This window comes from Deinococcus humi (genome assembly GCF_014201875.1).
GTDB lineage: Bacteria > Deinococcota > Deinococci > Deinococcales > Deinococcaceae > Deinococcus > Deinococcus humi.
This window is the reverse complement of sequence record NZ_JACHFL010000024.1, coordinates 1-53,496: the sequence shown is the minus strand read 5'-3', so window position 1 is coordinate 53,496 and position 53,496 is coordinate 1. Positions and strand designations below refer to the sequence as shown.

At 60.6% G+C, this 53,496-nt stretch carries 56 protein-coding genes and 1 pseudogene; 18 read left to right on the top strand and 39 right to left on the bottom strand.

The window, feature by feature from the left end; translation table 11 throughout:
• Window positions 1-86: 86 nt before the first annotated feature.
• Window positions 87-1,250 (bottom strand): hypothetical protein, encoded by a 1,164-nt coding sequence (locus HNQ08_RS24535; protein ID WP_184137871.1) that lies wholly within the window; start codon window positions 1,248-1,250, stop codon window positions 87-89.
• A gap of 391 nt (window positions 1,251-1,641) precedes the next feature.
• On the opposite strand from HNQ08_RS24535, the gene HNQ08_RS24530 reads away from it, so the two are divergent.
• From HNQ08_RS24530 to HNQ08_RS24520, 3 genes are all read left to right on the top strand, one after another.
• A complete protein-coding gene (locus tag HNQ08_RS24530; RefSeq protein ID WP_184137870.1) occupies window positions 1,642-2,109 on the top strand; it encodes a hypothetical protein in 468 nt (155 codons plus the stop codon).
• Between the two features lie 29 nt (window positions 2,110-2,138).
• Window positions 2,139-2,372 carry a hypothetical protein gene (locus HNQ08_RS28155; RefSeq protein WP_184137869.1) on the top strand — a complete coding sequence of 78 codons (234 nt, stop codon included), beginning with the start codon at window positions 2,139-2,141 and terminating at the stop codon, window positions 2,370-2,372.
• A 125-nt stretch (window positions 2,373-2,497) separates the two neighbouring features.
• Window positions 2,498-3,964 (top strand): SEFIR domain-containing protein, encoded by a 1,467-nt coding sequence (locus HNQ08_RS24520; RefSeq protein WP_184137868.1) that lies wholly within the window; start codon window positions 2,498-2,500, stop codon window positions 3,962-3,964.
• A gap of 78 nt (window positions 3,965-4,042) precedes the next feature.
• On the opposite strand, the gene HNQ08_RS24515 is transcribed toward HNQ08_RS24520, so the two are convergent.
• Complete coding sequence (locus HNQ08_RS24515) at window positions 4,043-4,303, bottom strand: hypothetical protein (RefSeq protein WP_184137867.1); 261 nt, start codon at window positions 4,301-4,303, stop codon at window positions 4,043-4,045.
• A gap of 56 nt (window positions 4,304-4,359) precedes the next feature.
• On the opposite strand from HNQ08_RS24515, the gene HNQ08_RS24510 reads away from it, so the two are divergent.
• The 4 genes from HNQ08_RS24510 (at window position 4,360) to HNQ08_RS24495 (ending at window position 7,258) form a co-directional block, all read left to right on the top strand.
• Entirely contained in the window at window positions 4,360-4,596 is a 237-nt protein-coding gene (locus HNQ08_RS24510; protein WP_184137866.1) for a DUF3006 family protein, read from the top strand.
• Between the two features lie 149 nt (window positions 4,597-4,745).
• Complete coding sequence (locus HNQ08_RS27690; protein ID WP_229790307.1) at window positions 4,746-5,108, top strand: hypothetical protein; 363 nt, start codon at window positions 4,746-4,748, stop codon at window positions 5,106-5,108.
• Between the two features lie 45 nt (window positions 5,109-5,153).
• The gene (locus HNQ08_RS24500) at window positions 5,154-5,921 is read left to right on the top strand and encodes a hypothetical protein (RefSeq protein ID WP_184137865.1); all 768 of its coding nucleotides are present in this window, start codon (window positions 5,154-5,156) and stop codon (window positions 5,919-5,921) included.
• The gene (locus HNQ08_RS24495) at window positions 5,918-7,258 is read left to right on the top strand and encodes a hypothetical protein (protein WP_184137864.1); all 1,341 of its coding nucleotides are present in this window, start codon (window positions 5,918-5,920) and stop codon (window positions 7,256-7,258) included. The genes HNQ08_RS24500 and HNQ08_RS24495 overlap by 4 nt, the downstream gene beginning before the upstream one ends.
• Before the next feature lie 56 nt (window positions 7,259-7,314).
• Here the strand turns inward: HNQ08_RS24495 and HNQ08_RS27685 are convergent, their stop codons facing one another.
• Both HNQ08_RS27685 and HNQ08_RS24480 read right to left on the bottom strand, forming a co-directional pair.
• Window positions 7,315-7,929, bottom strand: coding sequence for an SOS response-associated peptidase family protein (locus tag HNQ08_RS27685; RefSeq protein ID WP_189366309.1), 615 nt, complete (start codon window positions 7,927-7,929; stop codon window positions 7,315-7,317).
• On the bottom strand, window positions 7,929-8,201 hold the full coding sequence (locus HNQ08_RS24480; RefSeq protein ID WP_184137861.1) for a hypothetical protein: 273 nt from the start codon (window positions 8,199-8,201) through the stop codon (window positions 7,929-7,931). The genes HNQ08_RS27685 and HNQ08_RS24480 overlap by 1 nt, the downstream gene beginning before the upstream one ends.
• 164 nt (window positions 8,202-8,365) lie before the next feature.
• Here HNQ08_RS24480 and HNQ08_RS24475 point away from each other — a divergent pair, with 164 nt between their 5' ends.
• Entirely contained in the window at window positions 8,366-9,745 is a 1,380-nt protein-coding gene (locus tag HNQ08_RS24475; protein WP_184137860.1) for an RNA-binding domain-containing protein, read from the top strand.
• Between the two features lie 302 nt (window positions 9,746-10,047).
• Here the strand turns inward: HNQ08_RS24475 and HNQ08_RS24470 are convergent, their stop codons facing one another.
• Window positions 10,048-10,965: an ArdC family protein gene (locus HNQ08_RS24470; protein WP_184137859.1), complete on the bottom strand. Its 918-nt coding sequence runs from the start codon at window positions 10,963-10,965 to the stop codon at window positions 10,048-10,050.
• A 533-nt stretch (window positions 10,966-11,498) separates the two neighbouring features.
• Between HNQ08_RS24470 and HNQ08_RS24465 the strand changes: the two genes are divergently transcribed.
• Window positions 11,499-11,699, top strand: a complete 201-nt coding sequence (locus tag HNQ08_RS24465; protein WP_184137858.1) for a hypothetical protein — start codon at window positions 11,499-11,501, stop codon at window positions 11,697-11,699.
• Window positions 11,700-12,023: 324 nt separating this feature from the next.
• On the opposite strand, the gene HNQ08_RS24460 is transcribed toward HNQ08_RS24465, so the two are convergent.
• The 5 genes from HNQ08_RS24460 to HNQ08_RS24440 form a co-directional block, all read right to left on the bottom strand.
• Window positions 12,024-12,956, bottom strand: a complete 933-nt coding sequence (locus HNQ08_RS24460) for a bifunctional DNA primase/polymerase (protein WP_184137857.1) — start codon at window positions 12,954-12,956, stop codon at window positions 12,024-12,026.
• A gap of 147 nt (window positions 12,957-13,103) precedes the next feature.
• Window positions 13,104-13,370, bottom strand: coding sequence for a hypothetical protein (locus HNQ08_RS24455; RefSeq protein WP_184137856.1), 267 nt, complete (start codon window positions 13,368-13,370; stop codon window positions 13,104-13,106).
• The gene (locus HNQ08_RS24450; protein ID WP_184137854.1) at window positions 13,360-13,968 is read right to left on the bottom strand and encodes a ParA family protein; all 609 of its coding nucleotides are present in this window, start codon (window positions 13,966-13,968) and stop codon (window positions 13,360-13,362) included. The genes HNQ08_RS24455 and HNQ08_RS24450 overlap by 11 nt, the downstream gene beginning before the upstream one ends.
• 27 nt (window positions 13,969-13,995) lie before the next feature.
• Entirely contained in the window at window positions 13,996-14,436 is a 441-nt protein-coding gene (locus HNQ08_RS24445; protein ID WP_184137852.1) for a hypothetical protein, read from the bottom strand.
• Window positions 14,437-15,093: 657 nt separating this feature from the next.
• Window positions 15,094-17,019 (bottom strand): ParB/RepB/Spo0J family partition protein, encoded by a 1,926-nt coding sequence (locus tag HNQ08_RS24440; protein WP_184137850.1) that lies wholly within the window; start codon window positions 17,017-17,019, stop codon window positions 15,094-15,096.
• A 742-nt stretch (window positions 17,020-17,761) separates the two neighbouring features.
• Here HNQ08_RS24440 and HNQ08_RS24435 point away from each other — a divergent pair.
• Window positions 17,762-20,758: a DEAD/DEAH box helicase gene (locus HNQ08_RS24435; protein ID WP_184137848.1), complete on the top strand. Its 2,997-nt coding sequence runs from the start codon at window positions 17,762-17,764 to the stop codon at window positions 20,756-20,758.
• 184 nt (window positions 20,759-20,942) lie between these two features.
• Here the strand turns inward: HNQ08_RS24435 and HNQ08_RS24430 are convergent, their stop codons facing one another.
• The gene (locus HNQ08_RS24430) at window positions 20,943-21,470 is read right to left on the bottom strand and encodes a hypothetical protein (protein ID WP_184137846.1); all 528 of its coding nucleotides are present in this window, start codon (window positions 21,468-21,470) and stop codon (window positions 20,943-20,945) included.
• A 1,135-nt stretch (window positions 21,471-22,605) separates the two neighbouring features.
• Between HNQ08_RS24430 and HNQ08_RS24425 the strand changes: the two genes are divergently transcribed.
• Window positions 22,606-23,397: a hypothetical protein gene (locus tag HNQ08_RS24425; RefSeq protein ID WP_184137844.1), complete on the top strand. Its 792-nt coding sequence runs from the start codon at window positions 22,606-22,608 to the stop codon at window positions 23,395-23,397.
• Window positions 23,398-23,427: 30 nt separating this feature from the next.
• Here HNQ08_RS24425 and HNQ08_RS24420 read toward each other — a convergent pair whose 3' ends face one another.
• On the bottom strand, window positions 23,428-23,817 hold the full coding sequence (locus HNQ08_RS24420) for a hypothetical protein (protein ID WP_184137842.1): 390 nt from the start codon (window positions 23,815-23,817) through the stop codon (window positions 23,428-23,430).
• 314 nt (window positions 23,818-24,131) lie between these two features.
• On the opposite strand from HNQ08_RS24420, the gene HNQ08_RS24415 reads away from it, so the two are divergent.
• Together HNQ08_RS24415 and HNQ08_RS24410 are read left to right on the top strand one after the other, a co-directional pair.
• Window positions 24,132-24,374 (top strand): hypothetical protein, encoded by a 243-nt coding sequence (locus HNQ08_RS24415; RefSeq protein ID WP_184137840.1) that lies wholly within the window; start codon window positions 24,132-24,134, stop codon window positions 24,372-24,374.
• A 29-nt stretch (window positions 24,375-24,403) separates the two neighbouring features.
• Entirely contained in the window at window positions 24,404-24,619 is a 216-nt protein-coding gene (locus tag HNQ08_RS24410) for a hypothetical protein (RefSeq protein ID WP_184137838.1), read from the top strand.
• Here the strand turns inward: HNQ08_RS24410 and HNQ08_RS24405 are convergent.
• From HNQ08_RS24405 to HNQ08_RS24390, 4 genes are read right to left on the bottom strand one after another with little or no spacing between them, the layout of a single operon-like run.
• A complete protein-coding gene (locus tag HNQ08_RS24405) occupies window positions 24,607-25,704 on the bottom strand; it encodes a competence protein CoiA (RefSeq protein ID WP_184137836.1) in 1,098 nt (365 codons plus the stop codon). The two genes, HNQ08_RS24410 and HNQ08_RS24405, sit on opposite strands and share 13 nt — an antisense overlap.
• Before the next feature lie 20 nt (window positions 25,705-25,724).
• Window positions 25,725-28,529 (bottom strand): class I SAM-dependent DNA methyltransferase, encoded by a 2,805-nt coding sequence (locus HNQ08_RS24400; RefSeq protein ID WP_184137834.1) that lies wholly within the window; start codon window positions 28,527-28,529, stop codon window positions 25,725-25,727.
• A gap of 52 nt (window positions 28,530-28,581) precedes the next feature.
• A complete protein-coding gene (locus HNQ08_RS24395; RefSeq protein WP_184137832.1) occupies window positions 28,582-30,012 on the bottom strand; it encodes a Fic/DOC family protein in 1,431 nt (476 codons plus the stop codon).
• 4 nt (window positions 30,013-30,016) lie between these two features.
• Window positions 30,017-30,229 (bottom strand): antitoxin VbhA family protein, encoded by a 213-nt coding sequence (locus HNQ08_RS24390; RefSeq protein WP_184137830.1) that lies wholly within the window; start codon window positions 30,227-30,229, stop codon window positions 30,017-30,019.
• 138 nt (window positions 30,230-30,367) lie between these two features.
• On the opposite strand from HNQ08_RS24390, the gene HNQ08_RS24385 reads away from it, so the two are divergent.
• On the top strand, window positions 30,368-30,829 hold the full coding sequence (locus HNQ08_RS24385) for a hypothetical protein (RefSeq protein ID WP_184137828.1): 462 nt from the start codon (window positions 30,368-30,370) through the stop codon (window positions 30,827-30,829).
• Between the two features lie 32 nt (window positions 30,830-30,861).
• Here the strand turns inward: HNQ08_RS24385 and HNQ08_RS24380 are convergent, their stop codons facing one another.
• The 7 genes from HNQ08_RS24380 to HNQ08_RS24350 all read right to left on the bottom strand — a co-directional run bounded on the left by HNQ08_RS24380 (window position 30,862) and on the right by HNQ08_RS24350 (window position 37,139).
• Window positions 30,862-31,260: a hypothetical protein gene (locus tag HNQ08_RS24380; protein WP_229790279.1), complete on the bottom strand. Its 399-nt coding sequence runs from the start codon at window positions 31,258-31,260 to the stop codon at window positions 30,862-30,864.
• A complete protein-coding gene (locus HNQ08_RS24375; RefSeq protein WP_184137826.1) occupies window positions 31,250-32,164 on the bottom strand; it encodes a tyrosine-type recombinase/integrase in 915 nt (304 codons plus the stop codon). Before HNQ08_RS24375 ends, HNQ08_RS24380 begins: the two co-directional genes overlap by 11 nt.
• 576 nt (window positions 32,165-32,740) lie before the next feature.
• Window positions 32,741-33,109: a helix-turn-helix domain-containing protein gene (locus HNQ08_RS24370; protein ID WP_184137824.1), complete on the bottom strand. Its 369-nt coding sequence runs from the start codon at window positions 33,107-33,109 to the stop codon at window positions 32,741-32,743.
• A gap of 573 nt (window positions 33,110-33,682) precedes the next feature.
• On the bottom strand, window positions 33,683-34,366 hold the full coding sequence (locus tag HNQ08_RS24365) for a hypothetical protein (protein ID WP_184137821.1): 684 nt from the start codon (window positions 34,364-34,366) through the stop codon (window positions 33,683-33,685).
• 175 nt (window positions 34,367-34,541) lie between these two features.
• Window positions 34,542-35,087 (bottom strand): hypothetical protein, encoded by a 546-nt coding sequence (locus HNQ08_RS24360; protein WP_184137819.1) that lies wholly within the window; start codon window positions 35,085-35,087, stop codon window positions 34,542-34,544.
• Window positions 35,084-36,820 carry a tetratricopeptide repeat protein gene (locus tag HNQ08_RS24355; RefSeq protein ID WP_184137817.1) on the bottom strand — a complete coding sequence of 579 codons (1,737 nt, stop codon included), beginning with the start codon at window positions 36,818-36,820 and terminating at the stop codon, window positions 35,084-35,086. Before HNQ08_RS24355 ends, HNQ08_RS24360 begins: the two co-directional genes overlap by 4 nt.
• Window position 36,821: 1 nt before the next feature.
• Window positions 36,822-37,139 (bottom strand): thioredoxin family protein, encoded by a 318-nt coding sequence (locus tag HNQ08_RS24350; RefSeq protein WP_184137815.1) that lies wholly within the window; start codon window positions 37,137-37,139, stop codon window positions 36,822-36,824.
• 433 nt (window positions 37,140-37,572) lie between these two features.
• Here HNQ08_RS24350 and HNQ08_RS24345 point away from each other — a divergent pair, with 433 nt between their 5' ends.
• Both HNQ08_RS24345 and HNQ08_RS24340 read left to right on the top strand, forming a co-directional pair.
• Window positions 37,573-38,181, top strand: coding sequence for a hypothetical protein (locus HNQ08_RS24345; protein ID WP_184137813.1), 609 nt, complete (start codon window positions 37,573-37,575; stop codon window positions 38,179-38,181).
• A 123-nt stretch (window positions 38,182-38,304) separates the two neighbouring features.
• Window positions 38,305-38,679 (top strand): HNH endonuclease, encoded by a 375-nt coding sequence (locus tag HNQ08_RS24340; protein WP_229790280.1) that lies wholly within the window; start codon window positions 38,305-38,307, stop codon window positions 38,677-38,679.
• A gap of 55 nt (window positions 38,680-38,734) precedes the next feature.
• On the opposite strand, the gene HNQ08_RS24335 is transcribed toward HNQ08_RS24340, so the two are convergent.
• The 10 genes from HNQ08_RS24335 to HNQ08_RS24290 are packed head-to-tail and all read right to left on the bottom strand — an operon-like array spanning window position 38,735 to window position 46,731.
• A complete protein-coding gene (locus HNQ08_RS24335; protein WP_184137811.1) occupies window positions 38,735-38,926 on the bottom strand; it encodes a hypothetical protein in 192 nt (63 codons plus the stop codon).
• An 11-nt stretch (window positions 38,927-38,937) separates the two neighbouring features.
• Window positions 38,938-39,879 carry a hypothetical protein gene (locus tag HNQ08_RS24330; protein WP_184137809.1) on the bottom strand — a complete coding sequence of 314 codons (942 nt, stop codon included), beginning with the start codon at window positions 39,877-39,879 and terminating at the stop codon, window positions 38,938-38,940.
• Window positions 39,876-40,187, bottom strand: coding sequence for a hypothetical protein (locus HNQ08_RS24325; RefSeq protein ID WP_184137807.1), 312 nt, complete (start codon window positions 40,185-40,187; stop codon window positions 39,876-39,878). Before HNQ08_RS24325 ends, HNQ08_RS24330 begins: the two co-directional genes overlap by 4 nt.
• Window positions 40,184-40,360, bottom strand: a complete 177-nt coding sequence (locus HNQ08_RS24320; protein ID WP_184137805.1) for a hypothetical protein — start codon at window positions 40,358-40,360, stop codon at window positions 40,184-40,186. Before HNQ08_RS24320 ends, HNQ08_RS24325 begins: the two co-directional genes overlap by 4 nt.
• Window positions 40,357-40,860 (bottom strand): hypothetical protein, encoded by a 504-nt coding sequence (locus HNQ08_RS24315; protein ID WP_184137803.1) that lies wholly within the window; start codon window positions 40,858-40,860, stop codon window positions 40,357-40,359. Before HNQ08_RS24315 ends, HNQ08_RS24320 begins: the two co-directional genes overlap by 4 nt.
• On the bottom strand, window positions 40,857-42,194 hold the full coding sequence (locus tag HNQ08_RS24310) for a hypothetical protein (protein ID WP_184137802.1): 1,338 nt from the start codon (window positions 42,192-42,194) through the stop codon (window positions 40,857-40,859). Before HNQ08_RS24310 ends, HNQ08_RS24315 begins: the two co-directional genes overlap by 4 nt.
• Window positions 42,191-43,240 (bottom strand): hypothetical protein, encoded by a 1,050-nt coding sequence (locus HNQ08_RS24305; protein ID WP_184137800.1) that lies wholly within the window; start codon window positions 43,238-43,240, stop codon window positions 42,191-42,193. The genes HNQ08_RS24310 and HNQ08_RS24305 overlap by 4 nt, the downstream gene beginning before the upstream one ends.
• The gene (locus HNQ08_RS24300; RefSeq protein ID WP_184137798.1) at window positions 43,237-45,957 is read right to left on the bottom strand and encodes a VirB4 family type IV secretion system protein; all 2,721 of its coding nucleotides are present in this window, start codon (window positions 45,955-45,957) and stop codon (window positions 43,237-43,239) included. The genes HNQ08_RS24305 and HNQ08_RS24300 overlap by 4 nt, the downstream gene beginning before the upstream one ends.
• Window positions 45,957-46,286 (bottom strand): hypothetical protein, encoded by a 330-nt coding sequence (locus HNQ08_RS24295; protein WP_184137796.1) that lies wholly within the window; start codon window positions 46,284-46,286, stop codon window positions 45,957-45,959. The genes HNQ08_RS24300 and HNQ08_RS24295 overlap by 1 nt, the downstream gene beginning before the upstream one ends.
• A gap of 25 nt (window positions 46,287-46,311) precedes the next feature.
• On the bottom strand, window positions 46,312-46,731 hold the full coding sequence (locus HNQ08_RS24290) for a hypothetical protein (protein ID WP_184137794.1): 420 nt from the start codon (window positions 46,729-46,731) through the stop codon (window positions 46,312-46,314).
• Window positions 46,732-46,835: 104 nt separating this feature from the next.
• Between HNQ08_RS24290 and HNQ08_RS24285 the strand changes: the two genes are divergently transcribed.
• Both HNQ08_RS24285 and HNQ08_RS24280 read left to right on the top strand, forming a co-directional pair.
• Window positions 46,836-47,993 (top strand): hypothetical protein, encoded by a 1,158-nt coding sequence (locus HNQ08_RS24285; RefSeq protein ID WP_184137792.1) that lies wholly within the window; start codon window positions 46,836-46,838, stop codon window positions 47,991-47,993.
• Between the two features lie 30 nt (window positions 47,994-48,023).
• Window positions 48,024-48,818: a hypothetical protein gene (locus HNQ08_RS24280; RefSeq protein WP_184137790.1), complete on the top strand. Its 795-nt coding sequence runs from the start codon at window positions 48,024-48,026 to the stop codon at window positions 48,816-48,818.
• A 180-nt stretch (window positions 48,819-48,998) separates the two neighbouring features.
• Here the strand turns inward: HNQ08_RS24280 and HNQ08_RS27680 are convergent.
• The 6 genes and pseudogenes from HNQ08_RS27680 to HNQ08_RS28030 all read right to left on the bottom strand — a co-directional run.
• Window positions 48,999-49,187, bottom strand: a pseudogene (locus HNQ08_RS27680) (IS3-like element ISDds1 family transposase); the annotation flags it as partial.
• 183 nt (window positions 49,188-49,370) lie between these two features.
• Entirely contained in the window at window positions 49,371-50,108 is a 738-nt protein-coding gene (locus HNQ08_RS24275) for a competence protein CoiA family protein (protein WP_184137788.1), read from the bottom strand.
• Entirely contained in the window at window positions 50,105-51,670 is a 1,566-nt protein-coding gene (locus HNQ08_RS24270) for a UvrD-helicase domain-containing protein (protein WP_184137786.1), read from the bottom strand. The genes HNQ08_RS24275 and HNQ08_RS24270 overlap by 4 nt, the downstream gene beginning before the upstream one ends.
• 86 nt (window positions 51,671-51,756) lie before the next feature.
• The gene (locus HNQ08_RS24265; RefSeq protein WP_184137783.1) at window positions 51,757-52,320 is read right to left on the bottom strand and encodes an RES family NAD+ phosphorylase; all 564 of its coding nucleotides are present in this window, start codon (window positions 52,318-52,320) and stop codon (window positions 51,757-51,759) included.
• 68 nt (window positions 52,321-52,388) lie between these two features.
• The gene (locus HNQ08_RS24260) at window positions 52,389-52,895 is read right to left on the bottom strand and encodes an MbcA/ParS/Xre antitoxin family protein (RefSeq protein WP_184137781.1); all 507 of its coding nucleotides are present in this window, start codon (window positions 52,893-52,895) and stop codon (window positions 52,389-52,391) included.
• A gap of 66 nt (window positions 52,896-52,961) precedes the next feature.
• Complete coding sequence (locus HNQ08_RS28030; RefSeq protein WP_268240038.1) at window positions 52,962-53,096, bottom strand: hypothetical protein; 135 nt, start codon at window positions 53,094-53,096, stop codon at window positions 52,962-52,964.
• Window positions 53,097-53,496: the final 400 nt, after the last annotated feature.

Below are 53,496 nucleotides of genomic sequence, written 5' to 3'. Positions count from 1 at the left end.
CGTTTGAATTCGGCGGTGTAGGTGTTTCTGGTCGTCATGGGGTTGCCTCCTATGGTGAGGCTTAACTCCACCGACTCAAAACTGGCTCAATCCCAGGGCGTTTCGGTTCCATTCCTGGCTTGCCATATGCGTCCATCGATCAACGCGGTGTCTTTCTCCACCTTGATGGAGGTTCCATCCGGCCGAACAAACTCCGTCCCAGCCTGGAGGAACACATGCATGTCATGACGTCCCAGCAGACGCATCGCACGCAGCACCGAGCGGTATTCGATGGGCAACACCTGGGACACTCCCCCCAGCTGCAGCTGAATACTGATGTGGTGGTCGCCAGATTTTAGTGGGGCAAGCGTAAACCAGATGAAACATTTGTCGGCACCGAACTTAACCTCAATTTCTTTGGAGTGCGGTGCGATCCCCAAAGTGATGGGCACGAAAACGTCTGGTTCGTCTGATGCGCTGACCCGTACGCGTGCCTGAAACTCCGTTTTGACCTCGCTGATTTCGAGCTGTGTCGCCTTGTGTCCCTCCGGAAACAGAAGTCGATCAAGCTCCGGGTGTCCAAAACTGAGATTCAGCTCGCCGTTCTCGGCCTGCAGCGTAAGGCTCGCGCCATGGCCACCCTCGATCCATTGATGGAACAACTCCGCGTTCTGCCCGCCGAACTGCAAATGGATCCGTGGGTGACCTACCACCTGCGCCGGTCGATCTTTATAGATTTCGATTCCCATGTTGCTTTGCCCGGCGCGTGCGAGTAAGTCAGCCAGGTCCGCCTTTGCGCTCTCCCCAGGATGCTCCTGGCGGCTCCGATGGGCGTACAGCATTTCGCTGAATCCGGGCAACGAGTCTTTCAGGTAGGAATGCAGAATCATGCTATTGGTCAATGCCGTATTGGTTCCTGGACTGGTGGCCCGGAGCAGGGCAGAGAGGAGCGCGCGCGTAAGGATCATCGCCTCCTCTCGCTGCGGATCAGTCGCCCCACGCGGATGAATCACCGCTCCCACCTCGCGGTGAACTTCCTCAACTGTGGTCATCCTTGCGATGCGCTTGAGGAAGGGCTCGTCTTTGATCCGGTTGTACAGGTCATTGGCCTGCTCGGTGCTGGTGCAGTACTCCAGCAGCTCCGCATGCAAATGGTTGAGCGTCTTCCTTTGCGTATAGGGATCGAGCAGGTGAGGCAGGATACTTCGGAAGACACTGCTGCCTGCGGTTTTAATAAGGGTGGCAGAGGCCAGAGCGGCGGAGAGCGGCATGGCCATAGTGTAGGGAGGCCTCCGGGCAAATTCTGGGGACTTGACGCCTCCTGCGGACCCACTTCCAACCCCTCCGGTTGACAAACGAAGGCCGAGAAAAATCCAGATCTGGCCAGCGCTGCCGATGGCTGGGAACCGGCCAGCCTCAGTGAGCTGGGGCGCACCCGCTCCGAGGGGCTGGACCCACCACCTGAAGCCAGTCCACCGCTGGACACCAAATAAGGTCTGCCGCTTTCCGGAAACGGGGCGCTTTTCCATTCACTCTCTCAAGCCGTACGGAGACCACCCATGAAAAGCAACGTCATGACCCTGCTCACTGCCGCCCTGTCTCTCCGCGTCCGAAACCGCCGCCCAGGGGAGCCTGCAGACCTGGGCTGACGCCAACATACCCGTGCTGATCGGTGAGGCCCAGGAGCTGCTGACTGGCCCCTTCGATACTGGCGAACTCTTCGCGCTGGCCATGACGGCCGTGAAGGCCGCGCAGGAACTCAAGGGCATCATCAGTGGCAAACAGAGCGCGCAGGTGGCCCAAATCGTCTTGGTGGTGGCCGCACGTGCGGCGCTGCCCGACATGGTCGAGCCGTGGATCATCCCGCTGCTGGAGGGTCCGGCGGTGGCCGCCTTCATCGAAAGCGCCTTCCAGAAGGCCTTCGCCCCGGAAGTCGCCCCCTGCCCACACTGCCTGTGCCCGACGAGGGCGCGGAGGCGGTGCCGGTCACCAATGACAGCACCCTGCCTGCTGGAGGCCCGGCATGAAGCGGCTGCTGCTGTCCTGCGCGCTGCTGCTGAGCGGCTGTACCATGCTGCCCCCGCCGCCCCGCCGTCCCTACCGTCCCTGACCCGGGCGGCGCGGCCCTGAATCTTACGCCCACCGAGGGTTACAAGATCGTGCGCTTCGAGGCGGGCAAGCTGGACGCCAGCAGCGTGAAGCTCACCCTCTCCGGCGTGGGCCTGGCCGTGAACGACGCCAGATGCGCAGCGGCCGAGGGCAAGCTGGTCTGCCAGATCGGCACGGTGAAAGCGGGCGCGGGGTACGTGCTGCCTGCGCGCGGCGTCCTGGTGGTGGAAGCGGAGTACTCCCGGCCAGATGGCCCCACGGTCTACAGACTGGCGACGGACTAGCGCACAACACAGGCGATCTGCCTCTGTGGGCGACACTTCTAGGGAGATATGTCGCCCGGAGGACAAGCTGGGCGACATGTCAAAGCATCACCCTCTTTTTGACCCCCAGCGGCATACTGCGGCTCGTGACCTCAACCAGTCCGGAACCCGTGTTGTTCATCAGCTACTCGCAGACCAGTGAAGCGTACAAGGAAAAGGTTCTGGAGTTCGCAAATCGGCTGATTGATGCCGGGGTAGACGTGCTCCTCGATCAGTACGAACTTGATCTGGGTAGCAACCTGAACGCCTACATGGAGAGGAGCATAACCGACCCTCGCGTGACCCACGTACTGGCGCTGTGTGATGAGGCCTATAAGGAAAAGTCCGAGGGACGGCGTGGTGGCGTGGGTACCGAGACAACGATCATCTCTACGAAGGTCTATGAGCAGCTTTCCGGGCCTAAACGGGAGGGCGCCCGGGGACCGCGCTTCATTGCTGTGCGCTTTGCCCCTGGGGACGTCCTGCCCGCCATGTTTGCTTCATCGCTCTACGTGGACCTGAGTGACCCTGGCAGCGCGCAGTACGGCGAACAGTACGAGACGCTGCTGCGTGCGCTGCACAATCGCCCCGCCCGTATCAAACCCGCTCTAGGCCAGATACCTGCGTTTCTGAATGAGGCAACTGCGGTTCCAGCTTCACCGTCCGCTGCTCACGCCACGGCTGTTTTGGAAGCAGTACGCGGTGAACGTTGGCCGTCCGCTCGGAGCCGCCTGGGCGATTACTTGAATGCACTTGAGGCCGAACTGCGGGCGCTGCCAATGGCGGTGGCGGAAGAGGGTGAGCACCAGGGTACCTATCTCCAGGACGTAGTCCGCAGCGCCCTCTCGGCTTTTCTCCCAGCCCGTAATGCTTTTGCGGGCGTGGTACATGCACTAGGGCCTGCTCCGATTGACACGGGACTTGTAGATGCCCTGGTGGCGTTCTTCGAGCGTGTCCGGAACGTCGCATGGGATGCCAGTCGGGCATCGAAGTTCAACGAAGCTGCGCAGGATTACAAAACCTTTCTGGTGACCGAGCTACTCCTGTATGCGAGCGGTTCGCTGTATAAGGCCGGGGCTTACGCAGTCCTGAGTGACCTGCTGGGCCGGAGTTTTTACGTGGTCCGGCCCAGCACTGGAGGGCATGAATACGTCACGTTCGCCGATCTCACATCTTTTCCCCGCAACACAGCTGAGATGGTGCTCAGCGAGGGAACCCGCTGGATCTCCCCGATCGGGTACCTACTGATCAGCCGCGCTGCTCCTTCGGTGCTCAGCCAGCAGGAACTGTGCCAGACAGAAGCCATGCTGTGGTGGCGCGCACATAGCATGGGCTCCCGCTGGTTTCCTTTGACCATGTATGCCTGGGGGAGCGGCACCCACCTCCCGGCATTTGGCCGCGCTGAGTCCAAGCGCTGGGCTGGGTACCTGGCAACTGTCCTGGGGTACGCCAGCGTGGAGCTGATGAAAGCTGACGTGCCTAAAATCGCCCGCGCATTTGATGAAGATCGTAAACCAATGATGGATGTGAGCGTGGACGTGCTGGCGTTGGACCGGATCGGGCGGAGGCCGTAGTTCGCACGTGTACGCGCCGAATTGAATTGGCAAGCCTCCACCCCGGCCCTCGCGGCTGCGGGTGGAGGCTTTTTTTGGTCAGTCCTGCACTCTGGCCACCCACCACCCGCTGATCTCCTGCAGTGGATCCGTCGCGTCGAAGCGGTGGACCTCCACCACCAGGGACCCGCACTCCAGCACCCAGCAATCGCGGGACGGTTCACCGAGCCACCAGCGGCCTCCTGCTCGGTACGCATCGTGCTCGCGCGTCACTCGGTAGGTCCGGTTGCGCCAGTGCAACACGCTCGGGCGTCCCTGATCGTCGAGATCCACGCCGCACCGTTCCTGGACTGCCCGCATGTCTCACGCTACCCAAATTGGCGTGGCTCCAAAGCGACCATGGGCTACTTTGGGGTATGGCGCGAAGGCGGAAGGAGCTGGGGGTCAGCTACGTCGTCATTGAGCGCATCGAAGGCCACCTCGCCCACGTCATGCTGTCAGATGGCACCGCCGCGGCCTGGCGCCTGACGAGTCTGCCCGCGGAGGTGCAGGAGGGCGACATCGTTCTGATCGACGTACAGGGCGGCGATGTGGAGATGGAGCTTGGTTACAGAACAACGGAGCGACGCCGTACCCAGCGACAGTCTGAATGACAGCGGGGCCGAAGGAGACTCGGATCCGTGAATCCGGCCCCATCGGCGCAGGCTTAAATAGAAATGCCCCCACCTTCCTGTGCTTTGGCCTGGGGGAGAGGCATTTTCGTGTTCGGGAACGCCACTGACCTGTCATGATGCCCCGCAACATGCAGAATGATGCGCACGCCAGAGCCAACGCAGAGCAGTTGGGTCTCCTGCTGGAAGACCTGGAGCTGACCGCTGTCCTATCCAGGCCTGGGGACACTGCCCATATACATCCCGCGGACCTCACGCCCATTGGGATCGCCGATCAGCTCGCCCGCATGTATGAGGCCGATCATGGTCAGTCGGACGATATGGCCAGCGCCGAGGAGCGCACCGTCCTTGCGGACTACCTGGGCTGCCACGAAGAGGTCAGAGCAGAGGTGTGGGCGGCCTGGGCGGCAGGTTTGAGCCCATTGGACTGGTACGCAGCACAGTACTGGCTGGATGTGGAGTTCGTCGAGCCGTGCCCGGAGCACCAACCATGACTCTCTCTCACACCGCCACCCAGAGAGAGGAGGCGATAGTGGCCCATGGGTAGCTTCGACTACATCGCGGAACTGCGTACAGCCGTGCTGGCCGATCACATCACCTGGGACGCGGTGTTGGACCGGATTCACGGCAGTGCGCCGTGGCAGAAGGCGGATTGGAAGAAACGTCGCGCGCTCCTGATTGAGGCGTCCTGTGGCCAATGCGGCAGCACCGAAGGACCCATGGTGCTGCAGCACACCTGGCATCCGGACCTCTTCTCGGAAACGTGCGAGCAGATCAAGCGCGAGTTGCTGACCACCACAGACCTGCTTGAACGCTTTCCCTACCCGTCTGCACCCCCCGCCTTCGATCCATCCGCGGCGCCCGCCCAGCCGTCGACGCCACGGAACAGCTGTCCCCGGTGTGGCAGCATCAACGACAAGCAGCGCAAGGATGGCTCCTGGGCTTGCAACTATCACTCATATGGGAGACCGTGCGGGCATGTCTTTGAGCAGCCTGTCGTAATTCAGTATCAGAAGTTCGACAGCGAGGCGCGCTGGCTGTCGCATCTGGAGAGCAAGTACCGCTGGGCGCACACCCAGCGCCTCCGCGCGTGGCACGAACAGATCATGGGCGAGTGCCGCATGGTCATCCTGAAGCGGGCGGCACTGATCGCGCTGGACCAGCATGAACGGTACGTCAGTCTGCGTGCTGAGGACGTGGTAACCCGGTGCAAGCGGTGCGCCTTCAAGGAAGACAAGGGCTTCCTGCGCAGCTACCAGGCGGGCCTTCTACAGGAACGCGTGAGGAAGGCGAGGGGCGGCGCATGAGCATGCTGCATGACCCTGACGAGCTGATCTTACAAGTCCGTGCTCCTGATATCCGGAAATACGTGGATGAGAGCGTGCGGGCGTTACGTGCAGGAGCGCTGAGGGCTGCCGTACTCAGCTTATGGGTGGCCGTCAACTCCGACATCATTGGGAAGATTCGGGAGCTGGCAGCCAGTGGTGACAGCCAGGCGATTGCGCAGATTGCGCAACTCGAGATGTGGATTGAGGTGAATGATCTCCGGAATCTTCGTAACTTTGAAACGGAGATCCTGAAACTCGCTCGCGAAACATATGAGTTTCTGACTCCCATTGAGGCCGATGAATTGGAGCGGCTCCGACAGGACCGTCACCGCTGCGCGCATCCGGCGTTGACGCCTGACGGCTCCCTGTATGACCCCTCGCCCGAACAGATCCGGGCGCATCTGGTCGCCGCCACACGGGCACTCTTTGCCCACCCACCCGTGCAGGGGCGCAGTGCGCTGGATCGCCTCAAGGCCGAGGTGAAGGGCCAAGCCTTTCCACCACACGCTGATCAGGTGACCGAGTATCTTGGCCGGAAGTACATCGACCGTGGCAAAGATGTCCTGGTCCGTAACATCGTAAACTTGTACCTGCAGCAAGCGCTGGCCACCACTCCGGACGTGCCCCGCGTGCGAGCGCTTCAGGTATTGATGGCGGTCAAAGCCAGGCGCTTTGGCATTTATCAGACCGTAATGACCGAATCTTGGCCTAGGCGCGTGTCTGACGCAGCAGATGCGGCCATTCTTTCGGTGATCGAGCTGCTTGATCTGGACCCAGACTTGTGGAACCTGCTTCCTGACCACGAGCAGGTCAGGTTAACGACATTCCTCCAACAGGTCTCGGCCACCCAGATCAAGGTCCTGTTAACTGCCTTGCGGATCCCACCGCTTCATGACACTGCCCGGATCAGCTTGGCTGCGCTGCCTGCCGATGAATTGCGGCCCATTATGCTGGCCCATCCGCAACCAGACCTGGCCTTGCTAGCGATAGAGCGCTTGGAAGCAGTCGACACATTCAAAGCGGGGGAGCAGTTTTCAGAGGTTGTCCTTGCCTCACTTGAATTCCTTTCCGAAGATGATCTGCGGCGCGTTCTCAGGGCCGCGCTAACCAACAGTCAGATCTATAACGCCTCACTTGTCACTCCACATCGCTTCCGACAGCTCCTCAGAAGCACGGCCACGACCCACCCAGGATTGGCGCCCGATTGGGCAGCCCTCGTTACAGAACATCCAAGATTTTCCCCCTTACTCAAAAACATGGTCATGACACTGGGGTGGCTGCCTCCAGAGGAAACGGAGGCAGCAGAGCATCAGTGAGTCCTGGAGCTGCCGAGCACTTTTGCCAGAACATCCTGAGTGGGATAGAAAGACTTTTACGCAGGAGAGACGGTCAGGATGCGCGGCTGCCAGCTGCTCAGGGCAGCCGCACGGGCCTGCGGCGGGGGGGCGTCCAGCCACACCTCAAGGGCCTTACTGAGCAGCAGGGCCGGCATGCGGTTATGCACCTCCACCAGATCCAGTGTCGGTGGCCGGGTCACGATCGTGCAGCTCTCCAGCGGCCCGTCCGGCGTCATGGTGCGGTTCCACAGCCCCGCCACCAGCAGCGGCTTGTTTTGCGGGCGATCCTGACGCGGGTCTTGACCCCTGCGCGCACCGGCCATTCCCAGAAGCCCGCCAGCGGGATCACGCAGCGCTGGGTCTGGAAGGCCGCCCGGAACATCGGCTTGTCCTGCAGGCTCTCCACCCGTGCGTTGAAGGTGGCGTACCGTTTGGCCTCGTCCAGTGACATGCGGGCGGGCACCGGGCACCAGGCCCCAGCGTCCATAAGGGGCCTCGAAGCCGGTTAGAGCGCGCCGCACGAAGCGAAGTTGATCGGTGGGGCGCACCTCGTCACGCCTGGTCTGTGGCTCCCAGCCCAGCGGCCCGAACAGCTCGCCCAACGTTCCCCACGCTGAAGGGCCAAAGTGGTCGTCGGCCCGGCCGCACATCAGCCCACCTCCTCGAGCTCCAGCCACGCCAGGCTATAGAACGCGGCATCAATGCGCGGGGTCAGGTCACGTCGTGCCAGGCGCAGCTCGGCCCGGCCCCACAACCCGCAGTAGTGGGCCATCGGGGAGCGCAGGGGCGTGCGGGCCATCTTGAGCAGCAGCCGGCCGTTATAGTCGTCACCCAGGCAGCGGCGAAGTTCAGTGACGCCCTCCGGGACGGCCTCCCAGTCCGCTGGCACCACCAGAAGCAGCATGGGCTGGGCGGCGTTCATAGCGGAATGCTAGGTCCAGTGGTGTCACGGCACTGTGACGAATTGACCAGCTTTTGCGTCGCGGTGCAGCGGTACACCGAGCGGATCTCAATTTGCGTCTTGAAGAACCGTCGACGCAGATGAAGATCACTCCGTTTTCACGGCCTACTCAATATATTCGTGCGGTGACCCAACCCAACCGCGAACAAGAGGCCGCCGAATACCGAATCAATTTGTTGCGTTATCCGAACGAGCGGCCCGATGTGGACTACAAAGCGGCGATGGCTTTTCAGAAACGAGAGCCCTTCGGGATCAAGTTGATCAAACACATTATTGCCTTCGCCAACGGTGGTGGCGGCACCATTATCATTGGATTCAAGGAAGATGGCAACGGTCGGCATCTGCCCGATGATGAGATGACCCCTGATATCGCCGGTAGTTACGACCCCACAGTGCTGACGCCGGCTGTGAATGAGGCTGTGCGCGGAAGCGTCGGGGTCAGATTACAGATTCACAAAGAGATCCTAGACGACGTGACCTACCCCATCATCACAGTCGAATCATTCCAGGAACTCCCGTATTTCTGCGCGGTAGACCGAAATGATGAGCGAGGTAGGCCGCTGCTCAAACAGGGGGCGCTGTATATCCGCTCCAACGAGGCGTCCTCGGTGGAACTAGCGACGCCAGATGACTGGCTTCGCCTCCTGGAAGTCGCTGTCACCCGTCGCCAGGACGATTTACTGATCCGCTTTGGGGCCTTGATACGTCAATTTGGACTTGCCCCACAAGAGGCCCACGGCGCGTCCCTGGACCAGCTCAAACAGGACTTCCAGAATTGGGTGGAGCAGCAAAAGGCAGAGGCGCTCCGCCTGGCCATTGAGGGCGATCGAGAAATCCTCGGTAGCTGCCTGTTTGCTTATGGTCCGGTCAAGCCCCTGCCCACTCGAATTGACTCTGACCTTCTTAAAGTCATGCAGGAGGCAAGACGCCCCAATACCGGCTGGCCCATCGGCCTCATCCCCTACGGATTCCGGAATCCCAAGGACCGTCTTACCCCTGTGGACGAGGGATTGAGGACCGTCATCGGTCTGAATGAGGAAGGACATTACGACTACTGGCTGCTGACCCGGTCTGGGGCATTTTTCTTGTTCCGCAACCTGGAAGAGGACGAAACTTTCTGGGGAGACAGATTCAGGCCCGGCGCGACTCTGAGCGGTCCCACAGTGGTGTGGCGGATAGCAGAAGCCCTGGACCACTGCATCGCTCTGTACCGTTCTCTAGGGGTAGCGGGAGAAGCGATGGTCTTTTTTGAAGTGGAATACGACGGTCTCACTGGGCGCACTCTGACGGACGATAAAGGCAGGGCCATTCGCGCTGGTCCTGCAACGCGCAAGACCACTCGGTTCTTGCGAACAGCCTCCCTCGATCAAATGGTGGCCGATGCTGATGGGATCGTCCTGGAGGCCGTTCGCGAAATTGTCTCGGTCTTCCAGTTCTTCGATGTGCCGCCTGCTTATGTTGCCAGGGAGCTTCAGGAATACAGGAACTCAAATGTCAGTGGGTAAATGGAAGCGTGGGTCCCCTTTGCTCAGGGAGTGAAGCTGCGCCCTGTAAAACCCGGTCACCTCTCTTTTGCTCTGGCAATTCGTGTCTAGCACGCGGCACGATGGTCCCATGACAAAAAATGACGCTTCGAAGCCGGACAAGATCGCCAAGACCGACCTGGTCACGTGGGTCAGGACGTTCAGGGCGCGTTGCTGTAGCAGGATCAGGTCAGACATGGGGGCTCCTCCGTACTCGGGCTGGTGGGGTTCGGGTTGGCGGTTTTTCTTTAAGGGCGGCCCCATGTTGGGCCGCCCTACGGCGCTCAGTCCGCCGCCTGGGGGATGACCTCCGCGCACTGCTCCAGCGTGCCCAGGACTTTCGACACGGCGCGCTGAATGCGCGTCAGGCTGCCCTGAAGTTTTTCAGCGTCCCCACCCCAGGCGGTGATGTAGTCGCCCACCTGCGCGGCGGCCTCGATGCCATAGAAGCTGGACAGCACACAAGCGCAGGCGTCGGCCTCCAGTTCTCGCGTTGCCCGGTCGGGCAGCTCCTCGGGACGTTTTCCCTGGCCCTGAAAATGCAGCTCCACGTGTGCCCACTCGTGGAAGAACACGCGAACGGCGTGCGCGGGCGCTAAGGCGCACTTGGCGCGGTTCAGCACGATCTTGCCGCCGTCCGTCCAGCCGTGCGCCCCACGCCCCTCACCGTCCTGCCACTCCACCGGCATGGGGGCCGCACTCGACAGGGCGCGCAGCAGTTCGCGCGTGCCCTCGTCACCGCCCTGCACCACCCAGGCAGAACAGGTCGGGATGGGGTCACCTTCGGTGTCATAGTCAGCAAAAACGCTGGTGTATTTGAATCCCACCACCTTCTGCGCGGGCTTGCCGCTGGCCATGGGCGGCGCTTCGCGGTCAGGGACCACCAGCGGGGCCAGCACGCGCACGGCCTTCGCGCCCTTCTTGACCTTGCGCCCCAATCCCTTCCAGGCATGGAACCCGGCCACGTGGGCGGCTTCGGGGGCCTGCATCCAGATCAGAAGCTGATTGTTCAGGCTGTACGTGTGGAAGCGGGCAGAAAAGCGCATGAAGGTCAGCAGTTCCGCACTCGCCCCCGCCCCCAGCTGTTCAGCCAAGCGTTCAACGCGCGTATCAATGCGCTTCATCAATTCCTGCGTGATCGCCTGGGAGGCGGCGCGGGCGGCTGCGCGTTCTTCGGGGGTGCTGGGCTTCTTGTGGGTCATTTTTTCGCTCCTCACCCTTGTCCGGGGTAGTTACATATTATGCTTATTTCATTAATATGTCAAGCGGTTTGACCGTTCCACACAGCATTTCTTCCCACCCGCACACACCCACACCGCGCCCCCTCCGGGCGCGCGTGTGCCGCCCCCGGCGGCCAGCCGAACCCACCACCCGCGCCACGTCCCCGCCGTATGTCTGGGGCCGCCCTTGTACTGTTGTCTCTTGCTTTCCCCCTCCATTTTCCCGGCGGGCCGCCGCTAAGCAAGACGAAGCCGCGCGCACAGCGGATGTGTGGGCACGCCGCGAAGCGGCGTGGCGCAGCTTCACCCACACAGGAGTGAGCACGCGGATACGCTGCTTCTGCGGCGGTAGAGGGAAACCTCTCAACAGCGCGCCGCCAGGCGCTCCACTTTTGCACTCTTGAGTGCAAACACGCCGCGCTTGGCTCCTGTGCCGGACCGCTTCAAACAGGCGACGGGCGCGGCGTGCCCCGCCGTGACCGCTAGGGAATCGGTGGAATAGACACGGGCGGCCTGTGGCCGCACCGCTTCCCTTTCCCTTCGGCCCGTCCTCCGGGCCGAATCCCGGCCCCCGGCCGGTCGTGGCCTGCGGCAGCATTCCCGGCGCAGCCGGGAAACGGATGGGTTGCGCCTTCCACCGTTACGCCCTGCACGCCCCACCTTCCAGACGGGGACTGGGACCGGAATGCGAGAAGACCCCCTGCGGCGTGACGTGAGGAACGCCGCTGCCTTGGAGGCCTGGTGACCGCCACAGGCGGGCACTCGCATGGAGGGCCGCAAGGCGCTCCCCCGCTCTTGCGGCAGCCGCTCGGTGAAAAACGCCCTGGCCTGATGTTCCAGCTCACACAACTCGTCGTCGCTGACGCCGTCCTGCTGAGCCCTTCCTCGCCTTCGAGCATCAACGCGGCGTGCAGGACGGCGTAGGGGCAGCCATTGCCCCCCTTTGCTAATTCTCAACGCATCGCCGCCTGTTCGGGGAACATAGTAACGGCGCAAGTAGTCCGTGTTTCAACACGGGCCGTCCCCGTCTGTACGTGGGCTTAGGTATATCTTTTCTCCTCTCGGATCCAGGGATCTCGTTTGGCCACGCGGTAGCCACTGCGGATGGCGCCCGCAGCCTCCGTGTGTGGAAACGGTGTCGTTTTCACGCCAGCAACTAGGTCCAGGTACTCCTCGACGTGGCCCAGCGTCTCCTCCAGGGCGTAGCCGTTGGCATTGGCCCACAGGCCCAGGTAGAACGCGCCCTTGTTGCGGGAGACCGAGGCGTGCTCGGCCGCACGGTTCAGCATCAGCCACATGGGGCAGCGGTCGTCATTCCGGCTGTACGTGGTCCAGCATTGAGCGCTCTGTACAGGTGCAGCTGGCTCCGGCGCTGGTGGGACGGCCAGTCCGAGGGCACTGCGCAACTGGAAGGTCTGACCTTCCCAGGTGATCTCCTCGGGAATGTCCTCGCGGCTGAGCGCTCTGCGCTCGTCGGTGCGCCGGTACTGGCCCTGTGGGTTACGGCTGGGGGGAAGCATGATGTACCCGCCATCTCCGCGCACATCGAAGCCGCTGGGCAGCGAGGCCTTGGTCTTACTAGCATTGCTCTGCACGTACCAGCCAGGGTGCCGCACGTACAGATGTGCGCCGCCACTCGGCGAGATGACGTGGGGTTGCCAGCCAAGGGAGGCCAGCAGGGGCAGGCCTTCTTTGTCCACGTCCACCACCACCAGCCTACTGATCTGGCCGGTCACCAGGCCAATACCTCGGGCCCGCTGCTCGACATGCCAGGTGTGCAGCTCTTCCGGAGTGGCCTGCCGTTCCTGAAAGGCCCGCCAGGTGGCTTTGACTTCCCCTGCGTCATTGACGTAGGTGTGGCCAGTGGCCTTGAGGGCGGCGTAGTGGGGCTGCTTGGCGGTCCGCAGGCGGCCGCCCCCCGTGGGGATCACGCTCAGGCCACGGGCGACCAGTTCACAGGCAACGCGGTGCATGGTTTCTGGCTCCTGGGCGTACATTTCCCCTCCTCTATTCCTCCATTTTATCGAAGAGAGTGTAAAAGTGCAAGAGTGCATAAGTGTTTAGAAAATTGCCATGAGAAAGCGGGGCCTGAAGCCCCGCCGCGCCTGTATCCAAGCTGCTTATTTCAGATCGGCGTGGTTCTCCTGGAGATACGCCTCGACGAGTTCCCCCACGATCTCATAGATCTTCCGGTCTTCTCTGGTCGCCGCCATCTTGAGCCTCCGCTTGCGCCCTTTGGTCATGTGACTGCTGAAAGTCTCCAGCGGGTCCACATCGGGCATAGGCTCCGGGGCTGGCAGGCTCACCGGTACTTCCTTGGCCGTCCGCCCGGCGAGTGCGGCTAGTTGCGTGCCGAATCCTTTGACTCCCTTCTTGTCACCTGACACTATTCAGCACCTCCCGCGCGGCGGCGCTGTAATCAAGCGCCACTCGTTTTGAGTACTGGTTGAACCCCTCAAGTGGCATGCGGCCCACCACGGCGTCCCCAACCGCCACACTTTTGCGAATGATGGTGTTCAGGACCGGGATGCCCTGTTCGGCCAGGGCCTCGCGCAGCTCCTCGCCGCGTGTGCCTTCATTGGCGACGATAAGCACCCGGTAGTTCTTCACTCCAGCGTCAATCAGGTCATGCAGGGTTTCGAGCAGGCCGTCCGTGCTCAGACCATCAGGCTTGGTGGGGATAATCAGCAGGTCGCTCTGCTGGGAGAGCTCCAACAGGTTGTCGCCCGTTTCGCCTCCCCTGGTGTCCAGCACCAGGAAGTCTGCCCCCTGCGTATCCGCTTCCGTAGCCGCGCTGTAGCGCACCGCATCAAAGTTCCAGCTGGCGTAGTCGCCGCTGCGCCATTTCACTGCACATTGCAGAGCTTCGTCGGCATCGAGCAGCACGGTCTTGCCCTGCTTGCCGATGGCCTGGGCCAGTTGCACGGCGGTCGTGGTCTTACCGACGCCGCCTTTCTTATTGCCTACGCTGATGACTTTTGGCATCAGACACTTTAACACACTTGCACTTTTTCACTCAAGCAGGCCAGCACTCTTGCACTTTTGCTGCATACGTTCCGGCAAGGCGCGAGCAGGACGCTGCTCGCGCCGCTGCCAGTCATCTGCCGGGGTCAGGCGCACAACCTTTTGCAGCCGGGCAATGGCCGCTGTCCGGTTCCCCCGGCTGTCCAGCAGCAGTGCAGTCGCATACTCCAGCCGCGCTCTCAGGTTCTCTGGCTCCTGGCCCAGAGCCTTCTTGAAAGGATTCAGGGCGTCACTCCGCTTTGCCCCGACGACCGCAGCGGCCAGCGAGCCCTTTGAGATCATCGTGGCGTGCCACACGCCCAACCCGACATAAGGCGGGGCCGTGTTCATCCCTAGCTGTATGGCCCGCTCCAGATTCCCACGCCCTTCCTTTGCCATGTTCAGGCTCTCCAGAATGCCCGCAAATTGAGCGAGGCGGCCCTGAGCCACGGCCAGCCGGAGATCCCCTTCGGGGTGATTAGGTGCAGCGCTGATCGCCTTTGGGCCTGTTCCTGAGCCTGCTGAAATATGGCTTTCTTCTGGTTGTCCGATACCAGTGCGCCGCCACTGGTCAGGGCCTCGGCGCCCAGGGCATAACCCTCTCCAATGCCCAGGGCCGTGGCCCTGCGGGCAGCCTCCTGCCAGTGCCCTTCAGCAAGTAGCGCGGCGTTCTGCGCAGGAGCTGTCCCAGTACAGCGGATCAGCAAAGGGGAGTGAGTGTCAACCTGAGCATGAGGGTCAGCATACGGCGCGCAAGAGTGCAAGAGTGTAAGAGTGCGAGAGTGCAGAGGAGGAAGGGGCTCTTTGTTCCTTCCTCGGGACCCGGCTTAATTCCGGCAGTTGGACAAAAGCCATGATGGCGTCCAACCTGCGTCGGTGGCGGTCCTCCCCAATGCGGCCTGCCTGCCGGTCGCAGTCGTTCATTCGTAGATCGTCGTCTTGAACACCGGTTCGGCGTGCAACCGCTGACACCCGCAACAAAACCATGTCTCTGGATGCGTCCGGCCATTTCTGCCACTGTGGTTGCCCCGTGCATAGTCGGTTTTTGGTTCCCGCCCATGCTGGCCTCCGGGAAGTGGGCGGGGGTCAACGCCCCCGCCTGCCCCCTTACTTGAACTTCACAAGGTCCGGGAGCCAGCCTGCCGCCTTCAGGGCCGGGGCTTTTTCGAGAATCAGGGCCACGAGTTCCTTCTTGTTCACGCCGTGACGGCCTGCTGGGCGGCACGCTTGGGGCATGGCGTCAATCAGGGCGTGCAGGTCTATGGTGGTGTAGGCGTTCAGGTACTCAGTGGTGAGGGTAAAGCGGCGCTGCACGTCCTCATCTGCCCCGATCTTGGCGGCAAACGTGTTTAGGGGGCTTTTTGGGCGGCTGATATGATTCTCCCATTCCCCCACCTGCCGGTGCGTGAAGTAGGTCAACACGGCCATGAGCTCGGCGGCGGTCACGCCCTCGGCAGTCAACTCGTCAAAGGGACTGATGCGTCCAGCCAGTGGGTTCGGGCTGTACTTCAGCTCTCCGCTCTGCTCGTCCAGCTTAAACAGGAGGGGGAAGCGCTCTTGAAGCTGCTGGCCCAGGGCGCGGCTCTCCTCCGTCAGCGGCGTTGGTCTGCGCCCTGTCACCTTCAGGCCCATCAGGTTGTGATGGCTGGAATAACCGCTCGACTGCATCAGGGTTTCGCAGGCCAGGGCAAGGCAGGCGCGAGGATGGGTGGCAAGGTACCCGTCCAGCGCCTGGGCGCGGGTCTGGTGCCCGATCTCGTGCGCCGCTTCCCGCACCTTGCCGGGGCTGCTGGGCGTGCTGGGGGTAAAGCTGGCCGCGCCCGTTGCCGTGGCAGGGGTCGCCTCGCCCTGGGCCGTGCGGCGCTCCTGCACGGCCCGCTCCGCTTCCTCGCGCTGCTTGTGCCGGTATGCCTGCACGTCGCTGAACCGGGCCACGTTCCCAAACTGGGCGGTCTTGCCGGTCACGGTGCTGTAAACCAGGGCCAGCAGGCCGGGGACACCCTCAGGCCGCTGGGTGTTGTGAACCCAGTCCCGGCTGGGCAGGTTCGCGTATTCGCTCTCGACGGGCACGATGACCACCCCACCGGCCCAGGTGCCGCTGGCCTCCCCTTGGGCCTTGACCTCCTCCAGGGCTTCCACCTGAGCGGCCAGGGCCTTTTTGTGGTCGGCAAACTTCTCGGGGATGTTGCCCAACAGCGCCCCGCCCTCGACGCGCAGGCCGCTGGCCTCCACATCGAACAGGGCGTTCTCGACCAGAAACGCGCCGTTCTTGACCAGATTCTTCAGGGTGCTGACGGTGGCCCCGTTCCGGGCCTGCTCCGTGAGGCTCTTTTTCAGGCCCCCGGTGACTGTGCAGATGATCTTGGCGTGTTCCAGGGTGAGCCGCCCGTCCTCCAGCAGTTTGCGGGCGTCTTTGCCCAGGCCAGCGGCGAGGTCCAAGCGGCTTTTCACGGTGCTGGGATGTTTGCCATACTTCAGTGCGATGTACTCCACGCTGCGGCCTGCACCCTTCAGAGCAAGGTAGGCGTCAGCCTCCTCCAGCGGGGTCATGTCCTCGCGCTGGATGTTCTCAACGGTGGCCGCTTCGATCAGGTCCGCGTCGGTCAGCGCCTCAATCCGAACGGGGATGGGGTAAGTGTCGGGGAGTTGGCAGAACACGTCCACCATGACCGGGCGTCCGTTGGGGTCGGTGCCGCCCTGAATGGAGAGCGTCAGGCCCTGCACCAGCAGCTCGACGGCGCGGTATCGGCGCTCACCTGCGGCAATCTCCACACAGCCGCTCTCTGTGTGGGGGCGTGCGGTGAGGTTCTGCATGATGCCGGTGCCCAGGATGGTGCCCTGCTCGTTGCGGGGGGTGCGCTGGTAGATGTTCGCGGCCAGCTCGATCAGGGCGGCTTGGTCAAACCGCTTGCGGGGGTTCAGGGCGCTGCGGCGCAGGGCCGAAAACGGCAGCGTCTGCACGTCCGGGCTGGGCGTGACACTCAGGCACAGGGCGGTCGGGGCTTCAGTGGTCAGTTCATAGGCTGCCGTCATGGTTTTTCGCTCCTCTCCCCTTGTCCGGGATAGATACATATTACGGTAATTTTTATACTATGTCAAGCGATTTGCATCCTCTATATACTGTTCTGCACGCAAAAATCGCCCTTTGGGGGCGCATCATCAGACAAAAGAAAGGAAGGCGCGCAAGCACTTTTCTACTCAAAAGTGTAAACACTCTCGTGTGGCGAGAGCTCAAGGTGGTGAACGTAGACGTGCCTGCATGGTCAGCTTCTTTGAAAGAAGGGGGCGCGTGGCAGCGTCCCCTGTGCCGCTTCCGAGCGAGTCACAATATGGCAGTTTCCGCGAGACGCAGAAGTTGCTGGCCACGCCTGCTGACGCGCCGAATTACGCTCTAAATCCACCACTCTTCAGCACCTTGAGAAACGGGGCAGACCTGAGCGCACCGCCCCACTGGGGCAGAGTTGTCCTGACCGTGTGAGTCTGCCGCTGAGATTTCAGCCTGCTACCTTTGACCTTCTCCCAACAGCACAGCAGATTCTCAATGCCAGTTGGCGCCCATGAACCGGATCTTGAAGGGCTGTATCAATCTCCTTCCCAATCCTCGATGGTTACATAGGGTGCTGGCTGGATGTCAAGCCCTCCTGCGTGAAAATATTCACGCAGGATCACACGCTCTACGTTCGTCGTGGCAATGGGCCGCGCGCGTTAAAAGGCCCCAGGTTGGCCCCTCACATCCGGCGACGCACGAAGAACTGACGCCTTCCCCAGGAGAACAATGACTGCCCCAGACCCGTCTTACTTTCAGGAGCATGCTGGGAAAGTAACGCTCCTGGGCAGCGCCGATGAAAGGCTACGCAACAACCAGATCGGAGCCATCGGCGCAGTGCAGGCCCACTTCAGCTTGAGTGATCAGCCTGCGCTGGTGGCCATGCCGACAGGGACAGGGAAATCTGCGGTTCTAATCGTACTGGCCTTTTTATTACAAGCACGTCGGGTTCTGGTCATCACACCGAGCATCGTGGTGCGCGAGCAGATTGCCGAAGGCTTCCAGACCCTGACCATCCTCAAGAAGACGGGTACCTTGCCTCCCGACTGCCCAGAACCTGTGGTTACCCAGGTTGAGGGCTACCTCTCGGACACGGCAGCCTGGGAAGCGTTGCGCACAGCCGATGTGGTCGTCGCCTCTCCTCCTTCTGTCAGTCCTTCGCCGGGGCGCGTCATTGAGCCGCCCGATGAACTGTTCGACCTGGTTCTGGTAGATGAGGCACATCACGCAGAAGCCCCTACTTGGAAATCCCTCTTGGACCATTTTCCGAAGGCACGGCGAGTGCTGTGTAGCGCTACGCCCTTTCGGAATGACCGACAGACCCTTGGGGCGCGCATCGTTTATCACTACCCCCTCAGACGGGCGCAGCGCGAAAACATCTTTAGCGAAATCACGTTTGTTCCCGTGACCGCATCGACCCCGGAAGACGCCGACATTGCCATCGCACAGCAAGCCCAGGCGATGTTCGAACGGGACCAGGCCGCCGGGCTGGATCACAGGGTCATGGTGCGGACCACTCAGAAGAACAGAGCGAAAGCGTTAAAGCAGGTGTACACCGACCACACCACACTCAAGCTGGAGGAAGTCCACAGCGGCATGACACTCAAGACCATCAAGGCACGCCTGAAAAAGCTGCGTGAGGGCGAGTTGGATGGCGTGATCGCCGTCGACATGATGGGCGAAGGCTTCGACTTCCCCAATCTGAAAATTGCAGCCATTCATGCGCCACACAAGTCGTTGCCCGTGACCTTGCAGTTCATCGGACGCTTTGCCCGAACCGGTTTCAAGGGACAGCCCATCGGCGACGCCACCTTCATTGCTGAGGAAAACAGCATTCGGCACGACGAATACAGCCTGTACAGCCCTGATGAACCCGACTGGGGCGAAATCATCGCCAACCTCGGTGACCGGCGGGTTCAAAAGGAGGTCGCCAGGCAGGAATTCTTCGACACCTTCCTCAAGACCGTGACCTCAGCGGACGATACCGACCCCATAAGCAGGCTTGCGCTCGGCCATTTCGAGCCTTTCTTCCACGTCAAGATTTACCAACTGCCCGATCCTGCCGGATTCGAGCTTGAAGCCAGTCCTCAGGGGCTGACCGTGCAATACGCGGAGGTCAGCCGCGACCTCAACGTCAGCGCCATGGTCTGGGTGAGCGGTCAGAAACCCCGTTGGCTTCGACCTTCACTGCTTCAGGACGTCAAGTATCACCTTTTGATCGTGTACTTCGACCAGCCGAGTAATTTGATGTTCGTTTGCTCAACCCTAAAAGAGGACGATATTTACGACCTTGTGCTGGACAGCTTCGCGCCCCCGGGTGCGCATGAAATAGCAGCACCGTTGCTGCGGCGAGTCATGACGGATTGGAAGGACCCTGAGCTGTACAGCATTGGCATGCGTAACCGTCAGGCGGCCATCGGGCAGGAGTCGTACCGGATGCTTTCTGGGGGAGCGGCACATCACGCTGTGTCGAAGCGGGACGGCAAGCGCTTCACCCGCGGCCATGCTTTTGGAGCCAGTGTGGAGGGCGCTGGGAAAAAGACGTTAGGCATCAGCAGCAATTACGCCAAGGTGTGGAGCCTTCAAAACGGGGATCTCAGCAAACTGGTGGTGTGGTGTCAAGCGCTGGCAGCCAAGCTCGCCGACCCGGCGTCAGACACCAAGACCACGCCGCTCGACATGCTCGACGGCGGCCAGATCATCACGAGTTTTCCGGATTCTTCACAGCACACCCTGATCATGGCGGACTGGCCCGCCAAGATCTATAAGGCTGCTGGCAGGTCAAAAACGCTGCACTTGACCTCGCCCGCCCAGCCGGGGGGCAAGACTGTCCATCCCCTCGAACTGGAACTGCGGGTGCGTCCAGACCAATGTACCCACGACACCCTGCGGTTTGATGTCCACTGCTTCTCCGAGACAGTGGAGTGCCAGCTGAAGTTGGAGCCCTTGCCGAGGCACTCAGTCTTGCCAGGGCAGACCTGCACCTTGGAGAGCCTCTCTGCGGGGAAGAAGGCAGGAACATTCGCTGAGTTCCTTGACGGCCATGCCCCAGAGTTCTGGTTTGAAGACCTCACCACTGTGACGCGTAACGTTCAGTACGCTCCCATCGACTTTGACGAGCGCGTTCCTGCGGACACCTTTGAACGCGTGGATTGGACTGCCGCCAAGGTGGACATCAAGGCGGAAATTACAGCCAAGCAACCGGGCACCATCTCCATACAGGAGTACTTGCGGCAAAGATTGGAGGGACAGCATCAGGTGGTGTTTTTCGATCATGAAACAGGTGAAGCCGCCGACTTCATCACGCTCGACGCCACGGGTGATCCCCAGCGGCCCATCGTCATGCATTTTTGCCATTGCAAAGGCAGCAGTGAGGTCAAGGCGGGCAGCCGGGTAGAAGACATGTATGAGGTGCTCGGGCAGTGCATCAAATGCATGCGTTACCGCGACCGCAACGCCCTTCGCGCTCACCTGATTGATCGGGAGAAGAAATACCAAGCTGCCGGATCTGGAAGCCGATATGTGACGGGTGACGCCATGATGATGACCACCATCCTGTCCACGCCAGGCTCGCTGGTCCTGCCTATAACTGTATGGGCGGTGCAGCCAGGGCTGAATTCTACAAAAGCGACGATGGAAGCTGATCCGAAGATGCACCGCCTCATCGATGGTATACAGTCCCTTCTGATAGAGCAGGGCAGCCTGCTCAAAGTGATGTGTACGTGAACCATAATAAGGCCTGACAGAAGCCAGAGACAGGGAAACGCTCAGTATCAGCCGCAAGCAGGCCGCTGTTAAGCCAAAGACGACATGTGGCATGGCCAAGAAGTAAGGGAAGTGGAGAGGTGGGATCTGGGGGTCTTCTGCACTCCTGGGGTTGTGGCACGCCCAGGGACGGGCCACGTGAGCTTCAGGCGGCTACGGGGCGGCGGACGCCCAGGCCCAGCTGCGTGGCTGCTCCTCGGGCTGTCGGGTACACGCGGCACAGATGCCCCCACACGGTCTTTGCCTCCGCTTCGGTGAGGGTAGAGAGGGTATCCAGGGGCCACGGCTCACCCAGCGCAGCGGCGCTGAGGGCGTAGTGCTGTGAATTGGGCAGACCGGCCATGCCCATGACCTTGTGCAGCACCCTGGCGCGGGCCTTGCCAATTCCTGCGCCTTCGAACGTGACGGGGGCAGGTGGGGGCGTAAGATGCTGTTCGTCCAGCAGGGTCAGTCGCCCAGCGGCCTTCGCCTCCTTCCACATGGCATAAGCCGTTGCCACGTCAGGTTGAGGCTGACCGTCGATCTCAGCAATGACGTTGCCTTCGTGGTCTGCCGTAGCCGTGACGCTGTGTTCCCCGATCTTCATCACAGCGCTGGGGCCATCGCCCCAACCGCCATACACCTCGATTTTCCAGGTGCGGCGAATGTTGCGTGGCTTGTCTGCGTTGGTCATTTTTTCGCTCCTCACCCTTGGCCGGGGTGGTTACATATTATATTTATTCTAGTAATATGTTAATAATTTTGACCGTTGCACACAGCATTTCTCCCCACCTGCACACGTCCACACCGCGCCCCCTCCGGGCGCGCGTGTGCCGCCCCCCGGCGGCCAGCTGGACCCACCCCCCACGCCACGTCCCCGCCATATGTCCGGGGCCGCCCTTGCGCTGTTGTCTTTTGCTTTTCCCCTCCATTTTCCCGGCGGGCCGCCGCTGAGCAAAGCGAAGCCGCGCGCACAGCGGATGTGTGGGCACGCCGCGAAGCGGCGTGGCGCAGCTTCACCCACACAGGAGTGAGCACGCGGATACGCTGCTTCTGCGGCGGTAGAGGGAAATATCTCAACAGCGCGCCGCCAGGCGCTCCACTTTTACACTCTTGAGTGCAAACACGCCGCGCTTGGCTCCTGTGCCGAACCGCTTCAAACAGGCGACGGGCGCGGCGTGCCCCGCCGTGACCGCCAGGGAAGTGGCAGAACAGACACGGGCGGCCTGTGGCCGCACCGCTTCCCTTTCCCTTCGGCCCGTCCTCCGGGCCGAATCCCGGCCCCCGGCCGGTCGTGGCCTGTGGCAGCATTCCCGGCGCAGCCGGGAAACGGATGGGTTGCGCCTTCCACCGTTACGCCCTGCACGCCCCACCTTCCAGACGGGGACTGGGACTGGAATGCGAGAAGGCCCCCTGCGGCGTGACATGAGGAACGCCGCTGCCCTGGGGGCCTGGTGATCGCCACAGGCGGGCACTCGCAAGGACGGCCGCCCCAACGGGGTAGCCAGTGCCTACTTCTGCTGAGAGCCCGGCTTCCTGAACAGCACCCATAGGGTGAGCAGCACACTCAATATTTGTGCAGAGGTATCAAGCGCCTTCAAAATGAGTTCCCAATCCATTGTGTTCCTCCTTTAATGCCCTTGGCATTACGCCTATTAAAGCCGTACCAGAGAGGATTTTCTAAGACCTTCGGGCATGTACTCTGCCCAGAAACTCAGGTGTTCTCGACTCAAATGTTCTGTCTTGCCCACTATTCCCGAGCTTTGGACAAACTGGACATGCTATGGACATTTCGCGACACCTATGGACGACAAGTTCTAGACTGCTTCATGGCTTCTGGAGATTCGCGACTCATCAGTAAGATTCTTGGAGTACTCAAAGAGGCCCCCAGTGGTTTGGGTATGTCTCAAGTGGTATGTCGAACTTACAACTACATAGAAGTGGATGGACAAGTCCTTCTCACTAGTGTGGAAGCTCTTCAGCACTTGGCAATTAATCGGAAACAAGAAGGAGCGAATAAACTTAGAAGGTTAGTAACTGAAATGACAGAGGCATTGAGAAGACGAGATGAACAGCTTAGAGCAGAAGCGGAAAGCAAACATCGGCGTGAGCGCCAGCGTCTTCCTTTACAACTGCCTGAACACACGACTAGACCCGAACATTACAAACGGGTCTATGGTTCGAGAAATCCATTTAGTCTAACAAGTGATATCTACAGAATGCTGCCTCGACCCACGATATCCCCTGTCGCAGATATGGTTGAGAAATTGACAGCCAGAACCTCTTTTCTTGGCATTCACGCTGATGGCCCACGAGAAGTTTATGTGCCTGAGGAGACGTTGATTGATCCGTTTCGGGAAGCCTATGATCGTGTAAAAGCTTTGAGTGCGCGTGCCCCTGGCAGTTTTTGGGAAGATTTATCCATTGAAAGAGAGGCGCGTACACCAGAGGGTACAGCTGATGTCAGCGAGCCTCGGGCTCTCTACAATAGGAATAGGAAATCGGTCGAACGCACCCTATCAGTGCTTGTTCAAGAGGGGAAGGTCAGAACCAATGGAGAGCAGCGAAAACTAAAGCGATATTTTCTAAATGACTTCCAAATGGCAGAAAGGGAAGAATAAGTATCGGAATCAACCTGAGGAAGGCAGAATCTACTTCGCCTTATTTCTCTGCCTTTCCTCTGCCTTCTTCCGCTTCTCCTCCGCCTTTATGCCTTTGACAAGCTCATTCAAGATCACGTAGAGGCCGATGTGGCGGTGACCTGGAAAGACTTGATCGACCCGATTCCGGAGTTCTGTAATGGGCGGTCTGGGCAGGAGCGCGATGTGTCGAAATTCTTCATCGTGAGGCAGGATCTCGCGCATCTTGTCCTGAAAAGCCTCCCAATCCTGCGATGCTCGCGCTTTACGTTGTTCTGCTCCCGCCTGTTCAGCCTTCTCCCACAGACCTTCGGTCCGGTTCCACCAGTCTGCGTCCACCTGATGCTCCAGCACGCCACCTGGAAAGAAGCCATAGAACATCACCGTGGGCAGGTCCCCCACGTGCGCCTTGAGCCATTCAGCCTCTGGCAGGATCTCCCACAGTGGCTGCCGGCGGCCGCCAATGGGCGGAAAGTCGTCCGCTTTAACGCGCAGAACTCCACCCAGTCGGCAATAATGATTTCCGGCAGTGAGTTCTCCACATTCAGGGGAATTACGACCCGTTGAGGGTGAAACCCCGCGCCCCGGTCTGCTCCTCGATTCCTGCCGGCGTCAGGGTCAAGTCGCGGGCGGTCATGCCTGCTCCCGGCCTCGACGCTGGGTTACCGCCGCCATATGCCGTCGTTGAGCGTGTTCACTCTTGCCATACTGCACCCGTGAAGCGTCTGCGTCTCCTCCCCCTTCTGCTGATTTCAACAACGGCGCTGGCCGCGCCGCTGCTCACCACCACGGCCAGCGTTGCGGAAGGCAATTTCTGCAAGACCTACGCCTGCGCCCTGGTGGATCGCCAGGAAGTAGCCCCCGAGACGATGGGGCTGCTGTATTACCGTTACCAGATCAAGGGCGGCACCTTGTCCGTGGGCCGCACGCACGACAAGGCGATCATCAGTGGCACCTGACCATTCCTGCGGCGCAGTGGAATTCAATCATGGTGCAGGACTTCTTCAGGAACTTCACTGGCATCACCCTGGGCGGAGAGGCCCTGCGCCGCTGCGTTCGGCTGGCCACCTACACGGGCAACTCTGTCCCCACCCCCCTGATGAAAGGCCGCCTGGAGCAGATGAATGTTGAAGTCACCTGCTTGGCCCTCAAAGGCGGTCAGGTCGACCTGACCGTGGAGGACGCAGATTTTCAGCCTCGCTGATCTTCAGGCTCGTCAACGCCACGCAACCATCGCCGGAGCACCCAGCAGCTTCCGACCTTTTTCCTGAACCACTGGTGTTCTGTGGGGGTCAGCGTGACGACGCTCCGCATGGCCAGGCTGCCCCCATCCATCCAAGTGGGGTGTTGCTCAACCGGATCATCCTGCGCGGCGATGCTGCGCCAGCTCTCTAGCCTGTCTTTTGGACGAGAGTGAACGAACAACATCTTGCTGCACTGGCCACACTCGTACACCGAGCCGATGTAGCTTTTATGGTCCTTCCGCTGCAAGAGCGGAAAAGACACCGCGCCTGCACGGCCCAGGACCTCATTCGCCCACCCAGCCAACCCGTCGACCGTCCAAGGCGCTTCAATCAGGATCTCAGGGCGGCCTATGGGGGCCAGGAGCACCCGTGCCAGCACGGCTGTCACGTTGCGGCAGTAATGGCAGCGGTAGGTATGCGATAGAGCGGTCACGCGCACTGGCCAGCGCGGCGCAGGAAAGAGGAGGAGCTGGCCGTGCAGCGCTTCCCGAACCACCTCGCTCAAGGCGAGCTGGAACGCCGGGACGTGGTGCCTCTCTGTGACATACAGAGCCGGGGTCTGGTGCTGCCAGACCTGCGGTTCCTTGAGACGCCGCTCGTGTGTCCGCATGAACCACATGCCCCGCACCCCGCTCTCTCGGTACTGCGCCTGCCGTTCGCCCAGGTGGGCCAGGGTAATGCCACTGCGCTGCAGCTCGAACGCCACCTGTCGTCCGCCATCCTCGCAGAGCACGTCCGCACGCCACCGCGCCCCACCAGGGGCCGTCCCCGGCACCTCCACCTGAGCCGTCCAACCGGCCTCACGGGCCGCATCGCGGATCAGGAGCTTACCCCGCAGGTGAAACTCGGTCTCTGCGGCCGAATCACACCCATGGGTGCGGCCATGGGCGAAGAACGGCAGGCCCGTGACACTGCGTTTGGGTACAGCATTGGCCTCACAGCAGGACATGGTGATGTCCCGCCGTCCCCGCAGGGCGTCAAAGGCAGATGGGCTGAGGTCAATGCTCAGCACCTCCTGTCCATCCACTCGTGCTCTTAACGGCATCCCTCACTCCGCTGGGCGATCTACTTCCTGGACCAGCGGGCAGGCCTGGCCTGACTCTCGAGCGTGGGCACCAGTTCCTGATACCGCTTCAGCAGCAAGGCGAGACGTTGCACTTCTGTGCTGCTGGCACTGAGGCCATACACGGCGTCCACAGCGCGATCAAGAGCATTGTGGGCAGCCCTCAAATCGCCTGGCATGGTTAACGGGTCATAGAGGTCGGCCAGGGTGCTGTCCGGGTGACTGGTCCGGGCATTCAGAACCTGCTGAGCGGCCTTTTCCACGGCCTGCACCTGCTTAGCCGTGAGCGCTGCCCGGTCCGGCCAGGGGAAGGTGTTGTACGTCACCTGAGGAGAGTACCGGTAGTCGCTCTTGAGGCGCCCACTGACCAGCCGCATCCAGGCCATGTGAAGGCGGCTTTGCATGACGCCGAACAGAAACAGGTCAGCGTCCGCCACCAGGCACATGGCATCGTTGATGACGGTGTGCTCGTCAAGATAGCCGAGGGGAATGTATTCCCGGTTTGCGCTCGTGTGCCGGGGCATGGCCACGTAAGGACCATTGGGATGGGACACGTAAAAGAACTTCGTGGGGGTCTCGGCGGTTTTACGGGTAGGGGCGGCGGTACTTCGTAGGCGAAATTCTCTGACCTTCTGCACGCGCTCCATCACTTTCGGGAGTCGACGGAGCTCCGCTGGGTCCGCCTGCGGGAGCCAGAGGCACCAGCGGGTTTTGCCATTGATGAAGTCGTGCGCGTCCAGCATCGGCTTGATAAACGGCGCCGCGCTGGGTTCTTCCCTCAGGAACGTGTCGTACTCCTCACGTGTCTGGAAAATCAGGTGGCCGTTATCCGTGGGTTTGTTTCCGTAGCTCATGCGGTGGGAGCTATGAGGAAACGGAGCACTCCGCTTCGTCACAATGACGTCTGGACCGTCCACCAAATAGGCATTGATGAACTTCGCTGCCTGCTGGATCGGTGCCGCCTTCGGATTGCTGTAAGTGAACAGCAGGCGGCTTGCCGGGGCCGTCTCCGCAGGCTGGAACTGCGTAATAACACAGTGCACAGCGGCCTGTCCTGGGGCATCGTTGCTCCATTGGAAGGTCTGGTGGGCGGCCGTGATGACTTGTTTCTGGTCTCGCAGCAGACTGGACCATAAGGGGGCAACCTGTTCCCCTTGCACGATGCTATTCGTCGATACGAGGGCCGTTTTCGTCTCGATCTGTGGCCATTGGCGGGAGAGCGTGTTCATCAGCTTGGCGGCCTTGATGTGCCAGCCAGCCACGTAGTCCAGCTCCGTCGCGTTGTGAACGTTGTGGAACAGGGTCAGGAGCTGTTGCCGCTGCGCGGGCGTCATCAGGCTCGCTCCGATAAAGGGCGGATTGCCCAGGACGTAAACGCCCCGCACCTCCCCAGCCCCGGCCTCCAGGTTCAAATGCGTTAGCCAGTCCACGTCCAGGGCGTCGCCATGGTGAATATGCGCCGCCTGATTCAGCGGCAGGTTCACGAAGTTTTGCCCAAGTTTCCGACTGGCCTCAATATTCGCCTGGTGGTCAGCCAACCACATGGCCACGCGGGCAATCTGCGCAGGGAACTCGTCGTACTCGATGCCGTAGAACTGCCCCACGTTCACCCGCAGGTGCGATTTCACGTCGAAGATGTTCTGCCCTTTCAGGTACTCCAGGAGCGCGTCGAGCTCCAGGCGTCGCAGTTCCCGGAACGTGAGCAGCAAGAAGTTACCAGAGCCACACGCCGGGTCCAGGAAACGCAAGCGAGGCAGGAAGTCCAGGAAATGCTGCAATTTTGCTCTGCTGCCACGGGCGGCTTCCAGCTGCGCGTGCAGGTCATCCAGGAAGAGCGGACCGAGCGCTTTGAGAATGTTCGTTTCGGACGTGTAGTGCGCGCCCAGGTTGCGCCGCTCGGTCTCGTCCATGACCGCTTGAAACATGCTGCCGAAGATTGCTGGAGAGACTGCCCCCCAGTCCAGGGTGCAGGCGTCCAGCAGCATCTCGCGCATCTTTGGCGAGAAGTCCGCGAGGTCAATCCGTTCCTTGAACAGCTCCCCGTTGACGTAGGGAAAGGCATTGAGCCAATCGGGCAAGTTGACCTGCCGGCGGTCATTCGGGGTGTCAAGCACCTGAAACAACCGGCCCAGCACGCTGCCTGTGTCCTCACCGTCGCTGCGGGTGTGGTCGGCCAGCAAGTCATAGAACAGCCCACGCTCATCCCACAGGCCCGTGTTATCCCCGAATAGCAGGAAGAGCAGGCGCACGAGCAGCACTTCCAGGGCGTGGCCGGTGTAACCGCTGTCTTCCAGCAGGTTGTGGAGCTTGCCCATCTGCTGCGCGGCTTTAACGTTCACCGGGTCCGCCTCGCGCTGGTGACGGAGTTGCTTGCCGATCAGGAAAGCAAAGCGCTCCACCTGCCCGGGCAGGTCGGACAGCGGGAACTGCTCTGCCTGTCCGGTGGTCACGTCCTGCAGGCGGATCTGCCCGAAGTCAGAGACGGCAATCCACTGCGGGCGTTCATGCGTTTCCAGGACCTGTACGTAATCCAGGGCCTGCGTGATCGCCTCACCCAGATCGCGCCCTTTGCTCTTATGTTCCGCCATGAATAGGCCAGGCCACAGGAGGTCAATGCGCCCGCGGCCACTGCCCTTCTCCAGCCCTTTGACCTTGCGCTCGAACGCCGCCACGCGGCGGCGATCCACACCGTACACCGCGAGAAATTCATTCCAGAAGGTTTGGGCCTCAGCATTTTCTTTGGTGGTGTCCGCCCACCTCTCGGCGAACTGCGCAGCGCGGGTGCGGATTTCATTCCAGGTGAGCATGTACGCCCAGTCTCGCACCAGATGGGCCTTCCAATGCAAGGATCTGTAGTGTCTACAGCTCCATCTGCATCTGATTGCGCTGTCCATCCTGGGCGGTGAACTGCACGCGCCCATGCTCCAATTCCACCGCCCCCTTCAAGCTGGCCGGGTGGGTCACGAGGTGGCGTCCCTCGCTGTCCGCAATGACGGCCGCCCTGACGTTCCGGGTTTCTACTCGGCCCTCGTACTGCTGGCCCGGCTGTGCAGCCGTTAGGTACAGTCCCTGCGGGTCCCGGCCTTGCAGCTCCAGGCTGTGCATGGCCCGCTGCATCAGCTGCACCGTGGGCGGGTGCCCGGCTTCCTGGAACATCCGCTCAAACCCCTGCACCTGCCCTTGCCGGGCGGCCTGCACGTCACGGCCTAAGCGCTCCTCGGTGATGACGTTCAGGTTCACCTTGCGCTCGCCTGCCTGAGCCAGTTCACGCGCGGTCTCGCGCACCTGGGTGGGGGAGAGGTCACCTCCCTGCACCGTCGCCGCCAGACGCCGCGCGGCGGCCACCGCAAAGTCCTCCAGAGACAGGCCCTTCAGCGTCACTGGCTCAGTCTGTAGCTGGGCCTGCACGTCCGGCTGTGGGTACGGGCTGGCGGTGAAGTCCACCCGCACGCCCTGGGGCGGCACGTCGCCGGACTGGGCAACGAGGATGAACTCTCGGTCTTCCCGGATGATGAGGGTGTCCGGGTCGTGAAAGGCCTTCACGCCGCTGTAGTGCTCTCCGGGGATCGCCGTGGTGATGTACGTTGACTGCCAGTCGAAATGGCGCGCACTCAGCACTTCCTGGGCATGACCGAGGACCGCCACGCGCGTCGGATCGCTGATCTCCTGAAAGAGTCGCCGCATCCCACCGAGGTCTCCAGCCCGCGCCTCATAACTGACGATGCTCATGCGCTCCGCGCTGACCACATCGAAGTTCAGAGAATGCCCGGCCTGCTCGGCAAGCTGAGATATAAATTCACGTTGTGTGCGCCCATTCCCTTCCATGAAGGGGTGCGCGTCGTTGATATGGGCGAACGCCACGGCCGCCCGCTCTGCAAATTCCTCGCGGGATAGGCCCTGGAGATGGTTCTGTTCGCGCAGGGCATCGAACGTGGCATTCAGGCTGCTCTCGACCAGTCGGCTGGGCACGAAACGGAGCGGCAACCGCCCATCGTCCTTGTACATGCTGGCAGGCGGCTCGACCTGCTGACCCTCAACTCTGAGCGTGTGATTTCGGGTGGTCCCAGCCCACTCGTACACGTCTTGGAAGATGTGTTGGTGGATGGCCCTCAGGTGCTCTAAGTCGAAGGTGCCGCGCGTGGCCTCGGGTGCGCTGCCCTCATGGATCTCGGCCATGCGGGTGAAAGTCAGGTCGCGTTCGACCAAGGCAAGCGCCTCGGCGTTGTCCAGGCCGAGGCGGTTCTTGGGAACACCGTTGTCGAAAGAGAAGAACGCGAACGGCTTGGGCATCAGGTCATTTCACAGTGACGCCATGATGTTTCAGAAGTCGCTCGCGCATCTGCGCCGGGGTCAACTCTCCGGCAATGTACTGCTCACTGAGCGCTTGCGCGAAGGGGCTGATGTCGCCGCCTTCGATCTGCTGGGACCGGCGGATGCTGTGAACGCTCTTGGCCCGGCGCGCTTTCTCGGCGTCGGTGATCACAGGGCGGGGTTCAATCGTGGTCATGTCGGGCCTCCTGACGCTCATTTTACCATAGATGCCCTGCCAGAACGGGAAATTTCGGGTCAGGGCTATCCGCGAGGCAGGTCAACACGGGTCTTCAGAATCGACTCGTTGACCATGGAACGTCCCTACACTGGACTTGTGCGATACCTTCTGCTCCTGATCAGCCTACTCGCTGGGACCGCAACGGCCATCAATCTTTCGGAAGTAGAAACGAAAGACACCTGCTATTTTGATCTCCTCGTGATTAACGACAGACGCACATTCGATGATCCCCTAAGATTAGGGGCTCGTTACAGTAATAAGGTTATCTACGACAAATTTGATGCAATTGGTATAAATTCATTCTTCACAGGATGCAGGTACGGCGTCTTCTTCAATGTAGATTACACTTTCTGGCCAGACGGTCAATTCTTAATGACAGCCGAACTGTCATTCCACGAATTAAATCAAGGATCACAATTCATAAAGCAGATTTGGTCGATCTACCGACCAATCACAACCCAACTTCAATCAGAACGTTTGCAGAATGTTGGTTTGGCATTGAATGATATTGCGTCTGCCTTCCTCCGAGATTGGGAGCAGGCCCACCGTACTCCGTAAGCCTGGTCGCCCTAACGAGGTGTTGCCAAGGATCAGTTTGGATCTTCCAGCCAGCGAACCTGTTTGCCTTGCTGGTAAGCATACGCAATCTCTCCACGGGTGCTGTCACCTATGTAGCCACCGACGTTAATCACCAGGATCTCGTCCGCGAGGTCGATCTTCTGTCGGTGCAACGCATCCAGACGGTTGAGGGCATCTGTGTGCTCTATACCTGAAAGGTGCGCCATAGCATCTTCGTCACGTTGACGGTGGCTCCCGACACTCAGGACAATCCGGCCGGCCAGGGTTTCCTGGAGGCTGGCGGCGTCAAAGGCGTCAAGAAAACGCACGCTGCCACACAGGCATACGATGGTTGGGCGGGGCAGAGCTTCAGACATCAGCACTGCACTGTACTTCGCATCTATGGTTAATCCCTGTTCTTCATTCCACATCTGGCAGGGCATCCGCCGCTGCCTTCAACCGAGAGCGGTTCAGCTTTGCATACCGCCGGGTCACGTTGCTGTTTTTATGGCCAAGTGCTTCCTGCACTTCCTCCAGTGAGCGGCCCACGTTCACCAGGTTGGTGGCGAAGGTATGCCGCAGCTTGTGGGGCGTGGCCCGCGCTGCTGGTACGTTGGCCCGTTTCGCCACCCGGTGCATCATGGCCTGCACGGTTCTTACGGGTAGAGCCTTCTCACTCGGCAGGTGCACGAACACCAGGGCGCTGCTGCCCTTGGCCTGTACACGCCGGACCCGGAGCCACTGGTACAGGGCCCGCTGCGCAATAGCACTGAGGGGAATCAGCCGTTCCTCGTTGCCCTTAGCCACCACCCGAACGGCTGTGGGGAGAGGATCACCGCCCTGGTGTTCCACGTCGCTGAGCTTGAGATTCAGCGCCTCACTGACGCGCAAGCCGGTGCCGTAGAGGAAGGCCAGGATGGCCCAGTCTCTCAGACCCTTGTTTTCGCTCGGGTTCTCGCGGGCGGCCGTCAAGAGCCGTGACAGTTCTTCTTGGCTCAGCGGTTGGGGCAGCTTCGACGGCAACTTGGGGCTTTTCAGTTCCCCCGGGCCGCGCTGCATGGGACGTTTCTCCACGTCTTCTAGATACTTCCATAGCTTCTTCCAGCTGGAGACCAGGCGCCTGGCCCTGGCAGGAGCGGGGCGGCCCTGCTGCATATAGATCCGCAGTTCCCTGGCCCCGATCTGCTCCCAGCTCGTCAGGTGCTCAGATTCCGTCAGCAGCCAGTTGGCCAGTTTCTCAGTATCCGCGCGGTACTGCCGCACCGTGGCAGGGCTCAGGCCCTCTTCGTGTAGTAGGTAGCCTTCAAAGGCGGGCAGGGCCTCAAAGAGCGTCACAGCTGCCCTTCCCCCTCTGCTGATGGTTCTGAGATCGGCTGGACCGGTGTTGAGGCCTCAATGTTGGGACAGATCTGGTGGTTCACGTCCCACACCTACACTGATCTGTGCGGGCTGGCTCTGCTTGATGCTTGAGCATATCGGCAGCAACAACCTGCGAATCGACTGACGGGCGGCCATGGCGTTCCGGCATTTCAGCCATTGCCCCGAACATCAGTTGCATCTGCTCGTCCATTCAATTTGCCCCCTTATCTATATACATAATATTATAGCTAGTTTCATATTATATAAAATATCTATTTTATTCATACCGGTGGATCATCATGGCCAATAGAGTTCTTTTCGTACTGGTCAGGGTTTTCTTCCGATCTCCGCCAGAGACGCTTGCTGAGTCACCAACTACACTTGCGTAAAACAGATCAAAGTTGCGTAAAACATAACGGCTCACAGGAGGGCCGAGAAGGCCCCTCAAACATCCGGCAAGGGGAGCGGAGGGGGGCACTTAACCGCACAGCTCAGCCAGCGGCCGCGACGAGTCCACTTTGAACAGCCCGGAACACAGATTGGAACCGGGGCTCAGGAGATGTAGTCGTACAGTTTCTGCCGGCTGATGCCCAGTACTTTTGCCACCTCAGTCTTCGTCTTCCCCTTGGAGATCCACACGCGGGCGATGGCCAGGCGCTCCGGCGTGACCCCCTCGCCCTCAGGCATGAGGGGCAGGTCCAAGGCCTTCGGATCGGCGCTCCAGTCCACGTCCTCAACGCGTATCTTCAGGACCTCGGCCATCCTGACAGCCCGGACCACACCAGGTTCATTGCGCCCGTTCAGGTAATTGCTGGCCGTCTGGATGGTCACGCCCAGCGCATCCGCAAATTCCTGCACAGACAGGCCGCTCTGCCGGTGCCATTCCAACAGGCTCTTTTTCTCCGTCGCCTTTTTTGCCATATACTTGCACCTGCTTCTTTTCCTTGTCCGGGAGAAGTCACCCCGCCCACAGTGGACGGGGTGTTTTATTTCCCTCGAATCAGAGTACAGGGCGCAGCGGCCTAAGACGCCAAGCTGAGACATCAGCAAAGAAGCGATGGAGTCTAGGATCTCTAAGCTTCATGGCTGGCCTCCTGCGGTGACGTGAGGAACGCGGAATCGAGCAGAGTCAAATCGTCGAACGAGTTCAGGAGCCCGAGTCCTGGCGGTCATTCCCACAGGTCCAGCGTCAACTGCACGGCCACACCCGCCGCTACCGTACAACTCAGGCGGTTCGTCAAGAGTGTCTAAAAGCAGCGCCGGCAGCAGCAACCAGGCTCTCAACAGAGTTGCCTTCATAACGATGTGGTGTCTTGCCTTGTGAATCCCGAAAGCACATACAACCTGGGACAGAGACACATTACGCCAATAAGTATAATAAGTAAAGTCAGAGCCATCACGCGGAGGAAGACGCCCCACCACTCTCTTCAATGACACGGATGCCCACCGAGCGAGGACTTTACCCGTGTGCTGTTGCCACCAGTGGTTCAACTGTTACAGCGGAAAAAAATCTGCGATATTGCCTAAACACGCAGGGAGCTTGGGGCGATGCCAGGCCCTGCTTCCTGGTTCAATTCGGGCCAGGATTCGCCGCGCGGTTTGACCACTATGGAGCTGAGGCACCACATTCAGGCGTGACCCCACAAGTTTGCCCGCTTCAGCGGCAGCATGGGCACCGTCCTGATGTTCCCCGACACTGAACACCACAGTCAGCCCGAACCAAGCCAGACCGGCCTGGGAGCCAATCTGAAACTCCAGAATGGTCCATCCGCAGAGGCCCTGGCCATGCAATGAGCGCGTCAGCTCATGCATCGCACCTGGCACGGTCACTTCACAAGTCTCGGTCACCGTCAGTGCAAGGACGGGAACGTTGTGATCAAAAACAGAGCTCTGAAGGGAATCTTCAACAAAATGGCCTGCCAATACAGACGTTTTCTGGCTGGAGATCTCCGAGACAGCAATCCCACCATCCCGACATCCTTTCAGGAAAAGATTCAGCTCTCCACGTGTCAACGACTCGAACTGAATCGAGAACTCTTCGCGGCAGCAAGAAATTTTGCTGAAGATGCGTGCTCGCGTGCCCCTAGGGAGCAGCGCCAGGGCCTCAATGAGACCGTCGGTGGCCCAAATCACATCGTCGACAGCAAGCTTTCCTTTCAAAAATGTGGTTGGTTTCATTTCCCTTTTCCCCCCAGCCTCTTAAGGGCCGATGAGGGAAAGAGTAAAGGTGAAGTCAGGGGGCTCGAAAAACATCCAGCCAGACTCGGCCCAACATAAGCCCAACATTGCACTCTTTTCAGAAGAACGCCGGACGAGCCGCCCTTGGTGCCAGGGTTACCGATGTCGATCTCACTTAACTTTCTGAAGCCAATTTGCCTTCAAGAACCTCAATCTTGGCGTTGAGATCGTCAATAGACGATCCTACGTCGACCAGAGCGTCATGACGCTCTGCCCAAGCCAACGTCACAGCTCGCAACTGCTGAAGTCCGGCCAGTTCAGATTCCAACGCCTTGACCCCTTCATTCCGTGTCAACTGCTGAACATCAAAGGTTGGAGGCTGGTACTCATGACCCTGCTCCTGGAAGTCCGCCACCATGGTCGCCAGTAGCCCCTCATATTTGGCAATCTGTGCTTTCAGGAACTCAGACCAGTAAGAATCGGTGTCTGGTTTTTCCAGTTCTGTCCTGTACCAGTACAGCCCTTGATAACCCTCGTCCAACGAGGCCCGAAGTTCCTCCGGGGTTTCTTCCGCTTCACCCTCCTCAGGCAGAGACTGGACGGCATTCATCTGCTCATAACGCGCGCGTAGACGTGCCAGGTAAGGTTCTTCAGATGGTGTGGCGCCAGATTGCAGCGCGAGAACAGCGGCCAGATGCGCGTTATATTTTCCCTGGGTCATCGTAGGTCTCCGGCGACCGTGCCGCCCGCTGTTGCCAGCCAGTTCAAGAATTCACCGATACCCGTTTTCCCTTTCAGCACTGTCCTCAGCTCCTCTTCCAGGGTGGCCCGCTCATCACGCAGATTGCCACCCTTGGTTGTGGGGACAAGACCGTGCGATTTCACCAGCTCGCGGGCAGCCAGCCTCCACAATTCGCCATGACTTTCCGCCATCCGGAGGAAATGAAACGCCAGCAGCGCAGGTGGAATGACGGGCAGAACCCGTTTTCCCTGTCCCCAGCTCACGGTGAGTGCACGCGCCATCCGTTCACGTTCTGAAGATTGGTCCCGGTTCACGGTCGTATTCAACCCGAAGGCTTCCAGCGTGATCTGGAGAAAGGGGAGACGTGTTGGCACGCTCTGCCCATGAATTTGAATCGGCCTGCCATCGATGAAAACAGAAGGGAGGGCCACATCGACCAGCTCAGGCACAGAGCACGGAGACAAAGCGCAAAAAGCGGCGGCAGTCGGATGCCAGTAGGCCAGCACGCCGGCCAGACCCCGACGCGCCGCTCTGGAGCCGGTTTGCCGAAAGACGGCCTGCACTTGTTGACAGAGGTGTGCGGGAGATTGAAGGTCAATCCCATCGATCCGCATCGCCAGTTCAAGTTTCATTCCCAGGGTCAGAACTTCGATCAAGGGATAGTAGGGGCGATGCAGATCGATGCGCTGGGCAGCCAGGTAAATCTGGCCCAGATGTAAAAGGGCGTTTGCCTGCGCCCAGGTGATCACGCAGTCGAAGATGGGATTGGCCCGGTGGATCTCCCTGAACGCGTCAAGTGCGGTATTCAGGCGTTCGCGCTGACCGAGATTGGTAAAGGCAACAAGGGCCTGAAGCCCAGCGTTGATCACGTCACGGCTGAGTTCATGACACGTCTGGATCTCTTCTTCTGGATCAAGCAGGCCGGACATGGCCTGAATGAATTGTCTGCTGGTTTGGGCCGGAACATTATCCGACTTCTCTTCCAGCACTGCCTCGATCACTGCCTGGGCCGCCACAACGTCCCCACCCATCAGTTGAACAAGAGCCACGTTCACACGCGAGAACAACCGAAGTGCCGATTGGGGCAACACGGTATCGCCAACCGCTTGATATTCCCGGTAGGCCACTTGAAGCTGACCGGCCAGAACAGCTGCCCCGGCGTGGCTGACGCGGATGGCAGAGGTCAACTGCGGCACATCTAAAGGGAGACTAAGGTAGATGGCTTCAGCAGCGTGCGCCAATGCAAGAGGATAGTCACCCGCATCGAAATAAAGGCGACAGAGGTTGTATTTCAAAATAGCTTGGCTTTCAATGTAAAAATCGTCTTGTGTTGGAGAAGACTGAAGAATCTGGAGATGCTTCTCAAGCGTATGGGTGGCCGCCCAGACATGATCGACAGCCCCGTTCTTTTCCACGGCCCTGGCTTTTCGCTCATTGAAGATCATGAGGGCCATGGCCTGAGCGCGGAGGGCTGTATTTGTTGACAGGAGGCAGTGTTTGAGATGAGGCATGGCCTCATTCATCCGCCCCGCACTCTCCAGTAAATCCGCAATCCGGAGATGGGCGATGGCGGAATCCGAGGCGTTGAGCCGCTCCGCCATCGCGGCCGGCGTCACACCGATTTTATTTTGATCCGCCCGCCAGGTGTACCAAGCATGTGGATCAAATAACTCGGCCTCCGACAGGGGCGAGGACGCAAATGTCGGGGTCATTTCAACCGTATGTGGCCCAGGCGTCGGTGATCCGACGTCGATACAGGCGCGCTGGATGGGCACCCAGGAGAAGATCGACAGGACGGCCATCTTTAAAGACCATCACCGTTGGCAGACCATTGACCTGATGTGAGAAGCGGGTCTTGAGTTCAGTGGTGGCGTTGACCGCACCGAAATGCACGTCTTTCAGCTCAAGGGCCAGGTCCGCCAGGATCGGCGAGACCACCCGGCAGGGCGCACAACTGGGAGACCAGAAATCGACGACCCAGAACCCTTCCTGAATACACTGATCGAAATTGTGGTCTCCGAGTTCGATCATGCCTTCTGATCCCCCACCCGGTCGACACAAATGCTCCCGCAATCCCAAATGACCTTGGCGAGAGGCGTGGCCCCCACTTGACGTTGGCTGACAGAAGCCGCGCTAGGACCGCCGTGAATACTTGCGCTGACCAGCAACAGCATGCCTAAAGCTTTAACAATCGACTTCATCGGTGCCTCCCCTTTGCTGAGCTGAGCCTACCAGCGGATTCTAGGTAGAGAAACCTGTCCGGGAATGACCCGCCAGTGTTCAACCCACTCCGAATGGTAGACATTTTCAGAACTGTGTTGGTCAAGTGTTAGTGTTATGTTTATTACATAATATATAGTAGTAATTCGTCTATGGCGACACTCGATGTGGATTGCTTCGCGCAGGTGGTGGCAAATCCACCTAAGGAAGGTGTTTTCCCGGGTTGGGGCTTACTCTGTCTGGGATGTTCAATGGCGAAACAACAGATGACCTGGTCCACGAACTGTATACGTGGGGGCCGGCCCTAGTTCAAGATATTCGGTCACGCTTTCCGGCCTCCGCGCTCAGCCCGCTGCTCAAGAGCAAAATGGTGGCCCGACAAAAATTCACCGGCTTTCAGGTGTATGTCCTCTCCGGCGTTGGCCTGCGGCCTTACGGTTATTCAGTGCGCTACAACTACGTTCCTGCCAAGAAGGTGGTGCTTGGCGCACTCATCGTGCGGGCGATGGCCCGGCAATACACCAAAGACGGCTACGACGTCGAGCTGTACGACGGCTACGCCAAGCGGGGAAGAGACAACATTCTTCTGGCCCGCTGTAATGGAGAACTCACCGTGGTGATCGGTCGTGCATCACTGACTATGAAGGCCACCCGCGTCATCGCCTCGGCCTTGCGTGAGGTCCTGCCTGAGATCGTCGCCATTCATGCGGTTGTGTTACAGGACGACCTTGATCCTCTGATGGCCAATGGAAAAATGGCCAGCGATATCCCGCTTCAAGTCATCCAGGTACCGATGACGCGGATCACCAAGGAATCCTTTGAGGGCCATTCGCCAGTTGAGACGGTCTCTTGAAAAACCAACCAGGCATTCGGCGGCGTAAAATTGCAGCACCATGGTGCCCAGACTGACCGCTGGCCTCTGGTTCAACCTAACGATCAACGGCGGGCAGCTGACGGCCTGGATGTACCAGAAGTCGTGAAACGCCTGAGCCACCCCGCCACAGCCCTCCTCCGCGCCGCACGGGCGGGACACGGTCCTCAATTTCCGGCTGTCATCGCCGGGCGAATGGTCTGCCGTCAGGCACAGAAGCGCTGGTACCCACGTCGCCGGCATCCCGAGACTGGGAAGCTGGAGTACGTTCACCGCCTCGAAGCCGAACGTCTGCTGGGCCGGCCACTCGCACAAGGCGAGGTGGTGCACCACCGCAACGGCAACCGCCACGATCTGCGCCCGGAAAACCTGCTGGTGCTCCCTTCGCAGTCGGCACACATGATGCTGGAGCACAGAGAGCGCAAGGCGAAAACTGGCCTGCTTCCCCTGTTCTCCGATCAAGAACTCCTGGGCCTCTGAACCGTCAAAAGCGCAGCGGCACCCATACAAGGTGCCGCGTTGTGTCGCTGACCACTCAGGGTTTCCGGCCTGGCCCAGTGTAATAGGCGCTGGTCCGGTCGCGGTGGGGCGGTTCATGCTGACCCCACGAGGCGGCTTCTTTCCGCACGACTTTCCTGCCGCCGTCCAGGCCTGCGAAGATCGCTTCCACCACGAACAGGCCCGCCTTCACCAATGCCCACAGCACCTGCAACAGGAATTTCAGCACCTCCACACCCATCACCTCCTGTTTAACTGTACGACTTGACCCTGCGGTTGTTTCCCGGACTTGATCGCCTCTATGATCTCGTTCGCCCGGTACATCACCACTTCGCCGCGGCGCTCGATGACCGCAAACCAATAGAACACCGGCTCCGGGAAGAACAGTGGCGCCAGGTTCTTGTTCTCCAGCACCCGGCTAATGTTACGGCCGTGCGTTGTGCCCATGAGCCGCGCGCCCGACTTCATGCCGCCTGCGATCATCTCTGCCTCAGCCTCCCGGTTGATTTCGTCCACGATCAGGACCCGCACGTTCTGGTTTTTGACGGCCTCCTCGATCAAGACCGCTTGCATGGACTTCGAGCGCACCGGCATCACGTCCACGTCGCCAATGCCGATGTGCGGCACCTTGCCGTCCCCCGCCACGTCGCCGGAGGTATCCACGATCACGGCCTGCATGGGGAAATATTCTGCGGCCATTTGCGCGGTGCCGCGCAGCAGCGTGGTCTTCCCGCTGCCGGCCTCGCCCACGATCAACATGCTGGGCGACTCTTCAATGAACGGCCGGAGCGGTTCGGCCATCTTCTCGAAGTACCGGCCGATGCGGAAGGTGAATCCCACGGGACTGCCTTCGTCGGTGCCGTCTGAGCCCATGACACGGGTGATGCGGTGACCTGTGCCGTCAATGCCCCGGCGGTTGTCGTCGCGGAAGGTCCCCAGTTTGGAGATCAGAAACTGCATGTCCGCCAGCTCAATGGTGTATGGGTAGGCCACGTAGCGGCCGTTCAGCAGGACCCACAGCTTGCGCCCAAACCGAATCTTGATCTCCTCGATCCGTCCGATGTCGCCTTCTACCTGCGCGCGCATGGCGTTCGGGAAGTAGGCGAGGAGTTTCCGTAGGTCTTCCGCTTCATTGATGGCCCCACTGGAAGGTGGCGGGTTGAGCTGCAACACGGCTGTCATTCACGCCCGCCACGAAGCGCCGCGGCCCGCAGCAGCTTCACCTGCGCCTGCTGATGCGTATTGGTTTCGCGCAGTTCCTCCCGGATCGTCCACAGCAGGCGTACCACGGCAGCTAAGAAGGCGGTCACCAGCAGCATGGCCATGCCTCTGGCGTCCATGAGCGCCACGCCCACGCCGGAGATCAATAAGAGTAAACACAGGGCGGTGTAGGGGTTGAAGAGACTGTTTACCAGCTGATCGCGCACGGCAGCGCGCCCCTGGCGGGCGCCCACACGGGCGGACTGGGCTTCCTGGGTCACGTGGGTCATGGGTTCTCCTGGCTCGAAAGGGGAAGGGGAATGTCTTCGGTGTCATGGCCTTCGAGGCGGTCAAGCGGAGCGATCTGTGCCTGGCGCTGGGCACGGGCACCTTCAGGGATCACGTCGCAGCTGGTGTCAATCTCACACCACTGGGCGAATGCCGGCTGGCGGGTGTCGTTCATCGCAGTCCCCTGAGGCGATTGAACGCCTCGTAATTGGTCAAGGTTTCCCCGGCTCTTGTTGCATTCCTGAACCACTGAAGAAACGTGTTGGTGTCGTTGCGGCCCATCAGCCGCACGTCGGCGGCGCTGGCACTGCGTCCGATCTGCGCGCTGGAGAACAGGTGGTCGTCCACGAGGACGTAGGCAGTGGTGCCGGGCACCTGGGTCTCAATCACAGCGACCCCGGCCAGTGCCAGAGCGTTGGTCAGGGCATTTTCTTTGGCCGCAAAGAAGGGAATGGTCACCACCATCACCTGAAGACCAGGGCGGGTGCGGTCCACTTTGGCCGCCCGAATGGCCTCAGCGAAGGTGGTGTCGGTCAGATAGGGCACGTACACCAGCACGCGCCTCTGGGCGGTGCCCATCAGGTCAACCACCCGGCCGACACTGACGGTCGCCGGCTGAGCCTGGGGCACACCCGAAAGCGCAGCCAGTACGAGGGAAGCGGCCAGGCCTCTCATTTCCTCATCGCCACGCCGCCGAAGAAGGTAATCGCGGCCACGGGAACCCCGAACATCAACATTCCGGCCAGCACCACGCCGATCATGAGGCGCACGATCATCACCCCGAACGACACAAATGAGTCGGCGATGTTGGCCACGATGCCTTCAATCGCTCCAGCAATGGCCTGCGCCACGCCGCCCTGAAGCCATCCACCGAACTGCACGAGCGCCCCCTGGTTCACCACTTTCTGACAGGGGTTGCTGTCGATGTTGGCGGGGTCCACGTTGCGGGCGTCCTGGCATTGAGCCAGCATCTTGTCCATTTCGCTTTGCGTAGACTTGCTGGCTTTCGCAGCCTCTTTTTGCTGAAGTTGCGCCTGGTACCCGAGTTCGGCGGTGTAGAACTTCATCGACTGAACGGACTGCACCAGCACCGTATCCATCGCGTTCACCAGCACGGCAGGCATCAGCGACAGGGAGAGCATGAGGCCGGCCCAAGTCCCAAACGCAGTCCACAGCACCCGCGTCTCGCCGAAGTTCACGGTGGCCAAGCCCACCGGCAGCGCCAGCAACATCAGGACGGTCAGCCACCCTGCCGCCGTCACCAGGGCACTGTATCCGGACAGGAAGTATTGCAGGGCCGTGAACAGGCCGCCCAGGCGGTTCATGACGAAGGACACCACTTTGGTTCCCGCAGCTTTGATGCCGGTGCTCGCTGCAGCCGCGCTTGCCTTGGCGGCCAGCACTTGGCCACCACCGGAGGCGAACGTCTTGCTGAGTGCGGCCGTTCCGGCGCGCAGCGCTCCTGCACCCTGGGGCAAGGCCAGGGTGGTGCCCACGACCACTGTTGCTCCCAGCATGTCGGTAAAGCTTTCCCGGGTCTGTTCAAGCTTGGCGTTGAAATCGCCGGCAAAGGTGGTCAGGCCAAAGGTGTAGGAACCGGCGATGGTCTTTGTGGTGACCTGATGGAGACTCCAAGGCTGCGTTGAGTAGGCCGAACCGATCAGCGCGCCGGTAATTAAGAAGCGCCCGGTCACACGGCTGAGCTGCTTGATGGCGTTGGCATCCTCAAACGCGATGTTGGTGATGCTGAGCGCAAAGCCCACGATGGCGATGAGCAGTGACACGCTGATCCACACCTTGTACAGCCCGCTCTTGCTGATCGCGCTGGCCTGGCCGAACAGTCCCTCCAGGGGGTTCGGTCCCATCATGCCGGTCATGTACTGCTGCAACACCTGATCCGACTGACCCTTCAGATAGGCGCTGGTCTGCTGGATTTCGGGGGTCGTGTCGGCCAGGCCCACGCTGCCGAGCACAAAGGCGGCCAGGGCGAATGCGGCGCGCCGGTTCATGGCATTCCGCCGGCCAGCGCTGTCTTCATGCCGGACTGGACGTTCCTGGGGTCAAGCGCGGCTTGCAGCTGCGCGACATATTGCGTGTATTCGCGGGCAGCCTTCTGGGCCGCGTCCAGGTTGTCCTGAGCCGCTACTTCCATTGCCTGTTTCACGTAGTTGTTCTGCTCGTCCATGGCGTTGCTCACGTCACCAAGCTTGGCGATCAGCTGCGTGTTGGTCATCACGCCCTGTTTGGCGATCTCCACCAGCAACTGAAACTCCTGAATCCGCATGGAAGCGTCCTGCTTCAGGGCGTAAGCCTGGGTTTCGAGCTGCACTTGGAGCAGTTCACGCTGGCTCAGGGCCGTCTTGCCCCTCTCCACCTGCTTGTCGGCGAATCCAGGGGTGATGCCGTTGCCAACGGTAGCGGTGGCCGACTGCATGGCGGGTTTCATGGCCGTCTCGATGGTTTCGGCGTTCTGTTCGGTGATTTTCTTCGCCTGAGCCGCGCGCAGTAGGCCCTCAAAGGTTTCCAGGGTCTGCTGCGTGCGCCCGGCAGTCTGGGTGGCCACCAGGAACGGATTGTTTTTCACAGCGTAGTCGGCTAGGCCACCGGGCGAGGTGACCGGTGAACCGGCATTGTCGTCGATCATGCCGCTGTTCTGCGTCTTGAGCACCTGCGTCATGGCGTTGTACAGGGAGCCCCGGAAGTCGTTATAGCTGCCCTGCATGGCATTGTTCATGTCGGCCGTGAGCTGGTTAAGCTGGGCAAACCCCAGCTTCTGCCCCATGTACTCGGCCGCCTGGCTCATGTACTGCCCCATAACCTCCTGGCCAAACGCCTGCCAGTCACCATTCAGGACGTTCGTGGTCAGAAAGCCGTAGGTGGACGCGATGTTACAGATCCATTGCAGCTTGTCACCATTCCCAGCGGAGGTCTGGCCCACAGAGCAGGCCTGCTTCAGATAGCCGCCCAGCGCTTCCCAGCTGGAGGCCTGCTGTGCAGAGGCGCTGGAGCTGGTGAGCAGCAGCGCGAGGGTCACGGCCAGTCTTGTTCGCATCATTGATTCACCGCCAGAGCGTGCAGGTCCGCGAGCGGCGCAGGCTGCGCGTTGATCTCGTCGTCGTCGGAGAGAACAGGCGTTTCGGAGGCGTTGGCTTCGTCGGCATCGGTGAGTTCGGGGTAATTCCCGGCGGCCAGGTCTTGCACGGCACCCAGGATGTCCCCGGCCCGGCGCTTGATCGCGGCCATACGCAGGCGGCGGTCCGCCGGCTTGCTGGTCTGAAGCCAGTAGAACTCGCGGGACTCCTCGATGCGCAGAACCTCCCCGTTCGGGTCGCCGTCCTCGGGCTTATAGACCAGAAGCCAGTCGGCATACTCGCCGTCCACCTTGCCCATCGTGGAGATGGCGTCAGCAATCGTTTCAGGCAGGTCGAGGTTCTCAATGGCGTGTTGTGGTTTGGCGAGCTTGCCCAGCCAGAAGAAGTTGAACGACTCCTGTAACTCGGGCATGTACTTGGTGTCGCTCGGCAGCTGCATGGCCCCGCCCACGCTGAGGCCCCAGGCACGGCCCAGACGCAACCACTCGCTGATGTACGCCCGGTCGGTCCCGGTCTTGATCTGCTGGGTCATCTCGTCGATGAAGCAGATCTTCTTGTCTTCCAGCGGCGCAACCCTGGCGGTGTAAAGCACCCGGTCACTGATGATGTGCATGGCAATCTTGCGGCGCTTCTCGTCGTTCGAGTCGATGTTGCGCAGGTCGTAATAGACGTACTTCGCCACGGTGTTGCAGTTGCTCCGGCGGTCCAGCACCTGGCCCCAGTCGCTCTCCCCCAGGAAGCGGCGCAGGCGGCCTGCGACGGAGCGGGCCATGTCGCGCTGCGCCTGGGTCATGCTGTGGCCGTCGCTGAACTGCGACATGGTTTCCAACGTCCTGTGCACGTCGCTGAGGATGGGCGGCTCCGTTTCCTGGCTGTGGGCCATGTAGGTGAGCTTGAAGGCCTCAACGATCACGGTGTCCTCCTCGCCGTTCATCCGGTCATCAAGGCCCGGAAGAGCGAAGTTGCGCACCAGCGTCAGCAGGAAGTTGAGCTTGCCCTCGTCGGGCCTCTTCTCACCTGCTGGGAGATCCATTGGGTTCAGTGTCGTTTCGCTCTTACCTCCAAGCACGATGTGCAGGCCACCCATCGCCAGCATCCAGTCCTTGAAGTCATGCTTGCGGTCGATAATGGTGATCCACGGATCGTAGGCGTCGATCAAGCCCGTCAGGGTGGAACCCACCTGATAGGTCTTCCCCCAACCAGTTGGCCCGACGACCAGGAAGTGAGACGCGCTGGTGCCGGCCGCAAAGGGGTCAAAGACAGTCAGGCCGTTGGCCCGGTTGCGAAAGACCAGCGTGGGTTTCCCCACGCCTGCGAAAGGCGCAATAGGGGGAAAGAAACCCACACTGTTGCTCTCCACGGTCTTGAACGCGAACTCGCTGCGCCGTCCATTGAAGGGCGCATTGGCTTCATACACCTCGATGCTCTGGTAGCCGTGCATCACGGGGCGGCTGGCCTGGAACTGACTGAAGGCCCCGACCGCCTGGTTCAGCATCTCGTCCTGCTGCTCCAGGGTGCGACTGATCAGCAGGACACTGACGCCCGCCGTGTAGAACTCTTCCTTGTGGTCACCGATGAACCGCAGGGTTTCCTTCAGCTCGTCGTTGCGCTGCATTGCACTGGCACTCGGGGCATACTTGGTGCTGTTCACCGCGCTATACAGCCCGCGCTGGGCCGACTCCAGGCGTTCCATCTCACTCTGCCGATCCAAGTGGTGGTACTCAATGCAAAAGATCATGTCCCCGGTGGTGATGCCCTCTGCCACTGATTGAAACAAACCGAACTCGGTGTACCGGGGCAGGTCGTACAGGCTGACGGCATACACAAAGCTGCTGCCACACACGACGTAGGCCTTGTCCTCGGCGTGGGCTGGATTGAGCACGACCTGGCGGCGGATGGTGAGGGAGTCAGGCTCGCCGTCCACGAGCGGAATGTTGTCCAGGCGGCTGTGCTCGTCCAGGATCACGGGGGCACTGACTCCCCCTCTGGCGTCCAGGGTGTTGTAGTAGAAGCAAGCGTCCTTGATGTCCTGGGCGCTCATGGCCTGCACGCCATATCCGGCCACGGCCAGGCGGTTCATCAGGTCACGGCGGCGGCCCACGCAGCGCTGCACAGCGGCTTTCAGGTCGCTCTCGATCGGTGGCGCTGTCTTGCTGAAGGGCAGGGGCGGCCTCACCGTCATGGTGATGTAGAACTCCCAGCGCTTCAGCTCGCCGGCAATGCGCCGGTCATCCAGCAGCTTCATGCGTTTGTGCACCAGCATGGCGGCCAGGGCGTTGGCATGTTGAGCGCGGCGGGCCTTTGACACCGCCTCCAGATCCTGTTTGCGGGCAGGAAACTTTTGCACGTAAATCCGGGCGCGTTCGCCTACCGGAACAGCGAGCTTGAGCACGGCCCGAAGGTCAAAATGGCGACCGTCAAGCACCTGCTCACTCATTAGCAGCCGGGACGGCGGCCGCACAACAATCCCAATTTCAAACGTGCCGTCCTCCAGCAGCATGGAGGCTGGCCCGGTCCGGTCCTGCGAGTCCAGACTGTCGGGAATGATGTCCCAGTAAGGTTGCGTCTCGGTGTGGCTCCCAACAGAACCGCCCGTACGCGGGTCACGGGTGGTCTCGGACTTCCTCTTTTTGGGGGCCGGAGTCTTGCCCGGCCCCGTTGCTCGGCGGAAGTTGAACATTAATTCCTCCGTTGCCGTGCGTCAGGTAAAACCGGCACATAGTCCCTGTCAACCTTGACGTGCTTGTAGTCAGGGCGGTTGAGGTACTTGTAGAGGTGCTTGAAGTAGTGCGGCTTTTGAGCAAGCGTTCGCTTCGCCATCAGGACGCCAATCAGGGCCGCCACGCCGGAAACCACTGAGTAGACCATTGGTGCGGAGCCACTAGAGCTGGTCAAGCTGCCTCCGAGGATGCCGCAGCCGAAAACCATCATGAATTCCCAGATCGTGAAGGTGCCGAAAAAACCATGCCTGGTGTCCAGGTTGTGGCCCTTGAAACGGCGCTCGCTCATCAGTGATTCCCCTCGTGTGGTGATTTCAGCAGGTGGTGACGATCTTGACCAGGATGCGGATCGCGCCCAGACCAGCCACGGCGATGAACGTGCCCACGATGGCGTCGTTGTCGCGCTTGCCGACGGCCCGGCCTATGAAAAAGCCGACCAGGCCCGCTGCCATCAGCACCACGAGGAACCTGGTGCTCGTAAACCAGCCCAACCAGCCATTGGCTCCACAAACCGCCCTGTTGAGGATTTCGTCCGGGTTCTGGTTGCCGCCGCTGGTCATCTGCGCGAAAGCCCGGCTGCCCAGGAAGCTCAGGGCGTACATAGTGACAGCTGCACTTACGGCCGCCGACCGCTCGTGCAGGGCGCGGGAGACAGCCTGCAACATGAACAGCAGGGCGATCATCTGGCGCAAGACCAGGGCAGTGAACTTGGCGGCGAGGGCGGGGCGGGACACGGGGCTTTGCATCATAGAATTCCCCCCAAGGGATTTAGCGTTCTTCACGCTTGTTCCAGATTCTAATATGCAAACTTTTCCCAGACAACTGGTAGAGTGAAGGCATGGATAGAGCAACATTTGACCGGGAGAGGTTGGCCGTTCAGGACGCCTTGCGGGAGATGGGTCAGGAGATCGAAATTCCCGATCCAGACACCCCTGAATACCTGAGTACGTTCTTGACTCTGCAGCGTTCACACCCACGACTGGCGGCGCAACTGGCGGAAGCCGAGCGCGCTGATCCTGCGGAGCTGCTGGACCCCTACACGCCACGCGCATCGAAAATCACACCCAGACATCGCCTGAACACTTTTGTGGAGAAGAACTTCATGCGGCGCGGCCTGGACCGGAAACTCGTGATGGATCGCCAGCGGGTGTTCCGAACCACGATGTTGGTCACAGGCGGCCTGCTGGTCGGCGGCCTCGTGTGGAGTGTGGTGGCTCCCAGGCCCTCGGCACAAACTGGTCAGACACCAGCAGGGACGGGCTCTATGACCACTGGCACGACGACTCCAGGCCAAGGCACGGCCGAAGGGAGCACCGCAGGGGCCTTTGGTCCCATCGAAGGCAAAGAGGAAGCGGGTACCGACACCAGCGGGTCCAGCGTAGAAACCGCACCAGCGGGTGACGCGACATTCGCCACCACCCCTCCAGACAGTGCGCCTCAGCCAGTGTCAGCCACTTCTGGCCGCTCGACCACGCCGCCGCCTCCAGAAGTGTTCAATCAGGTGGCAAATGATCCCTACGCCCCTGCTCCCGCCAGCGTGACCACCCCTGACCCTGCGCCCCTTGCCGTGGACTCTGCGCCCACGCCCGTGGCCGCCGCACCCGCTCCAGCCGCCTCAACGCCCTTCGGCGGCACCCCTGAGGTGGCCTCCGACCCGGCGCCGGTCACGGTCATCCCAGCTCCCGAAGCGGAGCGCATGCCTCCACCATCCCCCTTTGCTGATTCTTCGCCTGCGGCCTCGACGCCCGAGGTGGCCGCGCCCTTCGGTGGCGAGGTGGTGACGCCTGCTCCCGCAGCCGTCGCTCTTCGGATACCTCCCCCTGCCCGGCCTGCGGACACTTCACTACGCCCCGCAGCCTCCCCAGCACAGACCACAAGCGCCACACAACAGGAAGATCCTCCTGCCCGCGGGGCAGCCCTGATCTATCAGGCCCCACGCAAGGAAACGGCCCAGAGTGCTCCTCGGAGCGCCCTGATTTATCAGAGCCCCCGATAGACGGCGGCCCAGGCCCCCTCGCGCAGCGCCATGATCTACAAGAGCAACCATCAAGCTCCGGCACAGACGGCCGCTCCACAGGTTCAAGACGCCATGATCTACCAGGCCTCCGCAAAAACCACGACTACAGGGGGCAACAGTCTGGTCTACCGGGGCCAGGGCAGCCAGGGGACTGAAACGACTGCTGCGCCGGCTGTCACAGGCGAGACAGTGGCTCAGGCAGCGGGCACGACACCTGCCTTTGGGCAGGCAGTCGACCCTGACGCGCCCCGCTTCGCGCCTACGTCCGTGATCGCCGGGAAGCTGTTCACCAGCATCCGCGCGGCCGCTGGAATGGATGTACCGGTCGTGGTGCTCTCGCAGGATGGGAACTGGGTGGGCAGCGCCACCTACAACACCCGCCTGGGCCGCGTAGACATGCGCTTTACGTCCTTTGTGCTGTCCAAGAACAGCAAGGTTTACCCGGTATTCGCCATGGCTTATCAGCGGGCGGCAAATGGCACGCTCTCAGAAGGGGTGGGGGCGAACGTTCATCCCATCGCCCCGACGCTCGCCCTTGATCTGGCACGGGCGGGCCTCAACGGTCTCCACGCCTACAACCAGGCCCTTCAGAATGCTGGGACGACCAATTACAGCGGGGCGCTCGTCACCACCACTCAACAGCCCCCAGAACTCGTGCAAGTCCTGCGCGGGGAAGTGGGGAGGGTGTTCGCGCTGCCGGAAGGCAATCAGAGTATTCAGATCGTTGCGGATATTGACGCTGGAACCGGCGTGCAGCTGGTCTACGGTGTTGGCTCAGACCAGCAGGAATTCGGTCCACCTTGAAGAATCCGGCAAGAAGAAAGGGTCCCAAGTGAGATTGAGAACAAAAATGACCCTGAGTACTTGGGCGTAGGTTGGCGTCCAGGGGCGCTGTCACACAAGCCTGCCGCGACTGCTCAGCTAAAGGCTATATAAGAGCCTGAGGGCAAAACATGGGCCTGCCGCGCTATTGAGTGATTGAGGTTAAGTGCCTTTAACCTGGCGTTCGAACTCATGAGGTGTCAAGTAATCCAGTGGGGAGGGACGGCGCTGCCGGTTATAGACCACTAGGGTGGATCCGAAAATGGTCTGCCGTGCAGCTGTGGGGTTCTCGAACAGCTCCCTTTTCAGGGAGCTGAAAAACCTCTACACGACAGCATTATCCCAGCCATCGTACTCGTTGCCACGCTTGAGTCAGTCACTTCTTAAGGTCACTTACGTTTCTTGCACAGTAATTGCCGAAGGCCTGCTGACGTACGCCCGCCGGGTCGGCAAGCCCGTCAGCAGGAGAAGGGCCTTCCTCGGTCTACGATACCGAGCCAGCGAGGCAGCCGGTGACTCCCTTGTCCTAGTGGGTTAAGTTCTGCGGCCGACCCGCTGGGCCTCATCCATCTTCTTTGCCGCGCCGATGACGTCCTTCCAGGTGTCCTGCACTTGTGTCACCTCGGCCACGTACTTCTTGGTCTGTTCGCCACGTTTCGCATCGCGTGCCTGCCGTTCTCTCAGCGCCTGGAGAAGCGCATGACAGTCTGAACAAAGCTGCTCGCTGTGACTCCCCCGGAAAGGCACCCTGGGTTTGAATTCTAGGATGTCCTCGGCCACCAGCTCCAGCCAGGGCACATCCAGATCGGCCGCCTTCTGCTCCGGCACCAAGTGTCGGTGATACACCTCAAAGCCGAATATGGCCTTCCCTGAAACGATCACGGCCACATCGAAACGGTACCGGCCATGCGTGACCTCCTCGAGGACCTCCCACATCCCCTGAACTTCGTGACCTTGCGGCAGCACCGAGCGCATCCGGCAGCCGCCCTGAGCCCCTGAGCAATGCTGCATCCACTTCACCAAGCTCTCCTGTGCCAGTTCAGCCTGAAGTTGCTTCCGGAGCAGCCGTTTTGCAGCGAGATGGGTCACGCTTTCACCGGTGCAGCCAGTTAGGTCTTCGCTGTCATGCGCGAAGTGAGCAGCCTTCTTCGGCCCCCGTTTCACATGAAGGTTCCCTCCGCACTCCATACAAGTGTATTTCGCCCTTTTCGGTGCAGTTAGTGCGCTGACCAAGTCGCCGTCTGGATTCAGGGCGAGGATCAGGGTGCTCATCTGTGCAGCACTACCTTGTGGAACCCGTCATCCTCTTCGCGTTCCTCCTGTTCCACAAAGATGAGTTCTTTTTTCGCTCGGGTGAGGGCCACAAACTGAACGCAGGCTTCCCCACGGGCCGCATTGGCGGTGCGAGCGTACACAGCGGGCATGGTGTTCGGGTACAGGACGAATACCCGGTCGGCTTCTTTGCCTTTGGCTTTATGAATCGTGCTGAAAATGATGGGGGCGCCGTCGTCGTCGCTGAAGAAGGACTGGATGTAATCCGTGAGGTGCCGCACGTAGGCACCACCCTGCTGGACAACCTCCGCGGTCAGAGCTCCGAGCGAGTCCAGCAGGTCATTGCGAATGGCAATCTGCCGCTCGGCATCGACGTCACTCGCGGCGTGCTTGTGGATTCGGATCTCCTCGGTCATGCGGTAGGCCGCGAGGTTTCCCTCCCAGCCGCTCAGCCCGCTGCTGAACAGATGCTGAGCGACGTCAAGAAGGTTCCGGGCAATGTCCATCCCTCGAACCACCGCAGGAATCCGGCGTTGCAGCAGGGCCAGACACTGCTTGACCAACGGGGCGGTGTAGCGGCAGATCACGAGATCACCCCTCCTGACCCATTTGGGCAGCCAGGCCTCCTGGATGACGAAGACCTTGCCTTCAATGGCGTTTGGCGCCGCCTCGATTTCCGGGGCCAGTCTTTTCGCCAGGGCGACATGAGAGCGGGGGCAGCGGTAGGTCACGGAGAGAGGCAGGGTGGTCGCATCGGTGCGTTTTACGATTCTTCCAAGAGAATCCGCATCTGCACCCGTAAACCCGTAGATAGCCTGCCGCTCATCTCCCACGAACAGACGCCGACCCCCTTCGCGCACGGCCCGCAACACCACCTCCAGCTGGACAGCGCTGAGGTCCTGAGCCTCGTCCACGAAGACAAAGTCGTATTGCGGAACAGGCAGCTTCAGGACGGCGGGGAGGTACAACATGTCTTCGTAGTCGAAGATCAGGTGCTGTTTGAGAACCTCCAGTCTGGCCCTGAGCAGGTGGCGAATTTCCCGGTGGCACTGGATTTCCAGCCCGTGATCCTGCGGCGGATTGAGGTTGTACTCCAAAGCCAGGGCGGCGACGTCTTCCTCGAATCTGGTGTCCGTGAGGTTCGCCATGGCGAAGCGCAGCAGCTCTTGCATGTACTTTTCGGCCACAGGCCAGTTCTCGTCTCCGAGGGCAAATTCAAGTTTCATCTGGTTGATGCGGTCACGAACGAGTTGCCGGGATTTGTGGCTCTGGGGGTCCTTCTGCGTCAGTTTCGGGAATCGACTCAACAGACTGCGCCGTCCGAGGGAGTGGACGGTACAAGACTTCACGTGGCTGGGTAACCTTGCTTTGAGCTCTTCGGCCGTGTGCTTGTTGAAGGCGAGGAACACCGCTTCGAGGTCGTCTGGAAGCTGCTTGGCGATCTCCACCAGCGTGGTGGTCTTTCCTGAGCCTGCCGTGGCCCTGACCACGCCGTCACCACTCCCAGATCGCACGAAGTCGAAGATGGCCTGCTGGTAGTGACTGGGACGGAAGACAGCCATCAAAGTCATCGTACAGTGCAAGAGTCTTTGAGGAGGGACAGCCTGGTCTCCTTCACCAATGTAGGCACGGAACGCTACCCGTCCTGTTAAGGGAGATGGTACTTGGCCCCGGGCGGGGTCCCGTCTACGGGTGGTTCGGCACGCATGAATGAGGGCGCTTGGAGTTGGTCAGGAAACACGGCGTAGCACGTGACGTTAAGGTGCCCAGCGGTGCGCCCATTGACTCGGGCACTCTCGTATTTGATGGCGTCGAACCTGTTGGTGGCATTGACCAGCCTGGATAGAATCTGCGTATCGCTGTCCTGTCCCTCTTCGTTATCCAGCCACCAGTGACCAGTGAGATCAGAGGGTCTGATCCCAAGTGCATTTCGCACGCTTGAACTAGTGAGGTCCAGCACACGGTGCAAGTTGAAGGTGACACTAAAGAGCGCGACAGGCGGCACCGCCAGGGACGGCGCAATATCGGGCGTGCCCTCCTGGGCTGAGGAGGTCGTGTACCGCAGTTCGCGCATGCTGACGTGCGGGTGGAGGGCCAGGTACGTAACCCGGTGTTCCGTCGGGCCGGCGACGTTGAAGCGCCCACTCGAATGGAGCGACCCGTTCCCGCTGATGGGCTCTTGCAGGAATTCGATTGGATACAGACTGGTCATCCGGAAAGCGACCCCATTCTGACGAATGGGGTTGAGTTTCGGAAGCTGCTTTGCAACGAGAGGGATATTCAGAGAGCCACTCCCTGACGGGCTGCACTCAGCACCGTGCTGATCGCATTCGGCTGACCCTGCTCGAGAATTTTAGCTGGCGTGACACCTTCAAAAGCGTCATTCGGTGCCTGCATCCATGCCCGGGCGTCCTCTTCCTCGCGGAAGGTTCGCGTCAGTGCTTTTACCGTCCGCCCAAGTGCCTCGTGGACTTGCGCGTGGGCATTCACGGCTGGCAGAGGCTCAATACGGTACCCCGGCATGTCTACACCCTTCAGGCTGGCGTAACTGCGCGCAGTAGGTGTGAGGCTCGACGCCCGGACGGTCATGGTCGCACCACCATCATGCGGAACGAGCAGCACGAGTGATTGCTGACTTTTCTTGAGGCGCTGCTCGAAATTCTTCACCGCCAGATCAAGCCGATCGTAGGTTAACCCGCTCAACTGCTGGAGAAGTTCCAGTGTGCCGGTGTCCACCGCGGATACATGATCACTGGCTTGAATTTCACGGACGACTGGTCGAGTCATAAGCGCCTCCCTGACCCAAATATAGTCCATTCCAGTGCCAGAAGAACAGATAATTCATTGCGATCCTCATCCAGATTTGCGGTGCAGGTAACGGACGCCGAAGAGCAGCCCGGCGAGCACGGCAGAGGTCAGCACGATGCCCGGCGCAGACGTGCAGCTTCCCGGCAGCTGATAGATGACCAGATCGACACAGATCGACACAGATCGACACAGACCGACCCTGCGCGGCGCATCAGCAGGTATGCCAGGGTGGTCAGATCGGCCCACATGGTGAACGTGGCGAAAAACGCCAGCGCAACCCGCCGGGTCAGCACAAACACCACGACGCCCACGGTTAAAGTGCGTTTTGAAAGGTCATCCAGGAGGCGTCGACGCCGTGGATACGGACGTAGGCTGGTGAATGCCGCGCCGATCGTATACCAGCGATCTCACCGATGAAGAATGGGCTGTCCTGGAACCCCTTCTCCCACGTCCAGAGCATCCGGGACGACCACGGACTTGGTCGTTATTGATACCGGCATAAGTTGGAATCCATCAGTTGGCGAGGCAGGTCAATGTACCGGACCCGCTGCCAGGCGACCACAAGCTTCGCCTTCAGCAC

Bases quoted from the DNA above. Each gene is read 5' to 3' on its own strand.
- HNQ08_RS24535 (WP_184137871.1), bottom strand. From the start codon at position 1,250: ATGCCGCTCTCCGCCGCTCTGGCCTCTGCCACCCTTATTAAAACCGCA.
- HNQ08_RS24515 (WP_184137867.1), bottom strand. From the start codon at position 4,303: ATGCGGGCAGTCCAGGAACGGTGCGGCGTGGATCTCGACGATCAGGGA.
- HNQ08_RS24510 (WP_184137866.1), top strand. From the start codon at position 4,360: ATGGCGCGAAGGCGGAAGGAGCTGGGGGTCAGCTACGTCGTCATTGAG.
- HNQ08_RS27690 (WP_229790307.1), top strand. From the start codon at position 4,746: ATGCAGAATGATGCGCACGCCAGAGCCAACGCAGAGCAGTTGGGTCTC.
- HNQ08_RS24500 (WP_184137865.1), top strand. From the start codon at position 5,154: ATGGGTAGCTTCGACTACATCGCGGAACTGCGTACAGCCGTGCTGGCC.
- HNQ08_RS24495 (WP_184137864.1), top strand. From the start codon at position 5,918: ATGAGCATGCTGCATGACCCTGACGAGCTGATCTTACAAGTCCGTGCT.
- HNQ08_RS27685 (WP_189366309.1), bottom strand. From the start codon at position 7,929: ATGTGCGGCCGGGCCGACGACCACTTTGGCCCTTCAGCGTGGGGAACG.
- HNQ08_RS24480 (WP_184137861.1), bottom strand. From the start codon at position 8,201: ATGAACGCCGCCCAGCCCATGCTGCTTCTGGTGGTGCCAGCGGACTGG.
- HNQ08_RS24470 (WP_184137859.1), bottom strand. From the start codon at position 10,965: ATGACCCACAAGAAGCCCAGCACCCCCGAAGAACGCGCAGCCGCCCGC.
- HNQ08_RS24460 (WP_184137857.1), bottom strand. From the start codon at position 12,956: ATGCACCGCGTTGCCTGTGAACTGGTCGCCCGTGGCCTGAGCGTGATC.
- HNQ08_RS24450 (WP_184137854.1), bottom strand. From the start codon at position 13,968: ATGCCAAAAGTCATCAGCGTAGGCAATAAGAAAGGCGGCGTCGGTAAG.
- HNQ08_RS24440 (WP_184137850.1), bottom strand. From the start codon at position 17,019: ATGACGGCAGCCTATGAACTGACCACTGAAGCCCCGACCGCCCTGTGC.
- HNQ08_RS24435 (WP_184137848.1), top strand. From the start codon at position 17,762: ATGACTGCCCCAGACCCGTCTTACTTTCAGGAGCATGCTGGGAAAGTA.
- HNQ08_RS24430 (WP_184137846.1), bottom strand. From the start codon at position 21,470: ATGACCAACGCAGACAAGCCACGCAACATTCGCCGCACCTGGAAAATC.
- HNQ08_RS24425 (WP_184137844.1), top strand. From the start codon at position 22,606: ATGGCTTCTGGAGATTCGCGACTCATCAGTAAGATTCTTGGAGTACTC.
- HNQ08_RS24410 (WP_184137838.1), top strand. From the start codon at position 24,404: ATGGTGCAGGACTTCTTCAGGAACTTCACTGGCATCACCCTGGGCGGA.
- HNQ08_RS24405 (WP_184137836.1), bottom strand. From the start codon at position 25,704: ATGCCGTTAAGAGCACGAGTGGATGGACAGGAGGTGCTGAGCATTGAC.
- HNQ08_RS24400 (WP_184137834.1), bottom strand. From the start codon at position 28,529: ATGCTCACCTGGAATGAAATCCGCACCCGCGCTGCGCAGTTCGCCGAG.
- HNQ08_RS24395 (WP_184137832.1), bottom strand. From the start codon at position 30,012: ATGCCCAAGCCGTTCGCGTTCTTCTCTTTCGACAACGGTGTTCCCAAG.
- HNQ08_RS24390 (WP_184137830.1), bottom strand. From the start codon at position 30,229: ATGACCACGATTGAACCCCGCCCTGTGATCACCGACGCCGAGAAAGCG.
- HNQ08_RS24380 (WP_229790279.1), bottom strand. From the start codon at position 31,260: ATGTGGAATGAAGAACAGGGATTAACCATAGATGCGAAGTACAGTGCA.
- HNQ08_RS24370 (WP_184137824.1), bottom strand. From the start codon at position 33,109: ATGGCAAAAAAGGCGACGGAGAAAAAGAGCCTGTTGGAATGGCACCGG.
- HNQ08_RS24365 (WP_184137821.1), bottom strand. From the start codon at position 34,366: ATGAAACCAACCACATTTTTGAAAGGAAAGCTTGCTGTCGACGATGTG.
- HNQ08_RS24360 (WP_184137819.1), bottom strand. From the start codon at position 35,087: ATGACCCAGGGAAAATATAACGCGCATCTGGCCGCTGTTCTCGCGCTG.
- HNQ08_RS24355 (WP_184137817.1), bottom strand. From the start codon at position 36,820: ATGACCCCGACATTTGCGTCCTCGCCCCTGTCGGAGGCCGAGTTATTT.
- HNQ08_RS24350 (WP_184137815.1), bottom strand. From the start codon at position 37,139: ATGATCGAACTCGGAGACCACAATTTCGATCAGTGTATTCAGGAAGGG.
- HNQ08_RS24345 (WP_184137813.1), top strand. From the start codon at position 37,573: ATGTTCAATGGCGAAACAACAGATGACCTGGTCCACGAACTGTATACG.
- HNQ08_RS24330 (WP_184137809.1), bottom strand. From the start codon at position 39,879: ATGACAGCCGTGTTGCAGCTCAACCCGCCACCTTCCAGTGGGGCCATC.
- HNQ08_RS24325 (WP_184137807.1), bottom strand. From the start codon at position 40,187: ATGACCCACGTGACCCAGGAAGCCCAGTCCGCCCGTGTGGGCGCCCGC.
- HNQ08_RS24320 (WP_184137805.1), bottom strand. From the start codon at position 40,360: ATGAACGACACCCGCCAGCCGGCATTCGCCCAGTGGTGTGAGATTGAC.
- HNQ08_RS24315 (WP_184137803.1), bottom strand. From the start codon at position 40,860: ATGAGAGGCCTGGCCGCTTCCCTCGTACTGGCTGCGCTTTCGGGTGTG.
- HNQ08_RS24310 (WP_184137802.1), bottom strand. From the start codon at position 42,194: ATGAACCGGCGCGCCGCATTCGCCCTGGCCGCCTTTGTGCTCGGCAGC.
- HNQ08_RS24305 (WP_184137800.1), bottom strand. From the start codon at position 43,240: ATGATGCGAACAAGACTGGCCGTGACCCTCGCGCTGCTGCTCACCAGC.
- HNQ08_RS24300 (WP_184137798.1), bottom strand. From the start codon at position 45,957: ATGTTCAACTTCCGCCGAGCAACGGGGCCGGGCAAGACTCCGGCCCCC.
- HNQ08_RS24295 (WP_184137796.1), bottom strand. From the start codon at position 46,286: ATGAGCGAGCGCCGTTTCAAGGGCCACAACCTGGACACCAGGCATGGT.
- HNQ08_RS24285 (WP_184137792.1), top strand. From the start codon at position 46,836: ATGGATAGAGCAACATTTGACCGGGAGAGGTTGGCCGTTCAGGACGCC.
- HNQ08_RS24280 (WP_184137790.1), top strand. From the start codon at position 48,024: ATGATCTACAAGAGCAACCATCAAGCTCCGGCACAGACGGCCGCTCCA.
- HNQ08_RS24275 (WP_184137788.1), bottom strand. From the start codon at position 50,108: ATGAGCACCCTGATCCTCGCCCTGAATCCAGACGGCGACTTGGTCAGC.
- HNQ08_RS24270 (WP_184137786.1), bottom strand. From the start codon at position 51,670: ATGGCTGTCTTCCGTCCCAGTCACTACCAGCAGGCCATCTTCGACTTC.
- HNQ08_RS24265 (WP_184137783.1), bottom strand. From the start codon at position 52,320: ATGACCAGTCTGTATCCAATCGAATTCCTGCAAGAGCCCATCAGCGGG.
- HNQ08_RS24260 (WP_184137781.1), bottom strand. From the start codon at position 52,895: ATGACTCGACCAGTCGTCCGTGAAATTCAAGCCAGTGATCATGTATCC.